Raw genomic sequence first — 57,671 nt, forward strand, 5'->3', positions numbered from 1 at the left:
GGTGCTCTCAACTATTATACACCAGAATTTCTAGTAAAACCATGTAAAAAAGGTGACTCTAAAAATGCGATCGCCTTCGTAAAATATTTACTCTCTCAGTACCCCCAGAGTCGTATTGCTTTGATTTGGGATGGAGCTAGTTACCATCGTTCATCTGAGTTTAAGGCTTATTTAGATGCTATTAATCAGGGCTTAAATGAAGATGAATGGAAAGTGACTTGTATACGAGAGCGCTCCTAATGACCCTACACAAAACCCTGTAGAAGATATTTGGTTATACGCTAAAAAGTTGGTGAGAGAGTTTTATCATTTGTGTAAATCATTTTCTCATGTCAAAAGATTATTTGAATTGGTTACTCACCATCAAATCTTTGATTTTCCAAAAATGTTTATGTATGACCCGCTTTTTTTACAACTCATTTAGGATTGCTATATGACATCTCAAGCAACTAGAACTAGTCACTTCTAGGGGACGAGCAATGTAGAAGTATTGTTCATTTCCCAAAGAACGAAAACCTGTCTCTTGTTGGAGATTTCTATTTTTGCGGAATTTTTGCACAATGGGCGCTTCAAAATTATCAGCTTTATCATGAACATTAGTGGGATTCAGCATCGCTTCTTTATACAGGAAGTTGCTGTAAGATTTGTTTTCTTTGCTTAGCTGTTCAAAGACTTTTTTGGCTGAGTAAGCAGGAATAACCTGTGGGGAAAAGTCATCAGCACCCAAGTGAGGTTCTATTTGCGGCGTGACTTCAACAGATGTGTAAGAACGAACTGAGTTGAGAGTTCTCAGGAGTAACCAAGCTTTTGAACTAATCTCATTTTGAGCTTTGTAGTGCAAAATTTTGGACAAGGCGGATGATGTTTGCCTTCATTTGTTGTACTCTATTACAATAGACAGACTTCATTCAACACACATCGTCAACAGAGGAAATTCATTTTCCAATTTTGGAAAGTTCATTTTTGTTAAGCGTGGAACTCCCGCTAGAACAGTTAAAATCAATCACAGAACGATACTTGGAAGTGAGGGAAACACCGAACAGATGCTGTAATTACAGTCATTGAAGTTTTATCGCCTAAGAATAAACGCATTGGTAAGGGACGTTCGGTTTACGAAGAAAAACGTCATGCGATTCTAGGAAGTATGTCTCATTTGGTTGAAATAGACTTGCTTCCTTGCAGATGAACCTATGGCAATGAAAGGCTACGGTCTCATAACTGATTATCGCATTGTGGTTAGTCAGTGCGATCGCCGCCCCAAAGCTGATTTATATGCCTTTACAATGCGTGAGCCAATTCCTGAATTTTTACTACCGCTTAAAGAACCGCTTGAGGTCATAACTGTAAATTTACAATCTATTGTGAGTGGTGTTTACTCGCGAGGCGGTTACGCGATCCGAATCGATTACAGACATATGTCTACCAGAAAGCAGATGTCTGTCACTGTTGAACAATGGGTACTTGACGCTATCGATCGAGTCAAGCATCATGAGCAGCCTTATGGCGCTTGGGTAAGAGAATTTTTAGAAGCTTGGGCAGAGTCTCAAGTTACCTAGCTTTACCCAACTTTGCCTAAATTTTTGCCCTACTGTCCATACCCGATCGCTGCTCACTGCTTCAACTGTTGGACTTCTGCTACAGTCAAACCCGTTTTCTGGGCAATTGTTTCTGCATCTAACAAATCTAATAGCGATCGCGCTATCTCCAGTGCTTTGCTTTTTCCTCCTTCAAGTCGCCCTTCCTCTCTTCCTTCCTCTCTTCCTTCTTGCCGTGCTTTCAAAATGGCATTGCGGTTATCATGTAAAAACATCTCACGCTTCTCCAACACTTCCAATTCTTTGCGGCTCAATTTACTTTGTTGTGCCACCAAAAACGCATGATTAATCGCCGGAATTTCTCCCATCTTCACTGGTACTGTTTCTAGTTTATTGGCGGCTTTCAAAAAATATAACCATTTGTCTACTAATGATTCTAAATCATCTAGTTCTTTGGTAAACTTGGGTAATTCCACGAACACCAATTCTATATCATCACTGTAATCTGTCAAATCGTCTTTTTCTTTTAAACGATAGCGGGAAATTACCTTGTCATTGCCTGCAAACATCTCAAAATCCGTAATTGTTAATGCAATGACTGGATTGAGTAATGTGTAGTCTTCTCCTACTCCCAGTTGAATTGAAAAGGCTTTGGCTGCATTATATAACACTCGTTTTTCAAAGCCTAAAACATTTAATACTTGCATTTCAATAATTACAGTTTTGCCATCAAGTAGGGTGGCTTTTACATCTAAATAAGAGTCTTTAATTCCCTTAATTCGAGGTGCTTGATAGGGATCGAGAATCACTAAATCTTGAATGGTATCTTGCTCGTTGTAAAGAATCGCATTCAAAAAACTCATCAAAATATCTTTGCTTTGTTTAGAACCAAAGATTTTTTTGAAAGCAAAATCTGTCTTAGGATTGATGAAAACGTTGGGCATTGATATTACACCTAATGGTGACTTATATTTCAATTTTAGTTTAGGCGATATGGAGGAGTGCTTGATAAATAAATTGAATTAGACATACATCGTCAAGCCAGGAAATTAGTTTTCCAATTTCGGAAAATCAATTGTTGAACCAGAACAGTTAGTCGTCATGGACTTTGAACCAAAAGGAGCAACAGCAGATGCATCAGAGATGAGAATCACTTCCCGATTTGGACTGTAGATCCATCTGTTAGCTTCCACCAATGGCGCAGGTGTAGGGAGTTTGTGCTTGTTGTCAGTCACAGTGTTGTCAGGAGCGATAAGCCGGGTACGGCTTGCGCTTCGCGACGCATTCTGTTGTCGTGTTGAAACACTTGCACTGCGGGCAGTGGGTAACTGATAAGTCTGATAAGATGCAACCAGGGGATCGTCTGGCATCACTGGCAAACCTCCATTTCCCGTGATGATGAATTCTCCTGATGTTTGATGATTTCGCCTCATGCAACTATTGGCAATTAGTTGTGAAGGATCGATAAGGTTTGCGGGCAAATCGGCCAAGCCCAAGCTTTGGTCAATGTCAGGAGTCTTCAGCGTCACACTGCCTTGGAATTGAAAACCTCGTTCGGAACTCGCTGTAATATCGCTGTTGAAGCTCGGTTGTTCGCGAAACTGGATGCCAAAAATACCCTTGGCATTGACTGTCACTTGACCGCCAAAGCTTTCAATTGCATTGGTACTGATATCACTGTTTTCTCTAGAGACAGCAACTAAGTTGTCAGTATCAATCAAGATGTTACCGCCTGTTGCCGAGCCGGTGGCGTTGGTACTAATGCTGCTACCTCGACGTAGTATTAAATTGCCAGACTTGAGATTAATATTGCCTTCACCACCAGAGGTATCAGATCTGAGGGTTGCTCCACGATCCAAACTCAAAGTTCCGGCTTGTACTTCCAAGTTCCCTGCACTTCCCGATCCAGTACTGCTGACAGTTATGCTACTTGCTGGATCGATATTGCTGACTTTAAGTTTGCCATAAATATCAGTTGTCGAACCGAATTGAGCGAGCCTTTGAGTGTAAGTGGGATCGCTACCAGATACGATCGCATTATCGGTGACATTGAGTGTAATATTCCCTGCATTTCCCGTACCAGTTGCGATGGCACTTAACTGCCCGCCTGATGTTACCTCAAACGTATTTGCATTTACCTTGACTGCTCCTCCCGAACCATTGAGAGTTGTCCGTGCATCTACTACAGCACCGTTAGAAACACTGAAACGGCTCGTATTTATTGTCATATTGCCACTCCCATTACCAACAGTAACGCCAGAGATTATCTCTCCGGTCAAAATGTCCTTGTCGGCACTAAGGGCGATCGCACCTCCATTTCCCGCACTCCCAGAATTAGATTCAGATGCGGCGTTCAAATTACCAGTATTTATGTTGCCATTAGCAGCACTGAGACTCATTGCGCCTCCATTCCCTGCATTTTGAGAATCTCCTCGAGACGAAGAGTTCAAATTGCCAGTGTTTATGTCCCCCTTGGCAGCATTCAGAGTAATTGCGCCCCCATTTTTGTTACCATTACTAGTATCCAAAGTTTGTCCATGAGTGGTAATTGATCCAGCACTGTTAATATTTATCGCTCCTCCATGAGTGTTAATTGAGCGGGTACTGGTATCCCCTGATGTAGCCAATAAGTTAACTATCCCCTCTGCTCCATTAAACGGTTGTAAGATAACATTTCCACCTATGGTAATTCCCCTTGGCACACTTCCACTGTCACCAGCTTTAACTGAGCCAGAATTTACACCTCCATAAGCGAGAGTACTTTGCCCCGAACGCAGAATTAATGCCGTACTTGTACTGAGAGTCGCTGTATCCGCTCCTGGTGGCAAGACTCCCGTATCGGGGGCTGTAATTTTCAGCTCGCCCTGAAAGCGAATATTACCCAAAGCTTCCACTAACAGCGATGGTCCTTCATAAGACGCGGCTATATCCACATCTCCATTTGCACTGATAATCGGGTCATATTGACTCACCCAATTTGTTCTTCCTCCCGATACACCTTGAAGCGAAAAACTCCCACCACTGCTCGCACGCGCATCTAGAGTCAAAATGCCATCGCTTTTTAAACTCATATTTCCCCCACTCACCAACGGTGTTACAGTCGGTGAAAGTGCGAGTATTTCAAGAGATTTTTCCCCCTCAATTGCCAGATGTCTCTGAGCTTGTGCTTGAAACGGTTGCGTTGCGCGATCGCTTAAAATTGCTGTATCTTTTGCTTTGAGGGTTAAATCTCTACCTGCATACAGTTGTCCTTGTAAATCGAGTTTGTCAGCAACTAACGTTAGGTCTTCCCCCGCCGCTAAATTTCCCCGACTAGTAATCGTCGCCCCTGGCGTACTCGTTCCCCACTGCATTCCTGGAGTCAGATTTATCGTTAGTAAAGGTGGTGCAGAAGGATTAATAGCACTAAACTCACTTCCATCGGCAAATTTGAGATGAGTCGCCGTACTGCCAAAAAAGGAACCGCCAATATTAACCCTTGCATTTGGTCCAAAAATTATGCCATTGGGATTGAGTAGAAACACGTTGGCTGTACCGTTTGCTCGAATCAACCCATCAATATTGGAAATCGATTGCCCTGTGACGCGAGTGAGGATATTCTGAATTTGGATGGGATTATTGAAGAAAGCCTCCCCACCTGTAGGTACGGAAAACTGGTGGAAACTGTGGAACAGATTAGCACCCCGAACAGTTCCCCCCTCTATCGTACAAACCGAGCATGAGGGCGTAACGCTGGAGTTGACTGGAAGTGAATTATCTGGAACGATTTGTGCGCTGACAGGGCTAATTGCGATAAAAGTTGCGATCGCTGTAAGGCTTGCGCTCCGCCCAATCGCCAAAGGAGCGATGGCAAAGCCAATCGCACCACAGCGCCCTGTTAAGAGTTCTGCTTTAGAAATAGATGGCAGCGACTTCCGGTTTTGATAGTACCTTGGTTCAGCTTTCACTCTTATTTCTCAACTCTTTATACCATTTATACCATAATGATTGCTTCTATTTAACCGCAACAGACGCAGAGTACGCTCCAGGTAAGAAGAGAGAGATCTATTACAGCCATTTTGAGGTAAATAGACCACATCTTGTAGGGTGGGCGTCCTCGCCCGCCCTCTTATCTACATTTCCAATTACAGACCGAGCCTGAAGGTTTAGTAGAGAAAACATCTCACTACATCCACCAATTTAATATCGATCTCATCAGTCCAGGTATTCGATCGACCTTATCTGCCCTTATTTCCTGACTTGGCGATGTATGGTTTAATCAAATCTATTTTTATTAAATTGAGTAGAAAATATGGTTTACGCATGGACATAAATTTAGGAAAAGTACTGTAGTTCTATTTTCTATCTCACTCATGCATAAGTTGATTTTGCTTGCACCTAATTAGAGAAGAAAGGGCAGCAAATAAGTCTGATTTACATAATCAGATTTTTGTCAATGCTTAAGTCCTGGAATTATCGCAAAGATTTCCTGAATCACTACATGAGGAGTTTATGATTTACAAGCCTTACAGCCGTCGCAGCTTTCTTCAAAATGCTACTCTATTCTCCACTGGTATAGTTACCTCATTAACTCATCCTCGCAAAGCTATTCCTGTCAGCCCGTCAACACCTATTGAATACATAGTAGTTGGATCGGGTGCAGGTGGTGGTCCTCTTGCCGTCAATCTTGCAAGGGCTGGGCATAAGGTGGTCTTGATTGAGGCTGGTGGTACTGATGGTGATGACCTCGCATCGGTACCGCTTTTCAATCCGCTCGTTACTGAAGACCCAAGGGTGCGATGGGACTACTTTGTCCGACACTACACTGACGATGCACGCCAACAACGCGATAGCAAGTATGTCCTTGACAAAGGTGGTATTTTGTATCCGAGAGTAGGTGCGCTTGGTGGATGCACTATACACAGTGCCATGATTATGGTCTATCCGAACAACGCTGACTGGGAGTATATTGCAGAACTCAGAGGTGATTCTAGTTGGCGTGCTGAGAATATGCGGAAGTACTTTGAGCGACTTGAGCAGTGCGGCTATGTCGAGCGACCAAAGGGTTCAAATGATAATTTGACACGTCATGGCTTTGATGGCTGGTTAACAACAGAAGTTCCTGACCCTAAGCTGTTTGCTGAGGATACCAATCTTCAACGTATTTTAGACTCAGCAGTAAGTGAGGTGGGTCCCGAAGGGGTACTCGATTCTTTTTTCCGTAAGGATCTCGATCCGAACGCATGGCCAGTCAACGTCGGGGGAATTGAGGGTCTTTACAATATCCCAACCTCTACTCGAAATGGTCGGCGACGGGGTCCGCGTGACCTCATCCGGGAAACTGTAGCTGAAATTCCTAACAATTTGATTGTTAAAACCAATACTCTAGTAACACGCATATTATTTGATGGTACAAAGGCAATCGGTGTTGAGTATCTTGAAGGCTCGCATCTCTACCGCGCCGATCCACAGGCTGTTGCCGATCGACCAGAACCCGAACCAAGAAAGAAGATGCTCGCTTCTCGTGAAGTGATTATAGCAGCAGGTGCTTTCAATAGTCCTCAGATTCTAAAGCTTTCTGGAATTGGTTCAGCAGATGAACTGCATAGTCACGGCATTACTCCAGTCGTCGATCTTCCAGGTGTTGGCAAGAATTTACAAGACCGTTATGAAATTAGTGTAGTGACGCAATTAGACTCGGATTTGACACTCCTAAAGGATTGCAAACCAGGACAGCCGTCAGATCCATGTCTAACTGAGTGGGCACAAGGACGGGGAATTTACACCAGCAACTATACAGTTATCGGTAATATGCGAAAGTCAGAAGCGGCACGTGCCAAGGAACGCCCTGAACCCGATCTTTTTATCTTTAATGTTGCAGGCTCGTTCCGAGGCTATTACCCTGGTTACTCTCAGGTCGTTAACCAACCGAACCAATTCACCTGGCTGATTCTGAAAGCGTACACGGGCAATCGTGCGGGAAGCGTAAATCTACGCTCGGCTGACCCACGAGATGTACCCGACGTTAACTTCCGTTATTTTGCTGACGGTAATGAAACCGAAGACGACGATATGGCAGCACTTGTCGAAGGTGTTGAATTTGTACGTCGGATGAACGCACACATTGAGGATATTACCCAAGACGAAGTAGTTCCAGGTCCGACAGTCAAGTCACGCAATGAGATTGCCAATTTTGCGGCAAACGAGGCGTGGGGTCACCATGCTTCGTGTAGCAATAAGATGGGTCTTCGAGAAGACGCAATGGCTGTGGTTGACAGTAACTTCCGCGTTCACGGCACTCAAAATCTGCGGGTTGTAGATGCTTCCGTTTTCCCGCGCATTCCTGGCTACTTTTTGCTCACACCTATCTATATGATTAGCGAAAAAGCAAGTGATGTCATATTAGCAGATGCTCGCAGTGAAACGGTGTGAACAATTAAACCCGTCCTCAATATAATTTGGTTACAAAAAAAGGAAAGGTACGATAAGCCGAGTACGGCTTGCGCTTCGCTATAAGCTGGGTATAGCTTGCGCCAAGGGCGATCGCACCTTTCCTTTCTTCTTTAAACTTACAAGTATCGGGATGATAAATTCATGGCTGACAGAAAATAACGACACTGTTTGATAGTTGGATAACTAATTCTACACGGGTGTAGCAATATATTCCAAAATTGGAAAGCACTTTTCCTAAAGTAACGTAGCATTCCTAGCTTCAGCAACAGTATTGTAGTTATGTCACTCAGGGCTTAATGCACACAATCAAACTTACATCCATGTATAAGCCCTACAAACTATCAAGAGGATTTTTATCATGACAGATCGAAGTACTGATATTCAAGCTTTAGCTGTAAAGGCTCTACCACAGTTACAAATACGAGACTCTGGCGATGCTGTTATTTTAGTACAAAAACTCCTGAGATAAATGAAAACTTTAGCAAGTTAAGCTGAACTTACTAAACTTATTAAAGTTTTCTTGTGTAAGTAGGGAACACTATGCAAGAATTTCACAAGTTTTGCTGGGAGCATATTGAAAGAAGACAAGAAAAAAACCATTTTATTCACGATAATTTAGGTATTATTGGTGAATCTGTAAAATTTTTAAAACTTGCAACTAAATAACCCTTATTCTCAGTAGAATCACTAGTTTTTTGTAGGAATTTTGGCGGCGCTGACTGTATTACGTCAGATGTAAGTTGTGATACAGGAGCAACAGCAGTTGGGCGATGAAAATCAACAGGCATGGTAAATCTAAAATACTGTCTCAAACAATACACAGATAATCCACCGTTTTGTTTTGTGGCAACCGGAATGCTCTCCAAGTTTAAACAGTATTTACACGGGCACATCCAACTTGTTTTATAAATATTTACGTATACTCATCGTTGTAATACCGATAACCAATAAGGCATCCTGTAAGATGATGCCAAGGAATACTTCCTGCTGAATCACCCATTTGAAATCGGGATCTCTGAGGAGATAAGAAATGCTCAACTAACCATTCTTTGCCACATACCTAATAAAGTTATTTGAACAACATGATATTTAACACTACCATCATTATTGACTTTCTCGGTCTGAACTACCCTTTCAATCAGTTAGATGTCATTACTGTTGAACGCGCCGCCGCCCTACTACAACCATAGAGATATTCCACGGGACAAGCCATCCGACTGCAAGAGACAATGCCCAATCAAATCGTTTACCTATGGATATTTATAAATTCCCACCAGATCCAAAGTCTTCATCTTTAACAACTTCGCTCCAGTCTTTTTCTAAAAATGCTTGTGTCAGCGCGGTTTTGATTGGGATGACTGTCATCTTGGGATGGATTTTTGACGTTCCAGTTCTCAAAAGTGTCTTCCCAGGACTAGTAGCTATGAAAGCTAACACAGCAATAGGTTTGATTTTAGCAGGCTCTGCTCTAAAATTGTGGCATCGGCGAGCGTCAAATCAAATAATTAGGCGTACTGCTCAAGCCTGTGCCCTCATCGTCCTTGCGATCGGTTTTTTGACTGTGATTGAGTACGGCTTTAACCAAGACTTCCATATTGACCAACTCCTGTTTAAAACCCCAATTGACCCGCTGAATGATGCCGCTCCAGGACGAATGGCAGTTCACACCGCTATGACTTTCGTCTTGCTTGGCTGTGCCTTGCTACTGCTTTTTATCCGTCATCCTAACTGGCAAGCTTCTCAAGTCTTGGCGTTAGTGGTATTTCTGATTGCTTTTCTGGGACTACTAGGATATTTTTATGGCAATGCCTACTTTTACCGATTTGGCTCGATTACATCAATGGCTTTGCACACGGCTGTTGCATTTATCCTGTTGAGCCTAAGCATTTTGTTTGCTAGTCCGAATCAAGGAATCGTTGCAGTGGTTGTCAGCCATCATGTTGGTGGAGCGATCGCTCAGCGTATACTGCCGGCGGCAATTTTGGTTCCGCCAGTAGCGTGTGGGTTAGCTTTATCAGGATACCGAGCGCAAATCTACACGGCTGAATTAGGAATTTCTCTACTGAGCATTTTAAATGTTATATTTTTCGCGGTGTTAATCTGGTGGAATGCTCATTTCCTCAACCAAGTTGACCACCAACGCCGACAAGCAGAAACTGCACTACGGCGGGCTAAGGAAGAATTAGAAAACAAAGTTGAAGAGCGCACTGTCAAGCTAAGACAAGCTCTAGAACAACTAGAGTATCAGGCATTTTATGACGCTTTGACAGGTTTACCCAACCATGTCAAATTTTTGAAAAGTTTGCGTCAATGTATTAATCGCTCGCTCGCTCGCTCTGACTATTCATTCGCCGTACTATATCTTAACTTAGACCACTACCAAATAGTCAAATACAGCCTAGGTCATTGCCAGAGCGATAAATTACTGCTTGAAGCAATTCGCCGTCTGAAAACGTGTTTAACACCTATGGATGTGTTAGCACAAGTGGGGTCAGACGAATTTGCTATCTTGCTTGCAGATCTACAAAACTTTCAGGATGCAGTATTGAGTGCAAAGCGCATCCATGAAGTGATGAAATCGCCTTTTAACCTCAATCCTCCTGTAGAGTCATCTACGACCAACATTGGTATTGTTTATAGTAGCATTGGTTACGACCAACCGGAAGACTTTGTACGGGCAGCGGACATTGCAATGCATTATGCAAAGGTGCAGGGGCGAGATGGTACAGTTGTATTTAATCAAGATATGCAGCAGCGTGCCATTGCTCGCCTACAATTAGAAAACGACCTGCAACTGGCGCTGAAATCTCAACAATTGTATTTAAATTATCAGCCGATCATATCGTTAGAAACTGGGTTGATTGTAAGTTTAGAAGCGCTTGTCAGATGGCGACATCCCACTAAAGGCATGGTTTCTCCAACTGAGTTTATTCCACTAGCAGAAGAAACGGGGATCATTGTCCCTATTGGTCAATGGATATTACAAGAAGCTTGCCAACAGTTAAGTTTATGGCAGAAGCAGTTTTCTGACTGCAAGGGACTTTCAATGAGCGTGAATTTGTCCGGTATTCAGATCACCCAACCAGATTTGATAAAGGTCATTGACGAGCTTCTTTTAGTAGTTGGATTGAGTGGAGAAAATTTCAAGATAGAGATTACAGAGAGTATGCTTGTAAACAACGCCCAAGAAGCGGCTCTTGTCCTCGAACAATTGCAAAAAAGAAAGATACAAGTGTGCATTGATGATTTTGGAACGGGATATTCCAGTTATAGTTATCTGCACAGCCTTCCTCTTAACACTTTGAAGATTGACCGTTCTTTTGTCAGTGGCATGGGGGTGAATGGGAAAAAATCAGATATAGTTCGCTCAATAGTCACCTTAGCGCACAATTTGGAATTGAATGTAATTGCAGAAGGTGTGGAGACAGTAGAACAATTGACTATACTTCGAGCCTTGGGATGCGAATACGCACAAGGGTACTTATTCTCTAAACCACTAGATGCAGAAGCCACTATCGCTTTAATTGCTGCGGGTACTTTCAAACTTTAATGTTCGTAAATCTCCAGTTCCTAAGCATCAGATGGGTACTGGCATCAACTTAAAATGAAAATATTAGAAATTACACCAGCCATGAGTCGAGAGCCAAAGCAAATTTTGCAAAAATTTTTAGTTGTGGACGACCATGAAGCAATTCTTCAAGGTACAGTTCCAGTGCTAAAAGAGAAATACCCCCAAACAGAAATTCTCACAGCCCAGGATGCTCAAACGGCGTATCAGCAAGTTGAAAGATATCACCCAGACTTGGTGATTGTTGATTTGTGTCTACCAGCAAAGCCTCACGCCCCTGCCGAAACTTCTCAATAAGTTTCAGTTATCTTCATTGTAAAATCGGCAGAATGAGGGTAAACGCTGTTTGACACGACGCTGTTGAGTCAAGGGTGAGGTCGCCACGATGCGATCTAGCAATTTCACGGGATAAACTGAGTCCCAGTCCGATGCCTTCTACCTTGCGGGTACGTGAGGGGTCGCCGCGATAGAATCGGTCAAAGATATGCGATCGCTCGCTCGATGGAATGTCAATTGAAGCATTAGCAATCGTGACGTAGAGAGTTGTTTGAGTTTGATGAGCGTGAATCTTTATCCAACCGTTAGCGAGATTATATTTGATAGCATTACTCAACAGGTTTTGCAGAACTTGAATGAGGAGATCGCGATCGCCTTTGAGGCATAATCCATCAGCGACATCAGTTTGTACGCTTAGGTGAGGAGCCAGCAGTTCCACATCTTCTACCATCTCGATAAGCAACTCAGACATATCCACTTCAACTAGATACAAGCTCATTTGTCCCGCATCTGCCAGAGACAATAGCAAGAGTTTCCGCATAATTCCACTCAGGCGGTGTACCTCATCCAACATATTGCTTAAGCGCTGTTGCACTTCCGATCCTGGGTCAACCTGTTGTAACGTTCGTTCCAGTTCACCTTGCAGAATGGTCAGTGGCGTTTTCAGTTCGTGAGCAGCGTCAGCACTGAAGCGAGAGGCTTGTGTAAAACTGCGTTCCAGACGTTCCAGCATCTGGTTAAACACCTGAATCAGTTCGATAAATTCAACATCTGTTGCACCAATAGGAATCCGCCGATCTAGACCTTTAACGGTCACTTGTTGAATAACACCTGTTAATTGATTGATAGGACGCAAGGCATGACCGGAAACCAACCATGCGCCAGAGGCAATGAGCAAGAGCGCTCCCGGAATTGAAACAAAGAAGATATTGCGAATGGTAGCCATCTCTTGATTGACGGCTTGCAAACTAACGGCAATAGCAACCCGAGTATTGGGAAATTTAGCTGCCCCAATCCGCCAGGTTTCTGTTGCCGTCTGTTGAGTGACGAATCGAGGTTGAGGCGGGCGGATCGAGGGTGGTGCAAAGGCAGATGGATTTGTACTCTCAGGTTTTGGCGGTGGTGGACGTTTAGGAAACGGTGGTAGAGGAGTCAACTCAAGATGCCTAAGCAGCAGACGCTTCACGTCGAGGTCTGCAAGTACTTCGTTGGATTGATAAAGTGTGTTACCGTTATGGTCAAGTACCAGCAGTGCGATCGGGATTTTTGTCTTTGTTCCGAAAGCGTAGGTTAATGAATCTCTGTAGAACTGCCATCGCTCTCGTTGAGGTGAACGCAGAGGAGTGCCTTGCTCTGGTTCTCCTCGTGGTGGCAACTTCGGAGTTGCTCGCATCAATTGATTAAACAGTTGTGCATCGAGACGACCGATCTGAGCATTGTAGATTTGGAACCAGGAGACTGCACCAAACCCTACTAATGCGCTTCCAGCTAAAGCCGAGGATAATAGGGCAATCCGGAGTCGAAACGAATGCAGTTTCATGATTGAGGATCTGGTTTGCGAAACCGATATCCAACCCCTCGAATGCTTTCAATCCAGCCTACTTCATCCATCGGGTCAATTTTTTTACGAATTCGCTGGATACAAACATCAACGACGTTGGTGTTGGGATTAAAGTCATAGCCCCAAACGTGTTCTAGGATTTGGGTACGGGTGAAGACCCGTCCGGGAGAACGCATGAGATATTCTAGAAGATTAAACTCGCGGCTAGTAAGTTCGATCGCCTGTCGATCGCAGGTAACTTCTCGCGTGATGCGATCGAGCTTGAGCGATCCAACCACAAGCAGATTTTGACGTTCGCCTACACTCCGGCGCACAACAGCATGAATTCGAGCTGCTAACTCTTCCACAAAAAACGGTTTGGCAATGTAGTCATCAGCTCCCAGATTCAGCCCGCACAAGCGATCGTCCAATTCGTTACGAGCCGTCAATAAAATCACGGGAGCATTCCGACCTTTGAGCCGCAGTTGTTTGAGAATTGATAGTCCATCTTTTCCCGGTACCATAATGTCAAGGATAATCGCGTCATATTCGTTGTCTAATGCCCGCAAATACCCTTCATCACCATTGTCACAGTAATCTACGACAAATCCCTGCTCCTTCAATCCAGCACGGACGAAGTTAGCAATTTTTGCTTCATCTTCGACAAACAGAACGTTCACAATTATTCATGACTTTACCTATTGCTCTATTCTACATTCATTGCCGTTTGGCTAAAATTACAAAACTGTAATTGAGTTTGCACGCCAAGTGTCATTTTAATTCGGTTTAATCAGAATATAAACACCATTACTTTTGAAGAAAGATAAGCAATATGAAAAACAACGATCGCCTATTAAGTCGGATTTTGAGTCGAAGAAAGGCACTTACTCTATTTAAGGCAGCCGGAACTGCAATACTTGTCGTTGGATGCGTACCTAAAAAGTCCAATTCCCTGGTACTATCGAGTATAGGCGTCTCGGCATCATCAACTGCTAGTCTTGCTACTTTGCCAGCGTGTGTTGTGAGTCCAGAGCAGACCGAAGGACCTTATTTTGTAGACGAGAAGCTCAACCGCTCCGACATCCGCTCCGATCCGGCGGATGGTTCTGTGAAAGACGGCGTACCACTCCAACTGACGCTACAGGTTTCTAAGATCGGTAGTACAGGCTGCACGCCTCTAGCAGGTGCGATCGTGGACATTTGGCACTGTGACGCGCAGGGTATCTATTCGGATGTGACAGACCGGAGTTTCAATACCGTTGGGAAAAAGTTCTTGCGTGGATATCAAGTGACGGATGCAAATGGAACTGTCCAGTTTACAACCATTTATCCTGGTTGGTATCAAGGTAGAGCAACCCATATCCACTTTAAAGTCCGCACAGATGCAACGTCAGGACAGAGCTCTGAATTTACGTCACAGTTATACTTTGATGACTCGATTAGCGATCGCGTGTACGCACTCTCACCCTACTCTAGCAAGGGACAGCGCACGATGAAGAATGCTGAGGACGGAATTTTTCAAAATGGTGGCGACCAAATGTTACTCAAGCTTGCTAAGAATGGACAAGGCTATGCAGCAACCTTTAATGTTGGGCTTCAGATGGCGTGATTTGAACTATGGGCTTCATCCGCGTGCATCCGCGTGAAGGGTGCGGTTCCATAACTTTTTTGTGTATTGCACCCAAGTAAGAACCGCTATAAATGACAAAACTGTAATCCAGAAGCAAGGTGAAGTGTAATTTTGGGTCGGTTGAATTAGAAATGTAAACAATATATCTTTTGGAAATTAATAATGAAAATTAATCAAAAATTGGTCGTGACAGTAATTTCTGTTCTAGCTAGCACATTGGTTTTGACTTTACTCGATAGGGCAAATGCCGAAGTTCCATTCCATCAAATTGCACAAGCAACAGATGCGCCCAACCAACCACCAAACGAACACCGACGGCGACCCCGGATTGATTTTGCCGCCGCCGCCGAGAAACTGGGAGTCACAGAAGCACAGTTAAAGGATGCGCTAGGAGTGCCTGCCAATCCGCCAAATCCATCTGAGAGAAATGGGCGTCCTCCTCGACCCGATTTTAAGGCAGCAGCGGCGAAGTTAGGTGTCACCGAACAACAGTTGATTGAGGCGCTGGGCATTCCACCGCGTCCTCCTGCAAACAGGTAGTTTGGTAATTACTCCCGAACCGCCATTCGATTGCTCCAAATAAAAAAATATCCAACTTTCGTCTTGTGGTGCGGGCTTCTAGCCCGCCACTAGCATGGGACGGGCTGTAAGCACCATCCCACATTCCAGGGTAATTTATTTCTTGGACATCCCCTAACCAACCAGTATTGATGTCCAATCTTGACACATCAGATGAGAGTAAAATTGTCAACCAATAATCCAGAATTAAACATATTATCCCCCGTATCCATAACTCCAATTCCCAAAGAGTACGTTCCGGAGATCGGTACCGTAAAGGAAAAAGTTTGAAAGCCAGTCTCTTCAACAAATGGTGTTACAGAAGTTACAAAAGATGGGAAAAACCTGTCAGCTAGTTCTGACAGCCCATTAATTGAGACAAAAGAAAAATCGTTGAAAGCGGGTGGTACCACCTCATTCGTCAGGTAGTTCCAATTGAAAGTCAAAATGTCTCCAGCTTGCGCTGTGAAGGTTTGGCGAATAGCAGAGCCAGTAATAGCATTTCCATTGCCAAGATTATCTAGACTTCCAGCTTCTAATCCTAAAAAATCTTCGATAATTGAGTCAGCAAATGTGACGCCTGCAGTTGACAGTAAAGCTTGGTAAGTTTTATCCGTTGGACTAGAACCAAACGCTGCTGTTTCAATGCTCGTTTCGCCTAGAGTCGTCCATCCCGTAAAATCTCCTGTTTCAAAGCTACCATTGATAACTGTTGCGTTAGGAGAAGTTTCGGGGAGAGTAAATGTCTTCAATGACAGTGTATAGGAACCCGATTCAAAGTGGTTACCTACAAGGTTAGTATCCCTCAAGCCAGTCACCGCGAGATTTAGATTACCGCTTTCTGGGACTATTCCGGTTAGTACAGATAAAACGCTGTTATCAGCTTGGTCATCATTTATCGCCAGAATATTACCAGAATCATCAAGCCACCCTAAAAGTGAATCCACTTTCTGTGAAGTTATTTCTACTGTAAATAAACTTCCTTTGTCAACACCTGAAAAGTTGAAAAAGTCAACATCTCCTTCTTTGTTAAGTTCTCCATATACAGCAGTACTACCAAATTCTAAAAATTGTCTGGTAGCAAAAGAGTTATTAGGTTCTCTCTCACAAGAAGAACAGTTAAAGTCGTAGTTGTCATTTCCTATTTGATTGTTATCAGAGGGATTGAATTCAGAAAATTGTGTCATGAGAAATACCTTGTCAACTCAATAAGTAAGTCGTCCCAAATGAAGCTAACTAGTGAGGCTCGTCATTAGTCATTAGTCATTTGTCATTGGTAAGGATTTCCGGCAGATTTACATTTTGTAGTTATACGTTGTACATTGCATCTGTTGGAAAGAACTACTGTATTACCTCGAAAGGCAACATCATCTCGTTGTCTTCGTGTTCCAGCATATGGCAGTGCCACACAAAGCGCCCAGTGAATGAGTTACCGAAGGGAATGTTTTCCGCAGCAGAAGCACCAAATGGAACGATGAGGCGGGTAATCTCGCCTGGGTAGACTATCACCGTATCTTTCCACCCACGCTCATTTGGTGCTGGAAATCGCTCCGGACCGACGATAAAAGGGGTGGGGTCGGGAGGTGGATAGCTAGTTGGTACGGTCGGTCCACCTAATGGTTCGTGGTGCGTGCGGACTTTGCGAGGACCAGTACTTAGATATGCCTTCATGTACTGAGCGGTATCAATTTTTTGCCGATTGAGGATTAAGAACGAGACAAGATGTAGATGCAACGGGTGAGCCACTGGCTGTAGGTTGATGATGTTCCACTGCTCCACTGTATTCACCTTTGGTTGCTCCATCAGATCTGGGTAGTTCTCGGCTTCATCCCAGTAGACGTTGTTGAGCAGCACCACAGATACTCCAGTTGGTCCCCCAATTTCCACCAATGTCAAATAGCGCTGTCGTACCACTTGAGTCTTTATTAGCTGGATGTTAACGAGTGGTTTGTTCAGTCGCAATTTCTCAGGAATCGGCTTAGGATTGGCAGCGCCCTGGTTTACCGTAAATTGCATGATTTCGGTTAAAAAAGTACTACCTGTTAAGATGTTAGCCCTACCAAAGGGAAACGGTGAAGCAGCTTCATTTTCTAAAACAATTTTGTCGCTTGGCAAATTGTTGGAGAAGTCAATGAGTACATCCGCCCGTTCGCCTGGAGCGAGCAGCAGTCTAGTTAGTTGCACTGGAGCGTTAAAAAACCCTGCATCAGTACCAATTTGAACGATCGCTTGGTTCGACGACAGTTTTAGGTTGTAGGTTCGGGCGTTTGAGGCGTTGACAATCCGAAATCGATAGACGGTGCGGTCTACATTCAAATTTGGCCACGCTTTACCGTTGACAGTAGCAACATCACCTAGAAATTCCACTTGCCATGGGGCAGGAGGGTAAAATATTGAGCCATCAGGGTTGAAAGATCGATCTTGTAGGACTAGTGGGATCTCATAAGGAGCTCCTGCAGGGAGACCAAGCGGTCCATCACCACCTATGGGATCGTCAGTGTCCCTGATTAAGTAGACCCCGGCGAGTCCGCTCATTACGTTCTGACGAGTGATACCCAAGGCGTGGTCATGATACCACAGTGTTGCGGCTTCCTGGTTGTTGACGAAGTTATAGGTGTAGGTCTGTCCTGGTGTGAATGTATCGCTTGGATAACCATCGCTTTTTTCTGCAGTGTTACTACCATGCAAATGTAGCGACACTCGTATATTGGTTTTATCAGCCTCTAACGCGCCGTGCAATCTTGTATCAATTGACCCTGCTAGTGGATGCGGTTCCAGATTGTTAACTGCTGTCATAGTCAACTGTGTACCTCTGCTGACCTCGAAAGTCGGACCAAGGTATGAAGTTCCACCATAGCCAAACGTGGATCCCTCTCCCAGACTGCTATGGAACGAGTGCGTACTTGACGCTATCGTTAAGGTGGTGAGTGGTGAACCTGCAAACGGAGTGGGCAAAGGCTCGGTAAATTTCATATCTGACAAAGCCGCCTGAGTTCTCTTCGCTTTAAGGATTGCAGGAGCAAGAATTGCTGCTCCAACCCCCGCAGTTGCCATTATCAATTGTCTTCTAGTTATCATTGCTACATTACTTAATACATTTTTTTTGATTATTTACGCAAAATTATTTCGGACAAATTGGACACATAATTTACTTTGAGGATGTGAAATTTGATTGATATACATTTATAGGTACGAGTCAATCAAATTATGCAGCGATCGATAAAAATTTTTTCTGTATATATGAGCCAATTTATGTTAAAAATTAATAATAATATCTCTGTGTTGCCTATATGGTAGTTATTGATTTATTATTATCGATTTATAGCGGTTCTCACTTAGACCCAATACACAAAAAAGTTATGGAACCGCAGATGCACGCGGACGCACGCGGATGAAGCCGTACCTCATTCGGATGAAAATTGTTAACTTTCATGCAGCAGTTCAGGTCACGATCGTTATGCATGGCGATCGCGTACTAAATCGTAGATTACCTTTTCAAAATACCAATCTGCTGTTTTGTTCGGATACTTCAACATAGCTTGGGTAAGAAGTCGATTTGCTGCTTCGCGATCGTCGTGTAATAAGAGCAGAAGTTTCTTTTGCAGCTTGCGGCTTCCTCGAGGGAGAATGAGAGAAGTATTCTTTTTGTTTCCAAACGAGGAAGCGCTTGCTGTACTTGCACTTTTATGACCCGTACCTCTTAAAGCAACACCAACAATAAGACTACCTGCTACTACAGATGCTAATATAAGCGCAGATTGGCTAGTTTGTTCTGTTGGCTCTTGTGAAGTTGTGAGACTAGAAGCTGCAAATTTTGATAGAGGTTGCGCGATTTGCTGTTCGATGTTTGATGTTAATCCAGATGCAAAAAGGCTCAGAGCAATTCCAGCCACTAAAACTTGAAAATTGGTTGTAGATTTGTTTAGAGAAAACGTGCGAAACATCTTGAACTAAATAACAACTCTACTACTATCTTGGTTAGTAAATGTGACAACACTATGTCAAGTCAAAGCAAAGTTTCCCCAATCCAAAATCTAAAATCCACTCATGGGATTACGCACTTTGTTTAACACGCTGTAACAGAACCGCAAGTGCTCGGACATACTGGGAATCTTTCATAACAGTCATGTTTGCTGGTTTCCAATTCTGACGCTCGGTTGAAGGAATTTCAACTACGTAATCTGGCTCAATCCCTTTACGATGAATCTGATATCCCTTTGGAGTCACAAGGCTGCCAATCGTTATTATCATAACAGAACCATGCGACAATTCTTCTCCTGAATGCACTTTTCCCCGACCAAAGGTAGTTGTTCCAACTAATACTGCACGGCGGTTATCTTGCAGTGCTGCTGCTAAAACTTCAGTAGCACTAGCAGTTCCATTATTGACCAAAACTACGACGGGTTTATCGGTTAACCTTGTACCACTTGCTCGAATTTGTTCTAAGATTCCTGTTCGACCTTTGAGCGTCGCAACTTGTTCTTTATGCAAGAACATACTAGCAATCTCCGTACAAGTTTTTAGCGAGCCACCAGGGTTGTTGCGTAAGTCAAGGATAAAGCCATCTACATTTTTATTTAGTAGCTCTTTGACAGCGTTGTGCATCTCCCCTGACGCATTGGGTGTAAACTGACTCAAAGCAATATAACCAATGTTTTTACCCATCTCCCGCTTCAACTCGAACCGGACTGGCTGCACTTTAATCGCTTCACGCCGTAATGGTAGGTTAAAGGTCTGACTACCATCACGACGTATAGTTAAAAGAACCTGAGTACCTGCTTTCCCCTGAAGCTTCGACATTGCTTCATCGTGGCTCAGACGGTTTGTAGCTACACTATCAATTGCTTGAACAATATCTTTTGGTCGTAGACCAGCCTTAGCAGCAGGAGTGTTCGCAATGGGAGTTACTACCCTAAGTTCTTTGGTTTTTTCATCTGTCTCCACAGAAAAATCAATCAAACCAACCCCAATTAACTCCCCATTGCTGTCCATCTCAACGCGCTGTCGCTGCTGAGAATCGAGCAAACGAGTTTCTGGATCGTGTAGTTTACTTAGCATGGTATGAATAGCTTCATACGTTGCTTGCTTGCTGGTATATCTTCTATGCAACATTTCCTGTCGGACTTGCAACCAAGCTTGAGTGTTGTAGTTTTCACCTACAAAAGAGCGCTCGATAGCTTGCCAAGCTTTATCTACGATTTGCCTATAATTATTCTCAGCTTGAGTATCTGTATCTTTTGAAGCTAATTCCTTTTGCAAAGTTGCGATTGCTTTGTTCAATTCCTCTATAAATTCTGACTCAGTTGTTTTGGCTAAAACTGCTTTGAGTGCAGCTAAATGAGCAGTCTTCAATGCTCGTTCGGCTGAAACTTTGACATCTGGTTGCACCCCTATTCCTTCCCAATTTGTCTTAGTTAGAGGATTGACTGCACGACCTGTAGGAACAAAAATGCCAAAATTGTTATTGATGATTAAAAACTGACCAGGATTTGCACCTCCTGCTGTTGTTTCACCAACGATTGTGGCTCGTTTGAGTTGTTGTAAGTTATTAGCAAACTCTTCGGCTGCTGAGAAGGTATCTTTGCTTGTCAGAACATAAACATTTTTGTTCAGATAACGTTTACCTGGAACGTAAGGAAGTGTCCAATGTTGTTCGATGCGATCGCGGTATTTTCCCGAAGTATCTTTTTCTCGCCAATATAAGTCGTTGAGATGAACGAGTCGATCGCCAAACAAGTAAGTCGAGACTAAAGCAACCATGTCTGGAGAACCACCGCTATTTTGCCGCAAATCGATAATCAGCGCACTCGTGTTGCTCAAAAAATTCATAGCCGCTATTGCAACTTCTCCTGCATCTTCTGATGGTAAGAAACCTCGGAGATCGAGATAGCCGATGTTCCCCTCTAATCGCTCAACTCTGTGAAAACCAAAATTCTCCCAACTTAGGCTTCGTCTGGCTCTTTCTCGTTCTTGAGGGTCAGTTGCTTTCAAGCGATCGTCAGTAGCAGGGAATGGTTTATGGCTGTAGAACACGTTGAGATGCTTGTCTTTCGCGATCGCTTGGATATGGGAAGTTAAAGTTCTCGCCAATTGAGTCGCGCTAGTAATGCTATCATAATCTCTACTTTGCTGCCGCTTTCGGATATTTGCTTGAATTTGCTTCCCAACTTCTGGAGAAACATAGCCATCCAGATTCTTGATAACCGCATCAATGACTTTTGAGCGAGTCTCTGCATTAATAGTCAGGTCGGGTTGTGTTGAGTCAGAGGATAATTGAGACAGAGAACGTGTTGAATGACTGAGCATCAAGATGATGGAAATCAGAACGATTGCGCCTCTAAAAAAGGTAACTAGAAGCTTTGAGCGGCGGTTTGAGTATTGAAGCATAAGCTAATGAACGCGAAAGAAACTCGGTCGCCTCAAACAGCACAGATTTCTACACTGTCAGAAATAGGTGTTTAATAATCCATGATGTTGTAGCAATCTTACACTAGAAAATAGGTTTACACAACAAACCAGCACCTATCGATCGCTTATATCCGATCTCTTCATCGCTTTTATATACTAGCAGCTATAGCAGTTTTCACTTGAATGAAATACAGATTTATCTGCTACGGGCTGCTACAGGCTGCGGTTCCATAACTTTTTTATGTACTGCACCCAATTGAAAACCGCTATATATCGCTACTGATAAGTGTATGTCTGTTTTTTACTAAACTCGATATCCTGTTAGGATTTATACTTTACAACAGTCTAATAGGGATAGCTGAATTAACTTCAGGGGGTATTGCTCTTTATGGAATCTCATATTCAGTCATATTTACGTGTTGCAGCCAGCCATCAACGCGATACAGAGCAAATTGGTCCATTTCTTGCCACTTTCTCGCGTTCCAACAATAATCCTTTCCTCAACTATGCCATTCCTGATGAAAACGCCACACCATCACCTGTAGATGTGACTGCTCTCATTGTTGCCTATGAAAAAAGATTGCGGAGACCGCGTTTAGAATACATCACACAGTTAGCACCTGCTGTTGAAGAGGTGTTAATTAATGCGGGCTTTTGCGTTGAGGGGCATCTGCCGCTCATGACTTACGCTCCTGGCTCGGAGCAAAGTCTTCCGATTCCTCCAGGGATCGAGTTGATTTTGCCAGTTTCTGATGACGATTTATTTGCCACAATCTCGGTTCAGAACGAAGCTTACGGCGCTCCTCCACCAGATGTCGGCGCGATCGCGGCTTTGAAAAGTAGCCTTAAAGCAGGTGGAATCGCTGTTTTAGCCCGAATTATAGCAACAGGTGAGCCTGTAGGCGCTGGGGTGTGTACCGTACCTAGTAACCAAACAACTGAAATTGCAGGTATCGGTGTACGTCCTGCCTTTCGCCGTCGGGGTGTGGCTGGAGCACTCACCACTCGATTGGTACAAGAAGCTTTTGCTTCGGGTGTCTCTGTTCCTTTTTTGATGGCGGCACACGAAGCAGAAAAACGGATTTATGCTCGTGCGGGTTTTTCTATAGTCGGTAAGATCCTACATATCTCGTACTCAAAACCATGATTGAGAATAAGGGCTTGCGCCCCTACAAGTTTGAAAGTTGAGAGAAGAGGAAAATAGAAGAATCCTGCTGAAATTATAGCAGTGTAAGACTTTGCGTATCAGTACAAATTAATACGTTCAGTTTTTTTGGTCAATCTTGATTTATTAAATATACTTTAGAACTTATATCTAAAGCAAACTGTAGTGGGATTGGTGAACCAACTTCCTGGTTACTGCGATTAATTTGAAAAGAAAGCGATCGCACTTGAGACAGATGCAACTCAAAATTATTAGCAAGTTTCCCCCGAATCTTGGGTTGAAAGTGACTCACAGGAAGTTTCACCCTTGTCCATTCTGTCCCAACAACAAACTCTTGCTCAAATGTGAGAATACCAGCACTTTGCTCTTCTTGGTCATCTTTTATTTTTAGTGTATAGACGACTTTAGGATCTTGAGACTTAGCGTAAAACTCAATGTACTTATATGCTGTTAAGTCTAAAAAAACTGGTGTTTCTATAAATGCAAACCCTACAAGTCCTTCATTCCCGGAAATAGCAGCAAGTTCGCCCTGAAATTGCAATTCATTATCTACTTTAAGCAATGTCGCCGCACTACTACCAACTGATGGTCTTTCTGTTTTATCGGTCTTGACGACCCAAGGAGCCTCAATAGTTACTAGGGCTTGTTTGGGGTCTTCAAAATTGCTGACTTCTGCGCTTGCTCTATTAGTAAAGTTTATCAAAGTCAAAAAAATTCCTGCAACAACTAACTTTTTTATCATGTTAGGATTTTTTGGCGATGAGAGGAATAAAATTGCGATAAGCCGGGTACGGCTTGCGCTTCGCGATCGCATATTTTCACCACTTCTGCCACTTTTGCTACCATTTTCAGAAAGACGGTATCTAGAGGATACCATTTTTCTCGATCTTATAATCCCATCGCTTCCCGATAAAGTGCTTCAATTTGGTAAAGTCTACTGTTGTATCAAGATCCCCCCAACCCCCCTTAGAAAGGCTACGGTGTACACACAAGTTTCCTGAAGTGCCTTCTTGCAGTTTCGATCCCCCCTAGCCCCCTTCAAAAGCTACGGTGTACACATAAGTCGAAACTACCCCCCTTAGTCCCCCCTTGGAAAGGGGGGAAACTAGATTTTCAGTCCCCTCCCCTTTACAAGAGGAGGGTTAGGGTGGGGTAAAACGAAGACTAAAACCTCTGTCTACTAGCTATTTCAGACTTGTGTGTACACCGTAGCCTTCAAAAGGGGGGGAAAAATCCTTAAAGTCCCCCTTTTTAGGGGGGATTTAGGGGGATCTCTAAAGATGTGTGTACACCGCAGCCTTAGAAAGGGGGAAAAGACTCTCACTCTTTCCCCTTAGAAAGGGAGATTTAGGAGGATCTAAAGCGATCGTTACCACGCCACTCCTAGCAGTCGCGGGGAAACCTGCGTTTTTCGGGTGGCTCCCCTACTTATATTTTAAACATCTGATAGGATTGCTATAGCAGTGTAAGTGTTTTGTAAATTAGTCTACTGTTTATATTTTAACCGCAAATCCACTTAATTACACATAAAGATTTTTTAATCTCCGTGCGTAGGTTGGGTGTATCCACGGATGCGATCCTCTCCATGCATTCTTCATAATTGATCCCTAAACTAAACAACAAAGTTCTAATTAACAGATTTATGTTGGCTAGAACAGGTACAGCATCTACCTAAAAATACCTTTGATACTCTCTAGTCATTAAAGAAAAAGTATGACTAATTTAAAACAATTTACTATTTTACTGGTAGAAAACAATTTACCTGAACTACGGCTGATTCAGCGTATTTTAGCCAAATCCCGCTTACCTATTTCGTTACAATATGTAGAAGATGGATTTAGCGCTTTAACTTACTTATCAGAAATAGGGTTATATAGTCATCGAGATTGTTTTCCCGTACCAGAACTCATAGTGTTGGCTGACCTAATTCTACCAGATATCAATGGGATTGAATTGATAACTTGGATGGAGCAGCAATCTCATCTCAAAAACATACCAGTCATCGCCACGATTAGTTCTGCTAGTCAGGGTGAAATTGCTGAGTTAGATAGGATGGAGATTCAGCACTTTGCCAAACCTACATCGGTCAATGATTGGCAAAAACTTATCAAGAGGATAATGTCTTTAGTCTCTACTACTAGGGTAGAGACAAGAGTCGCCTAGAGATTGAGATTTACCTGAAGGGTTGAGTTAAATTTTCTAAACCTCCAGTGCTTGTAAAATTCAATTGTACGACCATATCGTTATAGTCGCGATCGCCTCCGTTATGGATATCCTCGAAACCGAATTTATTATCCCCAAGCAGGCGAATATGGTCTACCTTATCGGTGTTGACTTCTGTAAAGGCAAAGTATACAACTGAACCAGTACCTAATACGTTATTTGGATTTTGAGCGCGAAGTTGCTCGATAGTACCATTGGCGATAATGTACGGTGCAATGAGTGTATCGCCATTGAACTGTCCCGTGACATTTGTTGTATCCCCATTCAAGTTAATAATGGTACGTTGGAATGCGGCTTCCACATAACCTGAATCTCCTGGTTTGAGATTTCCAAGCCGTCCTGTTTCGTCGTCAATAGTATAAAAGCCAACAGAATTCTTGTAAGCGGCTTCACTGTTGATTGTAAACTGAGTTGCGATAAGCCGGGTACGGCTTGCGCCAAGGGCGATCGCTCCTTTTATCCCCCGTAAGTCAATAAGTTCGCGTTCTGCTTGTAATTTAGTCCCAATCGTCAGAGGACTATTGCTAGTTTTAACATTTAAAACTAAGTCATCAAAATCCTGGTCGCCTCCACCAATTTGGTCTTCCCACTTAACAGACAATACCCCATCATTCAGACTATTTATTTGCAAGTGGTCGAAGTTGTCAATATTTGCCAAATTCGAGGAGAAAAATACATTAGGAGTCGGTTGAGAAGCCGCTAAATTCGCTTTAACGTCATCAGTACTAGCATTTTGGACTAAATAAAAGCTGAGGTAAGAACCAGATTTAAAATTCAGCTTGCGAATTCCTTGTAAATCGGGAGCGGGATGATTTGCAAGCGCAGAGAGAAGGACTTGAGAACGTGTCATTGCTGCTTGCAAATAACCAGGTTGACCGGGTGCAATACCGTTAATTTCACCTTTATCATTATCAACGACAAACACACCCACTTCATTAACAAATTTACCGTTATTTTTCTCAAGGGCAAATTCTAATTCAACTTGCGAACCACTTCCCGATACAAACAACAAATCATTTGCAGTAGCAGTGACACTCGATTGACCACCTGATATCCCACCTCCATTAGTTGGATCGTTAACTTGTATGTTGAGGGTCGGAATGACAACACCATTGTAATTGGGGTCAGCACTGCTAGCAGTGAATTTTATTGTCTCCGTTTGCGTACCTTCTTGAATACCATCATCCGGTGTCGAAATTGTTATCGTGTGGGGAATGTAAGCATCGGTGGGAGTAAAGGTAATTGTTATGGGTTTACCCAGTCCATTACCCAAATCGACTTGAGAACCGGGTTCAATAGTAATCGTCACAGGCTGACTGGGGATAGTATCCAGAACGATATTGATACTACCCGTCTCGCCACCTTCGGTAATTATAACCGTATCTTTGCCGTCTTCTGGCTTGATACTGACTCCCGGTTTGCTTCCGTCAAGGGGTTTAGGTGCAGTAATTCCGAAAGTTCCACCTTTGAGAAAAACAGCAGAATCTAATAAACCATCCCGGTTATCTTTAACATTAATGGCTAATTTGTTACGGGAGTTTGGTTCAACAACTCCAACAAACGTCAAAGGTTTGGTGTAGCCATCTAATTTCGTTTGACTGCTAGCAGGACCAGTACCAACTGGATTGTAGATTAAGTCAGGATGATATGAGGAGGGATAGGGATTTTTAGCTAAATTATTAATGGTGACAGTATCTCCATCACTCAACCGCGCCATATTAAAGCCATTGAGTTCTAAACTAAAGGCGTCGTTAAACTTACCTGCATATTCAGCCAACTCTTCCGAACCAAACGCAAATTGGAAGAATACATATTGCGTATTAGCATCAGCATCAAATTCTATTTCCATCGAAATAGCATCATCTGCTACACCTGGTAAACCAAAATCTTGGCTGAGGTCGTTTAAGCTGTTAACTTCGCGATTGGAAACAGTAATATTACCGCCTGCAACTTCACCATTATCACCAACTTCACCTATGTAAAGATAAAGCGGTTGTCCTGAAGCTAACGACTGTCTTAAGTTAAAGCCAGCTTTCCCTAAATTCCCTAAACTAACAAAACCATTGGCGCTACTATCAGTAGTCGCTACTGCATCAAAACTTCCTAGATTTGCAATACCATTATTAACCGTACCATTGATAGTACCAAACAAATCTGGATTTTCAGAATCGCTGGGTGGGCGTTGATTTCCTGGTGTAAAGATGGTTCCTATGGGACTAAAATCAAAGACATTCAGGCTGGGTAAACTTTGAATGTCAGCAGCGTTGGTAATTTTGGTATTGCTGATTTTAATCCCATCTAAATCGAATCCAGTAAATCGACCGTTGCTACCACCAATGACACCACCATCACCAATTGTTAAAGATTTGAGGTCAAATCCCAAATTAGTTAAATCCGCCCGGTAGACAGCAGTTACGGCGTTAGTGGGACCTCCTGTGAGACCGTCAAGTTTATCAAACTTTAATGAGACATTAGTACCGGGCGAAAGACCACCATCAGCCGTATTTTTACCCGGTAGATCGACAACTTTACCAGTACTGAGTACTATTCCTTCACCCAAACCAAAGGGATCGTTTTGGAAAGTCCCAAATGCTCGGCTATCGCCTTTAAGTTTTACCTTAAAGTTACTCAGTCCGTTGGTATTTCCCAGTAACTTACTGAGTAATCCATCGCCATCTCCATCTTGAGTAATGACAAAGTTTGCTGTTGCGTCTGAAGCCGATAATGGTTGAACATCTGCTTTGAGGCTTTGTATGGGGAGACTACCTAATGGAGGTACTCCAGACGATAAAGGTTGTATCTGGTTAGTGATGTTCGCTTGAGATGCTAGATTTGTATTTTGAGGAAAGTTAAATTTTTGTAAAAGGCTCAGTGTGTTTGCTGGCTGGGTGTTATTGACATAGCGTACATAACTAGCACTCAAATCAAAATTAGTGACGCCTTGGAGAATTCCAATCAAGTCTCTAGATGGGGCTGTTTGAGCATCTTTTCGATAAATTTCGATGGAATTATTAGCAATTTGAGTGAAGTAATCTTCTTTCACCCCTTGTAATTGGAGAATATCTCCCTCTGAAGAATTAAAATCGGTAATTAAAGCATAAGTATTTGCTCCTACAGTAGAACGGTTGTTATCGTCATAATAGACGAATGTCTCCTCACCCAACCAAAATTCATCTGCACCGCTACCACCACTTAAAGTATCAATTTCCGAATTAAGTCCTGGGTAAACTTCTACACCAAAATTAATTCCTATTAAGATATCATTGCCACTGTCCCCTTTGATATTATCGTTACCTTCACCACCAACTAAGAGGTCGTTATCGTTTCCGCCACTGAGTTGGTCGTCTCCAGTACCACCATTGATAGCATCATTACCAGTACCACCATCAAAGGTATCATTACCACCGTCAGCGATAAGCCGGGTACGGCTTGCGCCAAGGGCGATCGCAATCCCTGGAATCGCAACAGCACTATTGACTTGAGATGTATTGAATGTCCATCCATCAACTATAATATCATCGCCATCATCACCAGTAGCGATATCATCACCACTACCAGCGACAACAAAATCTTTTCCTTCTCCCGCTTGGATTTGGTCTTTACCACCATTACCGACAACTAAGTCATCGCCAGCATTACCAACCAGAAAATCATTTAAATCCGCACCAAAAATTTGGTCATTTTTACTAGTTCCAGTAATGTTGAAGCGTTCAAAGTTAGTAAACTTAGTTTCATCTAGAATACTAACACTATTACTGGTATTCCGGTAGTAACGTCCACTATTTTTAGCATTGAAATTGGGAATTTCTGCCAGCATTCCCGTCCCAATATCTTCAATTGAGTAGTTTATAACTAACAAGTCATCTTCAATTTGATTGACAACTTCTTGAGGAACGACTACCGAGTTATTCCCTTCACTATTCGTATTTCCGACTTGTTGCAGAACATTAACTGATAAGTCTTCGTTTATTGATGGTACTGACGCAATAACAACAGGTTCTGGGTCTTGACCGCCATCGACAACATCTATTCCCAAACCCGCATTGACGAGATCGTTTCCTTGGGCGGTACTAAAATTATTATTAACTCTTCCCAATTGGATGAGCGTATCATTTCCACCAGCCGTTTTGATATCTTTGAAAATTTCAAAGTTACGAATTGCAGTTCCATCACTGAGAATCAGTGCTTGTGTGGGATTTTCAACTAAGGGATTGGTTCCAATTAGGGAGATATTGTATTGCAGTGTGGTGTTGCTCGTCTTCACAACCTTACCCGAAAGGTCGATGGATAGAGTATCAATTCCACGTCCGCCATCAATAAAAATGCCAAATGTGTTATTGGGAATACTCTTAAATTCCAGATTGACATCGTTTTGGTCAAAAACAACATCATTCCCATCACCAGCAAGAATCAAGTTACCACCACGACCGCCATAGATAGTGTCATTACCATCTCCGGAAATTAAAATATCATTGCCAGAACCACCGATAATTGAGTCATCTTTCATGGTTCCTTTGACAACTAAACGTTCGATGTTAGTGAAATTAACAGCATCTAAAACCGAACCACCAGAATTGCGTTGTCGCAAGAAACCTCCAGATATTGCAGAACCAACGGTATAACCGCCCGTCATTCCCGTACCAATATCTCGGATGGAATAATCAACAATGAGGGTATCTGCTAATCCACCACCATCAACGTTATCTGTACCGCCGCTACTTAAACCAGAATCAATGACGTTAACTCCATTATCTGCAATGAGGGTGTCGCCAAAATCTGACCCGCGTAAATTCTCAACAGTGGAAGTCCCTAAGAAGTTAACAAAAGTATCCCCTTGAGCATGGCTACCAGAACCAACGCCTTGAAGATAGACATTCACTCCACCAGGAGATTCGCTGTAATCAGCCCAATCAATACCCAAACCGCCATCAAAACTATCTGCACCCGCGCCGCCAATGAGAGTATCGTTACCGTTTTCGCCTTTGAGGGTATCGTCACCTGCTAACCCTTCAAGTTTGTTGTCGCCGATATCGCCTTCAAGAGTGTCGTTATAGTTAGAACCGATGAGATTTTCAATGGAGTTATATTCTGTTTCTACAGGTTTTTTATCTTTGTCCAGAATCTTGGCTTTGACTAATTTATCGCCTTCAGCATCTCCTCCCGAACCTTTACCATTTTTGAGACTGACGTTCACAGCACTATTAGAATTGCGGTAGATAGCCGTGTCATTACCGCCACCACCATCTAATAAATCTTCCCCTCCACCACCTTCTAACTTGTCATCGCCCTCGTAGCCACCTAAAGCATTATCAGAATTATTGCCAATGAGGACATCATCAAGAACGGTAGCGTGGACGTTTTCAACTGAAGTTAACTTATCGCCTTCCGCTTCGCCACCAAAAGCTTTACCCGTGCGGAGGTTAACAAAAACTGCACCTGGAGAAGTTAAATATGTTGTTGTATCAACTCCCGTACCGCCATCGAGAATATCTCGTCCCGCACCACCAAGGAGAACGTCATCGCCGTCACCCGCAAAGATGTCGTCGTTACCCTCATTTGCGTCAATGAAATTTTTCTCGGAACTGCCTGTGATAATATCTCTAAATTGCGACCCTTCAACATTTTGAATATTTTGCAGTAAGTCAACCGTACCGTAACCATCTTTTATGGCTATGTTTGCAGCTAAGTTCACTATGACTCCCTTAGGAGCATCTGTATAGCTGGTGGTGTTATTTCCTTCTTTACCGTCAAGGCGATCGCTACCTGCGCCCCCAGTTAAGAAATCACTACCTTCTCCACCAATAACAATATCGTTCCCCTCTCCACCATCAAGTTGAGCCGACACATCCACGCCATCAGTCAGGGTAATAGTGTCATCTCCAGAACGCCCATCAATAGCGATCGCCTTGAGAAAGTCGTATTGTTTTCCAGGAGGCTTTCCTTGTGGAAAATCGAGTCCTAGCAGAAGTACAGATTCATTTCCATCCTTTTTATTACCAGAAAGATATTGAACCGTAATGGTCTCACCATTATTCGTACCCTTTCGGTCAATCACTCCTTGTGCTTTCAAAAACTCTTCAGTTTCCGGGTCAGGTTCTGGGTCTTCAACATTAAAGTGCTTATCGTTTGGATCGCAACCCGTGCTAAAATCGATAAGGTTGATATTGGCTAAGTCCAAACGTTTTGTAAAGCTAAAAAAGCCTAAGTCGAGAGTCACAGACCCAAAGATAATTAAAGCTAAATTGCCACTAGGTGCTAATAAACACAGAGGGTCTTCATAGAGTTCGCTTCCCCGGACTTTAGAAGGAGAATTTTTCCCTAATTCAACAGTAGCTCTAAGTCCTCCGCCTACTTCAAGTTCAGCAACAGCAAGATTAACTGCTGCAGCCGCACCAATTTCCCCAAATATAGTAAAATAACCTTTGTTGTCTGGTTTACTTAGGAAAAATCCGTTAGTTAAGTCAACAGGATTTTGAAAGTTATTTTTGGTAAAATCAATCAATCCTTGTGCATCATAACCAAATCCAAATTGAGCACTTGCGCCAGCTTTTGCATAAATCTGGATGACAACTGGTCCAAAAACAGGAATCGGAGGAATAATCCCCGAACCTAATGTACCCGTTTCAAACTTTAATCCAGGTGGGTTGTACTCAAAAAGAGTCACATTTTGACCCAATAGCAAATTAAACGCTTTGGTTGGATCGCTCAAAAGCGGAAATTTAATCCCATCTTCTTCTTCGAGCTTTTTGAGGGAATCAACATAGCTGTTGGATGGTTCTTCCCCAAGCGGTAAGATGGACTTTGCTCCGACTTTTTGTACTACGTCCGGAGATGGGTTTGGGTTATTTGGATTAGTGTTGAAATCACCAAGATAAATTTTAATCCCGTTTGTAGCATCACTTGCAAGACTGTTGAATTGCTTGAGAGTCTTAGTAATTTGTCTGATAAACTCTTCAGTACCGGGTTGTATCAAACTTGGTGCAAATTGTTGAGCAATACCAAGTAAGGAATAGTCAATAACAGGTAATGGTTCAACAAGAGGACTGAGGATTGAGTCAATAGGACGTGTAATTCTTTGGATATCTTTGAGAGTTGGTCCCACAAACTTATTGGCAAAAGAACCTAAGTCTAGAGCCACATTTTTAAATTCAACATTGGGAATAGCTGCACCTAAACTCCAGTTGTTGACATTAAAGTCAGCGCTAATTGATGGTAAATTACCATTTTTATCCAAGCCAGTATCAAGCTGTAACTTTAGGTTAGCATTTGCAGTAAAGTTGGGAGAACCAAGACTGATATTGTTTAGATTGGACAATTTAACACGCTGACTTGTGGTATTTGTCAAGTCAACAGCAAATTTACTATTGAGGTTACTACCGTTGTCAGTAGCGCTAATTTGTAGAAAGCCCAGCGAACCAGCTAACTTTAAAGGTTGAGCAGTTTTATCTTTGAGATTTGCGTTAAGTTCGACTTGGAATTCCTCTGGGGTAGCTGTGTCAAAGAAAAAAGCATCAGCACCAGTGGTATTATCAACTCCAAAGCCGACATTTAAACCAAATGCTAAACTAGGAGTTATCCCTCCTGTTAAGTTAACGCCTAAATTAGGCAAACCTAAACTTTTTGATAAGGAAATATCGGGAGCAAAGCTTTTCCCAATTTTGAATTGAAACCCAATACTGGTAGCATCAGTAGGAGTTTTAATATCATTGAGATCGATTAAATTATTATTATCTAAGTCTAACAGCAAGCCCAAGCCACCTTGACTTTCAGGCTTTAACGCATCAAATAAAGCTTGCTGTACAGAAGCTGTAGTTTTGTTAGTAATTTTATCGAGTTCATCTAATATTCTTTTTTCAACTGTATCTGTAATGAATTCGTTAACGTAATTACCGAGGGGAACATCACCTAAAATTGGCAGATTGTTTAAAGTTTGTCCTGCAACTGCCTGTTTAAGGTTATCAAATAAAGGTTTTATAGACTGACTTAAAAAGGATAAGTTACTTTCTGGACTAGTCTCCGCTTCTGCTGCTATAACTTGCCCATTTACGTGAAGGAAAATGCGATCGTCTTCTGTTCGTAATTGTTGCAGTAGATAGTCATCTAAAACTTTGCCTTGAATTAAGGCTGAGAAAATTGCTCCTTCATCTCCCGCACTATCTAGATTAAAATTTAGATGATTGTCCAGAGAATGACCAATTTCTTCTAATAAAACAGATACAATATCTTCTGGCTGGTTTCTATACTTTTCAAGATAATCTTGTGAAATATAAATTGTATTTAAACTAGCTGCATATGCTGCATTTGCGTTTCCCAGAATATCTGAACTGACAATTTCAATGTGAGGAAGATTGCTAAAATCTCCCAAACTCCACGCTTGAGTTAAACTTTCAACTTGAGACCATGAAGTTAAATTATCAAATGCTCTTGTCAGTAAGTCTCTCCACCCAGGTTCTTGCGCTTTTTCTTGCAGTTTAGTTTTAGCTAATGCGATCCCTTTATTTAAAACTTGTACAGAACTCATAATTTTTTCTTTAAATTAAGATAATTAATAACTCTGGCGTACACACAAGGTTGAAATAACTGACGAATTTAGGTTCGATATGAGGTTTTACCCCACCCTAACCCTCCCCGATGGATTGGGGAGGGAACCGGAAATCTAGTTTCCCTCAATCGCATTAGCAACAGGTATAAAACCATGATTTGGCTTGAAAAGGAGAGGGAACCGAACGTTCAATTTCCCCCCTTTCTAAGGGAACATTCAATTTCCCCCCTTTCCAAGGGGGGATTAAGGGGGGTAATTTCGACTTGTGTGTACATAGAGATCCCTAAGATGTCAATCAGTTTTAACTCTAAAACTGATTGCATCTATCTACTGGAGCGAGAAGAATACAAAGTTTAAAAACTTGTAAGACTTTTAACCTCTGAATATGTAGAATCTACGTAACTGAGTACTGGAGGCGGAGCCTCTCGGAAGGCATTCCCAGGCTGTAGCCCAGGAACGAGGTCAACGAGGTCAGGTCTGCTCTACCATTCGCCAACAGTATCCTTATAAAACGCTGAGGAGTTTGCAGATCGTCTTAATTTCTGCTTTACGTAGATACGAGTTACTTTTACTACCTTTTTTACCTCACTTTTGAATGTACTAGTTATTTATCCTGGTACAGTTTGGATATAAAGATACCAAAACCTATTCCATTATGCTTTGGGGAAATGTGATGGTCAATACTAGAATGTTAAACTAAGCTTTAAATACCCTAAAAATTAACGATTGTTTACAACTCTGTTCCTGGAGAAAATACTGAGTTTCAGAAACCCAGTATCTTTACAGGTCGGTCATTCATGGGAAAATCCCACAACCAAGCATGAAGATGTCTCTTTCCTAGTTCCCAATCACCAATCGCCAGTCGCCATCTTATAACCCCATCACTGCCCGATAATGTGCTTCAATTTGGGCTACGGTTTGAGATTTGCGATTTGCATGCCATTGACTGTGGTTAAACAACTGCTGTCGTAACTCATCGACATCAATATTGTTTACTTTTCCATCAGCAACAATCTGCTTGCCATTTACCCATACGCTATTTACAACATTGGTAGGGCGACCGAGAATTAATAAACCAATGGGATCTGTACGTGGTAACAGGGATAAGCTAGTGAGATCGTACAACACCAAATCAGCTTTCTTACCTACAGTGACTGAACCCAGTGTCTCTGCTACATTCAATCCTTTTGCACCACCTAATGATGCCATTTCTACTGACTGACGGGGTGTAATCCAATGCTGGTAATCTAAATCTGTAACGTTGTGTAATATGGAACCGATCTTGATTGCTTCTAGTAAATCTTGGGAGTCGTTGCTAGACGCTCCATCGCAACCAAAAGATACGTTTACTCCTGCTTGACGGTATTTTAAAATGGGGGCGATGCCACTGCCCAAACGCAAGTTACTTAAAGGATTGTGTACAACTGTGGATTTTGTTTCGGCAAGAATGGCAATGTCGTTGTCTGTGAGGTGAACGCAATGGGCTAATGTGGTACGATGGTCTAGGTAACCAATGCGCTTTAAATGTTCGACAGCAGTACAACCGTATTTTTCTCGAGCTAGTTTTTCTTGTGCTTTGGTTTCCAGTAAGTGGGAGTGACGGCAAAGATTGTAGCGATCGCTTAACTCACTACACCCCTCAAACAAAGCATCGGAACACAATTGTATCCCTGTGGGAGCAACGAGAATATTTATCCCTTCATCTGGACGGTGAAACTGTCTGACAGCTTCTTCTATAAGTTCTAATGTTGCTGTGGTTGAGCGAAAGTAGGGATCGTGTGTTTGCTCGATTTCCCCGGATGGTATACCAGCTGTCAGGGATTCATCTTGAATGAGGGGTGCAACAAAGGCGCGGATGCCAATTTCTCGATAAGCGCGAACAGCCGTTGCAATTGTTTCTAACTCTTGCCCTGGAATAAGTATGAGATGATCCACTACACTTGTGCCACCCGATAGTAGAGTTTCTACCGCCGTACTTAGAGCAGTTAAGTAAACTTTTTCTGTATCGAGAGGTGCAAAATCATAAAGTTCTGCCAGCCATAATTCCAATGGAAAAGGTGGAATAGCTCCTCGTTGCCACATTTCTGAGGAGTGAGTGTGGGCATTGACAAATCCCGGTAGTAGTAATTTATTCTCACCGTTAACTACAGTACCAACAACTTCTAAATGAGGTGCTACCTTAGCTATAGTTCCGTCTATAACTTGCACGTCTACGGTGACATAATCATCGTCAGTGGCGATCGAGACATTTTGGATAGTGAACACCATATTTAACCTTAATTAAGTAATCGAACGTTTAGAGGATTTTCACGTTACAAAATAAGCAATGGTTTCGGGTATTGCAATGTGATGAATGTACCTCTTCGGAATTTAGGAATTGCACCAAACGCATGGGCTGTCAGCCAGACGTTTGCAGATATTACTCGTCCTCCCCAACCCCCACAACCCGTTATCTTAACAACAGAAACTAAAACTCTGCGCCTTGACTTGGCAAAAACTGCCATTCTCGTCGTTGATATGCAAAACGATTTTTGTCACCCTGATGGTTGGTTGGCGCATATCGGTGTCGATATTACTCCAGCACGTAAACCCATTGAACCGTTGCAAGCTTTATTGCCTGCACTTCGGGAAAAAGGCGTTCCAGTTATCTGGTTGAATTGGGGTAATCGTCCCGATTTACTTAATATTAGTGCCAATGTCCTTCACGTCTACAATCCGACAGGGGAAGGGGTCGGATTGGGCGCTCCCTTACCTAGTAATGGTGCGCGGGTTCTAATGGCTGGTAGTTGGGCGGCGGCGGTAGTGGATGAATTGGAACATTTACCCCAAGATATTCGAGTCGATAAATACCGTATGAGTGGTTTTTGGGATACGCCCTTAGACAGTATCTTAAAGAACTTAGGTAGAAATACTCTATTATTTACGGGTGTTAATGCCGATCAGTGTGTCATGGTTACCCTATGTGATGCGAATTTCTTGGGTTATGACTGCCTATTAATCAAAGACTGTACCGCCACAACTTCTCCCGATTACTGTTGGCTGGCGACACTTTACAACGTCAACCAGTGCTTTGGCTTTGTGACTAATTCCCAATCTGTTTTAACAGCACTAAATAACCTCAATAACCAAGGAGGATAAATCAATGCGTGCGACTCGTTGTGTCATTCCTGTCGTTAAGTCTCCAAAAGATTACCAAGCTTATCGGATTAGCCCTAGCGACTCAAATCGGTTAGCGATCGTCTTCGATCCAGCTAGCGCCAATACTTCTTTAACGTGTTGTGTAGAAATTTTTGATGTTGGCGGCAAAACACCCCCCAACCGCCATCAAATGGCAGTAGAAATGTTTTTTGTTTTGAAAGGGGAAGGAGTCGCTATGTGTGATGGTAAAACTGTTCCCATTAAAGCAGGAGATAGTTTATTAGTTCCGCCTACAGGGACTCATTTGATTAAAAATACAGGTTCCAGTCGATTGTATACGTTGACTATTATGGTTCCTAATGAGGATTTTGCCGAACTGATTCGCAGTGGTACACCAGTGGCATTAGATGAGGAAGATATGTCAGTACTTGGTAGAGTGGATACTTTAGCACCGATACATTAATCCCACGCCATCTGGGTTTCCAAACACAAAATTCCCAAAATTTCCCAAATTTCTTGTGGTGCGGGCATCCTGCCCGCTATTGACAATAACTGACGAGGACTCCCATCCCACCAAGTTTTTCAGGCTTGCTATAGTTTGAAGTAATAGGCATAATCGATATAGATATGTATTAAGAACTCAATGGCTAAAGATGTTTTTCATGATGCAGTTAGGAAAGGTTTAGAAAAGGAGGGTTGGCTGGTTACAGATGACCCACTGAGAATTCAGGTAGGTGGGGTGAATATGGAAATTGACTTAGGAGCAGAAAAAATTATTGCTGCAGAACGTGGAGAGGAAAAAATAGCTGTTGAAATTAAAAGTTTTATCGGCACATCAAATATTTCTGAATTTCATACTGCCATAGGGCAATTTATTAACTATCGAGTCGCTTTGGAAGAACAGCAACCCGAACGAATTTTATATTTGGCTGTTCCAGTCGGTGTGTATCGTAAGTTTTTTATTCTTCCATTTGTACAAACTATAATTCAACGTTTTCTAATTACTTTAATAATTTACGATCCAGTGAGTGAGGTAATTTTAGAATGGAAAAACTAGAACGCTATCGCACATATATCAAACAATTATTAAGCGATTATGCCAGTCTTAGTCCATCAGATGGAGAAGCGGAAACTGAACTGATTTTCGATACCGAGCGCGATCGCTATCAAGTTGTTCATACAGGATGGAAGAATCGAAAGCCAATGTACGGTTGTATTTTGCATCTAGACATTAAAGGTGAGAAAATTTGGATACACCATGATGGTACAGAAATTGGTATTGCCGATGAGTTAGTAAAGTTGGGAGTCCCAAAATCAGATATTGTTTTAGCATTTCATGAACCTTTAGTTAGGCAGTATACCGGATTTGCAGTGGGTTAATGATAAATTTTGACGGAGGGTAAAATTAAGAAGGCTATGACAACATCAACATCTCGTTGTAGTACTAAACGAAGGTGTTAATATTTAAGACTTTTTACTTTAAAAAATTTTGTTTTCCCACCAGTCCTCACTAACTTCAATTGGCTCGCCACTGTCTAAACCTTCCAGTAAAAGACTTTCTAAACGTTTGCGTTCAACATTTTCTTGTTCTTGGCGAATCAAATGGTGAATATACTCAGTCGCTGTACCATAACCTTTTTGTTTGACTTGTTCTTCGATAAATGCCCGCATTGAATCAGGTAGGGAGATGTTCAGGGTAGTCATATCATAGGAAGGGATACTAATGGTCATATTATTTTGACATTTTTTGCCAATCTTCTGCCGCTCGATGGAACGTGTTACAAACCTTTTAAGGAGGCAATTTTGCCTGGGGAAAGAGGACTTGCAGCTTTTGGGTAAAAGATTGTAGCAGGCAGTGCTTACTAAAGATAGCATAATAGCATACTGGCGATTTCTCTAACCAAGGCTATGACAACAGCAACATCTTTGACTCTCGAAGAATTCCTCAAACTGTCAGAAACTAAGCCAGCCAGTGAATTTATCAATGGTTGGATTTACCAAAAGCCTATGCCTCAAGGTAAACATTCGCGTCTACAACTGAAGTTTTGTGATGCAGTCAATCAGGTTGCAGAAACCGCAAAAATTGCCCTAGCCTTCCCAGAATTGCGCTGCACTTTTGGCGGGCGTTCGATTGTGCCAGATGCTACTGTATTTATTTGGCAGCGAATTCCCTTTGATGCGGATGGTGAAGTACCTAATGCTTTTGAAATTCATCCTAATTGGATGGTAGAAATTCTCTCACCTGACCAGAAAGCTACTAAAGTTATTAGCAATATTTTGCACTGTCTCAAACACGGTACTGAGTTAGGATGGTTAATTGACCCTGAAGATAGGATAATTTTGGTGTTTATCCCCGGACAAGAACCTGTAGAGTTGACTGGTAACGATACTCTTCCTATTCCGCAATTTTTAACGCTGGATTTGACAGTCGAGCAGGTTTTTGGATGGCTGAAAGTCGGTTAATGGTAATCTGAAGAAGCACACCTACAAAGATACAATTAAAATTTAAATATTTATGTTTGTAGGAGTCACTCCTATGGTCTTGCAAGAGCTGAAAGAGCAAGCTCGTAAACTGTCTGTGAGCGATCGCCTTGAGCTTATCCGTGCGCTCGTTGAATCTTTACAAGATAACTCTCAAGGCAACAACCCGAACGGACGCGCATCATCAAGCAGATGAAAGGTTTATTGAAAACCGACCAGCCAGCACCAACTGATGAACAGGTGGAAGCAATGCTAGAAGAACGTCGGGTGGAGAAGTATATTTAGTGAGAGTCTTGATTGACACCAACATTCTTTTAGATTACTTGCTAAACCGAGAGCCATTTCTGCAAGATGCGGAAGCTTTGTTTAAGACAATTGATTCTGGTCAAGTGGTAGGATATGTAACAGCAACAACACTCACTGACATATTCTACATTGGCAGACAAACCCAAAGTATTGACCTTGCAAGAGACGCTAAAGTTTTTCATGCATGATTTAGGATTCCTATACTCAGGTAAATTATTTTTTTTGATAAACCACAGAGGACGCAGAGGAAAGAGAGAGTAGAGAATTATCATCTTTCCTTAATTCAACTAACTGACGTGTTTCGGGATGTAATGAGACTGTAAGTGGTGACAAGCGAGAGTCGTCCTCGCGGGATGTAAAAGGAATGTACAGCGTAGCCATCTCTCTATTGTCCTGTGTATCCTTACCTCCACCTTGGCTTAAGACCATTGCGGCTAAAACTAGAGTTGCTCCTACTAGACCGCGAACTCCAAGTGTCTCACCCAGTAGTAAAAACGAGATAACTGCTGAGAACACTGGATCGAGTGTGTAAAATAGCGCTGCTTCTTGAGCCGAAACCCAGCGCTGGCTCATTGTCTCTATCAAAACGGTAGCAGCAGTAGCAATCAAACCGAGGTAAAGAACTGCACTTAAGTTTGTACCAATTGCGTGGATTTGTCCAACCAGTTCCGGAGCTGCCCAAAGCATACCAAGCAGCGCTATAACTAAGACCTGAACGGCGGTAAGTGAAAGGGTTGGGTGGCGTTGTGTAGTTTTCTCAAGAATCAAGATATAGATGGCATAGATGAAAGCATTACCGAACAACAATAAATCGCCAACGCTTAGCTGTCCGCTTTCCCATGACATAACTCCAATGCCAGTTATGGCAACGACTGCTGCTAACAGAGTTTTCAGCAGTACGCGCTGACCGATCGCCAGACCTAAAAGTGGTACTATCACAACAGTTAAGCTACTAATAAATGCTGCCCTATTTGCGTGTATTGTTTCAAGCGCCAATGTTTGGGTAGCAAAGGAGGCAAAGAGCACTAGTCCTAATAGAAATCCATCGCGGATTAATTTAGCATTCAGGTCGCGCAAGTACGGAGCTAATACCACTGCAGCTACAACAAAGCGGCTTGCGAGTATTGCAGACGGTGAAAGGCTAGCGATGGCATTTTTAATCAGTGGAAATGTTGTACCCCAGATTAAGGATGCAGCGACTAGCAGGATTACACCAAGAGTGTGCAAGCCTTTTTGTGTGGGTCGATCGCAGTTATCTAATACAGTCATGTTAAAGTTATAAACTCGTCAAAATTTTCTTGCTCGCTTGATGAACTTTGATGGACATCATTTCCCAGTGATGTGTCAGATGAATGGAGCTAAGGACGATATGGCAATCATTACACTCTCACCAGTTCGACCTCTTTTATGACCAATTGCTTTGGTAAAAGAGAAGAAAACACATAAGATTTGCTTGAAAACTGTATATTTCATTGCTATTGTATAATAAATTTTGTATCATTTACTACGCAATTTTATCTATTAAGAAGCAGAGGTTGTGGCGAGTATTAATATCCCTCTGGTAGAGAATTTTTGGTAAAAGCGATCGATGATTTGGTAGAGGTGCTAAGTAACGTAAAATGATAAGAACAAAAAACTCAGTAACTTTTGCAAAACTAAGTCTCTCAGTATTGAACTTATTTCGGTTGACCTACTTCCCTATTCAAAATGTTTAAAGTCTTTCCTAAACAAACTTCATCGGTGTTGATGCGCGATGGCATACGCCTTGATGCAGACGTATACCGTCCCGATGCAGAAGGAGAATTTCCCGTACTGTTGATGCGACAACCTTATGGAAGAGCGATCGCATCCACGGTTGTTTATGCCCATCCCACTTGGTATGCGCACAAATTGGTATCACTGAGGCGAAGGATGAGTTACGCAACCGCCGCGATACTATCTTTGCTGATAAATTCTTTAAGCTTGTGGCTGCGCCAGAGTCACCTACAGATGTGGATGATGTTGCAGATCCGATCGCTTTATGTTTAATTGATTTCCAAGAAGCAACAATTTCCACGACAACCGAAAGTCCTCCACCTATAGTTGAGCGAATTTTTAACAACACAGGTGAAGCAGGAAAGTTTCGGATTTTTAGAAATCGCTTGTTATTCCTAGTTGCTAATAAGCAAGAATTAGACAGAGCGATCGATAATGTGAGGGAATATCGGGCAATACTAAATATCCTCAATTCTCCCAACCGCTTGCAAGATTTATCAGAAAGTCAGCAGCAACAACTCAAACAAAGAAAAGGAGACTTTGATTTAAAAGTACGAATATCTTTAACGAATACCTACCGTCACTTATTCTACCCAGCTAATGATCCAGTCAAAGCGCCTAAAGAGTTGATGCACTACACACTTCCAGCACAAGATTCCAGTGAAGTGAAGGGCAAGAATAACCAGCAAGATGTCATTTTAAAAGCGCTAAGAGATTGTCAAAAAATTCGTGCCGAAGATGCACCAGTATACGCACCTGCTTACATTTTGCAGAAAGTGTGGTTACCTGGTTTAGACCATTGGACAACAAAAGCCCTGCGAGAAGCTTTTGCTAAAGATCGAGGTTTAAATATACTCCTAGATGCTGAAGTGTCAAAGTTGCGAGATACTATCCGTCAAGGTTTGCTCTTGGGAAGCTGGGATATGAAGATAGGAGAACGGGTTTATATTAAAACTGATGATGGCAAGTTTACCCTACCTGACACCATAGAATTTTCTGACAGGATGGTGCTTTATCGCCGGGGCATTTTGGAACTACCAAAACCACGAGAAATTGAACTCAATGCGCAAATTATGCCCAGTACTGATTCTTCTAAACCAGTGCGGGTTAGGTGGAAAGCATCGGGGGCGTTGGCAATTCAGCTTTATCAAGATGGAAATTCTATAGCAGGAGAATTTCGTCCGAGTGACGAGTATGAGACTACCATCACCAAAACCACAACTTTTAAAATCTTAGTTGATTACGGTAATGGTGATAGAGCGAATTGCTAATATTACTAAGGGAATTACTGCCATGAGTAATGAAGAATCGCACTACTGGTTTGCCAAAATTAGTAATGGGAAAAGAAGTGTAGCCTTGAAGGCGATGCGTATACTGTTAGGAGATAGCTAACTCTGAAAAACCATTCTTTTTTACTGCTATCAACTAAGGGTGTACTCCTTCCAAGGTACGCATTGAATTGGAATGTTTGCCATAAATTGATAGATGTCTCTGCGACCGTAGTAAGTGGGGACTCCTCTAAAATCTTGTGCCATCAGCACAATAGGTATTCCTGGGAAGATAGGTTGAAACATCCGTAAAGTTTTGTCAGCTTCAGTATTGCGATCTAGAATATGCTTCTTGACAATAACCACTACGAAAGTGACTCTCTGTTCCTTAATGACTGCTCCTTGAAATTTCATGGTTAACTCCTAGAAAATGGAATTCGACAAGGCAACCGATAGCGATCGCCCCTAGCGCGACGACTGCGATCGCTATTGCTACAGTCCAAGCAATCATCATTTGCACGAGGAGCAACATAGGTGATACTGCGTTCTCGCGCAAACCTTAATTGATCGAGATTGGGGAGAGGGATAAAGCTTACGGATATGCGAACCAATAATAGTCATATGACTAAGAGGGAATCGACCAGAACGAGTCCAAATATCTCCAGCCACTGCATTTTTGGCAAAAACTAACGCACCAACTGGACTGTCACGCTCTTTTAACAAGATAAAGTGGCAGCAACTGGAGGAGCAAATTTATGGTGTACCTGTTTATAAACAGATGAAACGTCAGCACAAGCAGGCGAAGGAGCTAACCTGGTAACAATGAAAACTGTAATGGAATATCCACTGAAATTTGGTTCCAATTTGCACTACCGATATTGATAAATGACTAAAGTGGATAGAAGATGAGGCTAAAACACACCAATTGCTGCCTGAATTGCCCGTTGAATTCGAGCTAGAGATTCAGAGCTAATTTGACCATAAGGACCTCTTTCTAAATAGCGTTTTTCAACATTGGTAATCACCTCACACATCACAACAGAAGTTAGTTCTAATCCACCCTCACCAGCCTGAATCAAAACACGACTGAGATTGTCAACGGCGCTTTGGGTATCGGAGGAAAATGGAATCACTAAAACGGTTGAACTATATTCGTTACGAATATCCAAGGAAACAATGACAACAGGACGTTTTTTAGTGTCGCCCGATTGCCGTAAAGCTCTACATAGATAAATCTCGCGCTGACGTGGGAAGTTACCTGTATTGTTCATTCCTATTCATCCCAATTTGCGATCGCTGCATCTTGGGTGTCAGTTGTCCATTCTTGCTCAAATTCAATATCAGCTTGAGTGCGAGATTGGTAAAATCTTCGCAATTGGTCTTCAATTTGTTTAGCATACCAAAGACGCAGTGCTTCTTCAAAAGCAGCAGAGCGGTTGTCTGTCAGTTTGTCAATTTCATCTAGTAAATGCGAGTCAACGGTAATCGAAACTCGCCGCTTTTGCACTGAGTTGGACATGACTAATTTTAGTTTTAGCTACAAGGATTTTAAAAGGTGGAAATCATATGTAGTTAGAATAACATTATTAGTATTATTTCTTATCATACCATAAATGCCCAACCTAACCCCTAAAAGTCCCCCTGTCTTCATCGAGAAAATGATGCCCGTACAAATATTAAACGAGCAGGTATACTACGAACATGGGGGAAATCCATTTAAAGGATTGCATCGCTGGTACTCGCGCAAGCCGTTGTCATTTAGTCGTGCTAGTGTTTTGGCTTCGTTGTTACCAGCAGATGTGACGATGGAAGAGTTTGAATATTTGTTGGGCTTGGAACCGGGGAAGGAGATAAAACTTTACAAAACACCGCCGAGTTCGACAAGAATTAAGAAGGTGCAGGATTATTGCGAAAAGGTTTGGGGAACTCGCACACCTACTGTGTTAGATGCATTTGCAGGTGGTGGAAGTATACTTTATTAAAGATTTTGAAAATATACCTAATTTACGATTTCTCTACCTTTATAATACCTAATGCACTCGGATAGCCGTGCGGTTTTAATTGCGATCGCTTTCTTTAAAAATGGTACTTACTTACAAGAAGACTTACAAGCCGTTCAAAAGCAAAAACAAAAGTTGCTGCAAACACTTAGTCTTCTTGAAGAAATTGAAAACACGCTGCAATCAGAAATAGCTCTGTCAAAACAATCTCATTGAAAAAAATCTTGTTCGCTTAAGTTTGAGTGTAGTATGTTTCTCTGCATACACTATAAATATCACTGATGTATTCATCCCCAGTTGCGATCGCTGAATCTTGGGTGTCAGTTGTCCATTCTTAAGGTAGACTTGATGAATAATAAATATCCATTACAGAAGGAGCTTAATCAATGAAAGTTAAAGGAATCAAACGCGGTCAAATCATTAAACTCTTAGAACCAGTTGAGAATATTCCCGCCTTACACACAAAGGCGTTCATTGCCGTCTGATTACTTTGGTCAATTCTTGCTAAATTTTCGATAGCTCTTCTCAAGATATTTATATTAGTAGTAGTATCTATAATTTCCAATAAAGCATTAAGTGAAGTTGCATTACCTGGATAAATTGTTGCCAAAGTTTCAGATGCTTGCTTTTGTTGGATCTGGCAGTTCTCCCTGTTTATCTAGATAGAAGATCTGACATAATAGCGCTAACCTTAAAGGATGGCATATTAATTTTGATGGTTTAAGTTGGTCAGATCCCCGACTTCTCAAAGGATGCTGTTGATGAGCGGGGGGCGTCGCTCCTCAGTTGATACTTTTTTGTCCTCTCGTTCCCAACCAGAGGCTGAGAATGCATACTGGTGCGCTGTTGCTTCGCGAGGCTGAATCGAGACGGGAGGCTCCGCCTCCCCTGGAAGGCATTCCCAGACGGAGCCTGGGAACGAGTGAGGGATCTGCCCCCCGATTGACCAGTTGTATCCTCAAAGAAGTCGGGGATCTGGGGCTTCGTTTATATAACCCTGGGCTTTTAGCTTGGGGGCTTTTCCAACAGGATGTGCTTGTTGAAAAATTCAAGTTCATTTCAGGGATATTACTATTCTCTTTTTATCTTTTTGCAGAGGAACTTGGAAAAGGTGTTTTACTCACAAGTTCCATGCAAACTGCATCGCATTTACCAGAACTACTGCACATCCAAACAAATACTGTTTTTTCACTCCCGCCAAATCTTTCTGTGATTCACATCGGTAAGCCTGGTGGTCAAACTGTACCGGATATTGATGTTTCGGGTTTACCAGATAGTGACGTTGTATCGAGAGTCCACGCTCAAATTTGGGTACAAGGTAGCGATCGCCAAATAGTTGATATGGGGAGTGCGAATGGCACGTATATCAACAATGTCAGGCTACAGCCAAGGAACTTCTACCCTCTCAACTTGGGAGCTCGGATTGGTTTGGGACAAGGAAATAAAGTCACGTTTCTATTCCAGAACAAGCAAACGACTGTTCCTAATCCTAACAACCCAGTAGGAAATTCCAGTAACGCGGGGGTTCCTTCCAATAATCCACCAGCTAGTGTTATTAATACAAATAAAGAAGCAGAAATTCAAGTAACTATTATCACTCAGCTTATAGGTTTTGTTCTCATGCTGGCGGGACTTGGGTTTTTAAGTTCGAGTCTTGTTGTTGGTTCTGTTGGTTTTATCTACAATATTCCACTGATTGGACTCAGTGTTATTGGAGTATTAACCTTAACTTACGGAGGTTCAAACCGGAGGTTGGGATGGGTATTTATCGCAATAGGAGTCGCGATCGCGATCGGCAGTGGAGGTATCCTTATTGTACCGATGACTCTTTTTTCCTTCCTGTTGGCTACGGGTTCCTTTTCGGTTGGATATCAATTATTTACAAGTGGCAAGGTTTTTAATCTTAATCCACTTGCGATTAAAGAAGTGTTTGGGAAACGCTCTTGACATTTCCGAGAAAAATTTTATCTCTGTAGGGGCGCAAGGTCGCCGCGCCCCTACGATAGGTTATGATTCCCCGATATTACCAAAAATCTAGCCGTCAGAAAAAGTCAGTTTCCGTCAGTATCTGTAATAAATAGTATTTAATTTATACAAGCTACTCAAGGGATTAAGAAACAAAAGCTTCCCAAGTTTTAGCTCCCACGATCCCATCAACTTTTAAACTTGAGCTTTGTTGGAACTGGCGAACAACAGAATCTGTTAGCTCACCAAAAATTCCATCGACACGAAGCTGAAGATTGGGATTTGTACTTGTTCCAAAGCCTTTAATCCGTAGAAAGGTTTGTAAAAGAGCAACGGTAGAACCACTGTCTCCTTTTCGCAGAATAGGTAAACTAGAATCAGCCATAATCAATTAATCCTCAATCATCTCGTTGAGAGTTATTATTTCATTTTTAAGAACCAGTATCGTTAAAGTCATAATTCGTAAACTAGTTGGAACAGAACCACTGTGCAAGTTGCACAGACAATAGTGAAGTTTGGTAACTACTCCCTTTCCGGTCTAAGATTACCTATCTGTTTCCCCCCTTACCAAGGGGGGATTAAGGGGGGTAAGTTCGACTTGTGTGTACACCGCAGCTTAAAAAGGGGGGCTTTGCGTAAGTCCTGATTTTTTGGCAATATGAAAGGCGGAAATATATGAAAGCTGAAGATTGCCTCCAAAATCATGCTCTATCCGATGTCTTAATCCCGTAAATAAAGCATCTTTACTCTGTGAATCTAACTTTAGATAAGGTGAGTAAGTGTTCAAAAGCATTAAATACTCATCAACATTATAGGTGACTTCAGATATGACTTGTCCAGATATTAAATCTTTGAATTGCCCGGAATCAATGGCTATTTTTCCTAATCCGCTCAATATCTGTTCTTGAGTTTCTCTGTCTTCATATCGGTTCAGGGATGGAGCATATATTTGATAGACTTCAGATAAACTTTGGTAGACTTCATAAGATGGTTGAAGTTCTTTATTCCACAATAAAATCAGGTAACCACTCTCTTGTAGAGCCTTAGCTGCTTTCGGGTATCCTACTTCCGGTGATATCCAATGGAAAGAACTTGCTGCTAACACGACATCAAATTCATGCTCCACGAGCGCCCACTCTTCAAAAGACGTATTCTGAATTTCTACATTAGGATAGGATTGACAATTTTGTTGAGCTAACCGAAAAAAATCTGGGTTTGGTTCTATGCAAGTCATTGAGTAACCCAAATGAGCAAACCCTACTGTTGCTGTTGCAGGACCGCATCCCACTTCCAGAATTTTTGAGTTTGCGCTCAGTTGAGCAACTTCTACAACTTGGTGAATCAATTCCTTGGGGTAGCGGGGTCTAACTTTGTTATAAGCCTCTGCTGCAGGAGAATACCAGTTTTTACGCTGTTCTAAGTCTGTGCTGGAGTAGCTGATTAATGTTTGCTTTAAGTCTTCCATAAACTTCATTTATAAAATAGATCTTAAATTACTTTGTTATGCCCAATCTACAAAATATGAAAATCTTACTGATGGCAGTTGACAAATAAAAAATGATAATCCCAAAGAGTGAGATGTCATGATTCTAACTTAACTTATGCTTCAAATAATCCGGTTTATAGAGGTAAAACCCCTGAATTAGTTAAATATTATTCACGAGGTATAACTATGCAGGTAGCGACACCAGCAATCGACCCTATACTAAGACTTGGAGCTAACAGCCCAAAAGTGAAACAATTGCAAGAACTGCTGAATGGCAGATTTCCTAGTGGCGATCGCCTGACAGTTGACAGTTTTTTTGGCATCAAAACTCAGGGGGCTGTCAAAATTGTCCAATACCAATTCCTTCTCAAACAAGACGGTATTGCAGGTCCTTTGACTTGGCAATCTTTGCGAGCTAACGCTCCAGTTAATAAACCAATCTTACACCGTAGCAGTCACGGTCAACAGGTTGCAATTGTTCAAGAAGTTCTTTTTAGAGGCGGATTTTATCAAGATGGTGTAATTGACGGTATGTTTGGAGAAAAAACAGAAGCAGCCGTACAGGCGTTTCAGGAAAGTCAACAACTTATTCCCAACGGTATGATTGGAGATAAAACTTGGAAAGCACTTAGCATTTTAGCTACTTTTCTCACAAATAACTAACATTTTTTGAAAAAACTCGCGCAAAGACTACTCTGAAAAACCCCTTAATTGCAAGTGCGTCTTTGCGCGAACTTAAAAACTTGAAAAACTTCCGACCACTTCCTCAATGAACCATTCACAATCCCAACTTCTAGGAAGTTGAGATAAACCTAGACGAACAACAACCAATTTGCAAGATTGTGTTGTTGATAGAATTGCTCTTGAGAGCGATCGCTCAATAAAGTACAACCGAGCTGAGAACGAAAAATTGCCTTGCGTTTGATAAACCCCAAGAATGAAGCTGTTACAGATTGCTCTTGATAGTCAATTTTGCTACTGATATATTTCAGAAGTGACAAATTGTCAACCAATAAATCTTCGTTTTTAACCGGTGTTGAATCTCGCTTGGAAACAAAGACACCCGAACAAAGTATTTTAGCTTTGTAACCTATTGCTACAAGGGCAATTTGCCATAGTAGATAGAAACCGACTCCTATCAAAATAATAATTGCAACACCTAGTCCCCATAGCACGGTTTCAATTAATGGAGACATTGATAACATATCATTTGCCTTTCTTTGTTGTTGACCTTTGACGTTTGGGTTTTGCTGTGGAATAACTTACAGAAGTCTTTTCTTGTGATATTATACCTAAATGCTTTAAGTCAAATTGTTGTTGAGCTTCTAGTTCTGTTAGCAAATTTGATGCTTTTTCCAAGATTTGCTTATCTCGCCTAACCTGAATAATATATTTCTTTTCTATAACATCAAGTAAAACAAAGAGAGAGATAGTTCTCCAACATATCTGAGGCTTACCAATCATCTGAAAATTAGTTACAACTTTTCCTTCTTCTGGTACGTGAAGCCCTAAACCTGCAGCCTGAACCAGTTGTTGAATATCGGTCATTGCCAAACTCTTAAGAGGGGGAAGATGATTTTCAATAGAGACTAACTCTCCTAAATCGGGTAAATCGACTAATCCCAATGGTAAAGCTTCAAACTGAAAAGTCAGGTTTTCTACAAAAGGATCGGCGATCGCATAAATCTGTTTTACTTGAGGTGGTAGAGAGACATTTCCCTGTTTGTAAAATTCCTGCCCTTGTGGTGTAATCTTAATCTCACCTGTTTGTGAAAATTTTAAACTCTTAAATCTTACTAAATTTTCAGCAGTATTTTGCACGAATATGATATCTAAGCCCAAGACACTTGCCAATTCTTGTGATGTAGGCGGAGGTGTAAACTCAATACTTGCGCGGAGAATAAATTCCTCCAAAACATTAAATTTACGAGGTTCGCTAATCATCACCTCCACCAGCGTTTGTGCTAATTTGTAGCAAAACTGACGTGCTACTATAACCGATAAATTAGAGTTTTGTTTTTCAATTTGCTGTACTAATGAATTTAGAGATGGATCGATTGATTTAAAATTTTCTACCCCATCCTGCACCAAATCGGTGCTACTAGTATCCATCTGAGTGGATTCGATTTCGTCAGTAGTGACCATGGAAGCATCAACTTTAGCTTCTTCAGGGATAGACTCGCGAAGAGCGGGATTAGTATTTTCAGATTTGTTTCGTTTGCGAGGGGGCATATAAGACCAACTTTAATTGGAAGTGCAGATGTAGACAACATAAAAACACTTATAGCGTTTCTTAGTCTACTGAGGTACAAATTTATCTGCGTCCATCAGCGTCCATCTGCGGTTAATTCTTTCTTAGCTGACATCTTGTACCTTCTTTGTGGGAGGTCTGGTAAGCAACCCACCCTACCAAATAATAAGCTTTTTGAGCTTTGATTTTTGCTTGGGATGCGATAGTGCAAGATATGTGAATTGCTACATACCTGAGTACAGTAGATAAGTAAGGTGGGCAATGCCCACCAAAAGACTTGGTAATAGGCATTGTCCACCCACTGGGGAAATTTTTACAAATGATTTAGGACTGCTATATGTGGTTTATTAATCAGAAAATTACTGTGTATTGCCCTGTACTTCCGCCTTCTTACTATCCCGACGACTTAGCAGAACACGAGTAGCTGCAAGTACCTCTGGTGCTGCAAGTACCAAGGAAGCGATCGAACAAACAGTTGCAACTTGACAATACTCACAAAATGCTTTGTTTTCTGCCCACTCTTCTCGCGCTAACTCAGCAGAAACAACGGTATCTAAAAGGATCTTAACGCCCATAGCAATTGGTAACAGTGGATTTTTGCGTGCGCGATCTAGACCTCCTGCTGCAGCTAACCATCCTGTAATGGCGTAATTCAGCACCATAATTGGACCGTCAGGTGAATTGAATCGGCTATAGGCGTAGTTAGATGCGTCTACTTTGTCTGCATTAAATACTGGTATTGGCGGATCGGGTAAATGTTTGACTATACCTGTTTGGTAAAGTGAAACAATTTGCCCCATCGAACCCCCAATTGTAGATAAACCAATAATCCATCTGCGGCGGGTCATATAGGGATTATTCCCTTCACGTAGTTCTTGACTCAGCTGTTTTGGTTCCATGAAGCCTCTTTCTTGATAAGTTATAAGCGATCGCGGTACATGACTTCGATACAGACCGTGTGCCTCTATCTTCAAGATTGGGTTTCATCCATACCACTAACATTAGACGTATTTTATAAGAGTAAATTTACGACAAATGAAGAATTGTCATAAAATCAATTTTGGATTAGTGACTATAATTCCTTTACAATTGAAAATTAAAAATTTTTAAGGTTAGACATTGCTATTACAGATTTTTACAAACTTAATATAGCAATTCTATTTAATTTGTGAAATATACGTAGGGTGGGCATTGCCCACCACTAAGTCTTTTAGTGGACAATGCTACATGACTTAAAATTGTTTATAGCAATTTCCACTTTCGCGAGGTATGGAATATTGAATTAACCGCAGCCTGTAGCAGATACACGCTGATATGTTTGTACTTCAGTAGACTAGGAACTGCTATATCAATGATTTAGGATTACTGTATTTTGTACGAATAAGTAAAAAAAATCAATTTTCTTCTACCAAAAGTTAGAAATTGTATAAGTAATGAGCTTTACCTCCAACTGAATTTTGCATAATTACTTCTTCAAAAGAAATGTCAAATAATCAAAAATATTTTGGTAGATGAAAGTTAAATATCAAAGTTACCTTCAATGTATGGTAACTAGTTCATAGCATAAAGAAGGATAAACAACATGGATGAAGTTAATCTTGGTCCCTTCAATACCTTGCTTGATATAGAAGGCGTAAATGGACCAGAGGATATTTTTGGCAATGTTAATGGTTCTTTTGATGGTGACAATCCCTTTACAATGGGCAGTTCTTCTAACATCCAAGACCTACCTTACAATGGGAATCCCTTTGCCGGAGGTGCGTAAATTTTTCCACACATCGCCTCGACTATCTACCCACCAACCACCAATGTAAACATCGTCTTTACTAGTATCGTATTCACCTGGGTCGAAGGCTCCATTACCGTTCGCATCGCGCCAAATCCACTCACCAGATTTAGGTTGGTTTGGAGGCCAATTCCCTTGAGTGAAAAAAGGCTTGTTAGGATCTGCTGGAGTGCCTACAAACATCCCACTTGGGATCGCCGTCCAACCTTCAGAGTTTTGTGCAAAACGATATATTTGCATCCAACTGTTGTACATACCTGTTAAGTACATCAAGGGTCTGCCTTGAACTCTTCGGAAGAAAACTGCAGTTGCTGTGGTGTTGAGTCTGGGATCTTGCGGGTATTTAATAGCGTTAACCGTGTAGTCAGCATAAGTCCACTGCTGACCGTTAGGTTTGTCATAGTCCATCACATAATGTTCTTCTTTTGTGAACACGTCGCGACCATCAGAAGCGGGATCGGTATCTGCAGTATCCAGAAAGCACAACCCTAACAATCTCCATTGCAAAGTACCATTAGGAGAAAATTTTCTTAGGTCAGCACCAGCGTTGTTGAAACCATCGTTGGCAACATAAATGTTACCTTGTGCATCAGTGCCTACTCCAGTAATACCGTAAAGTTTTAAATCTCCGATCTGACCGGGAGTTCCTGCATACACGCCTCGTTCGATGCCAAATGTTCCAACTTGAGAGGGAGAACCCGTAATGTTGTAAATCAGTATTTGTTGGCGCGGTCCGTTGTCTGCAACTAATAATCTACCTTGGTTGTCGAGTGCGATCGCACTTGGTTCCACAACATTAGTAATTTTTTCCGATAACTGCTGTCCTTGGGGAGAATACCGCAAAATCGCAGCAGAGGAAGAATTCTCTTTTTGTTGGACAATCCAAAGATTCTTCTGTCGGTCTATAGCTATGTGTCCGGGGCGCGAAAAAGAGAAACTCCGGAGTTGGTTCATGGAGTTAGCATCATAGACAATAATTCTATTACTAGCCTTGTCGCTAACATACACCTCATTATCAGTCGCAGCTAATCCAGTCACCGGACTACTCGTATTCACGATCGCCATACTCTTATCCCAACCACGCCCACCAGAAAAAGGTGCTTGCTGACCTGATAAGTTATAACGTCGGATACAGTACCAAATCGTTCCTTTTGGTGGATAATCCTCACCCGGTTTGCCCGAACCCGCACCTTGTGACATTCCCACGTACAAGTAGCGCGAATTAGCTGTTACCGCTTTGCCACCCAAACGCTCCCAACCATGTAAATCGGCAGCAAAACCAGCAACATCTCCATTTTTATATAGAACCCATTTGACATCTAAGAAGAGGCTGCAAGCCTCTTAATCATTAGCCTGATGAAGCAGAGGTTGAGTTTGGCCGTAGCACCAGCCAGGGTTCGTTCAAAGTTCTTAACCAGAATTTTACAACGCTCCATCCAAGCATTTGACCGCTCAATCACCCACCTCGCGGCAACCGGAATAAATCCAGACTTCCCTTGCGCTTGCTTTTCTTGTTTCGATGGTTTTGCTGAGAGTTCAAACTTGATTTTCGTCATGATCTGTGGATAAATTTTCTCTAAGGCCTGTGTCAGGTGTTCCGGGTGATAACCGTGGTCAAGGAGGATTGTAATCTTGGGAATATCAATGGGTTTAGACTGGAAATAATCAATGTTTTGCGTCAACATCTCAAGCAAACCTGCATCATCAGATATGTTTGCTTTAGTGCAGTGCGTAAAGAAGGGAAACCCCAGGATATCAACAGCTAGATGCCTCTTAATCCCATTTGTCGATTTGTAGAAACAATAACCTTTTGATTCAACATTCGCATTACAGGTATTTTTTACCGCTTGCGAGTCGATAATCATCAACGTCGTCCATTTTGCTTTTTTTTTACTTGCTCACGCACTTGAGAATGTAACAGAATCATCAGTCTGTCGATTGCTCCTTCAGTCCGCCACTGTTTGTAATACCAATAGACGGTGGAATAAGGGGGGAGGTCTTTGGGTAAGTCTTGCCAATTGCACCCATTTTTCAGTTGATAGAAGATGCCATCCAATATCTCTCTTTTTGTCCAGTTGGGCGGTCTGGTCTGTTTCTTAGTCGGCAATATCTCAGGCAGTAGAGGTTCAAGAATTTCCCACTCTTCATCTGTTAGGCTGCTGGAGTATGGCATGGTTGCTGGATAAGACTTTTGCCGTAACTTTACTTCAACACTGTAAAAGATGTCAAATGGGTTCTATAGCTAATCCGATTAGAATAAGATTTTTTGATGAAGGCGTAGAAGATGGCGATTTGATTAAGGTTGAATTGAACGGAAAAGTTATACAAGCAGCTTTATTACTTAGTAACGAGGGTACAGACGTGAATGTAACTCTTGAACCAGGTTTTAATCTCCTCAAGATAACTGCATTAAATGAAGGTTCGATACAGCCTAACACAGCAGCATTATCTATTGACCCCAGTCAAATACTTACAGGAGGTAATGTTTTTCAAGGTTCTTCTAGTGCAGGTGGCAGTACATTTTTTTCTTTAGGTTTCCCTCAGATAACTATTTCTTCAAGCCAGTATCCTGAATCGGCTGCACATGCGTTAGATGCACAAGCAAAGGGGTTTCCAAGAATTGTGACAATTGATAGACCCAATAATGAGAAGCGTCGTAGAGCATCTCTCCGTAGATATAGGCAATCAGGAGGTACACCAGCTAGACCTGGTCAAGACCTAGATGAGTACCCACCAGCAGTTTTCCTTGAAAATGGAGGAGCGGCAAGTGTAAGACCAGTTACGCTTGGTGATAATAGAGGAACAGGAACTAGAATTGGTAACCAAATTAATAATTATGGTTCCACAAATATTAAGCTGAATGATGGATATAAAGTAGAGCTAGTAGTTATTCCATAATCTATGATGATTGTCTCTTTTGAGTTGGGGGTTGCGTTCTGTCAAATTGTAGTTTACGATCCAGGGAGTGATGGAATAATTCATGATTGGACCGAGCAACAAGGTAGACAGGGCTTTTCATGGCGTCCTAGTAGTGTAGCCTTCGGTATGATTGGGCAGGCTCCTGAACTATCAACAGAAGTATGGCTAGCTAATGAAATAAACCTTAGAGCAGATACTGTTCGTGCTATTCTAGTTCCGTTTGATGTAGGAAAATCAGGGACAGTTAGGGTTTCAGACGTTGCAGACTTGGGTAAAGAAGTTACAATGGTTCAAGGAAAGTACGCACTTGTCTTTGAAACAGGATTTATAAATGAAGAAGAATACAAAAACTATCCTGACTATGACGAACAAGATGCTCAATGGGGACTATTGCCCATGTGGTGTCGTTTAACCTTTATTCCATCTGAATCAGTGCAGCCAGAAATCTTGCGTCAGGATGCGGAACTATCATCCTCGTATCCTCTTTTAATGGAAGCAGAACCTGCTCATAGTCCTTAATTGTTAAATTTGAATTTCTCTCGTAAGTAGCGATCTCTCATCACTATAGCCAGAGAATAATTGACCGCAGGAAAAAGTTCTCAGGTAGAGTAAAATTGGGAACTGTAACAGGCGATAGGTCAGCCGTCGCTACGCCAAAGTTAACTCAAAGACAGGTGAGTAAGTCGGCTTAAGAATAAGTAAAACTTTTGAAGAAGGCAGAGGGTAGAAGGCACAATTGGATGGGGATTCAAACCGAATAGCACTAAGAAAACCCTAAAACCGTGCGACATGGAGACTTTGAGACGCGGTGACGCGGAGAGTTGTTATGAATTCTCCGTGTCCCTGTGTCAGAGCGTATTTTGCGTCCTCTTGTTTCTCAGCATCTAGTTTATATCCACTTGTCTGTGGAGGAAAAATAATGTTTATTTGTTAGCAGGAGATGAAGTTATTGTGACAAAAGCTGGTCAAAAAACATATGGGTTAGATAATTTTTTTTCCATTTTAGTAAATCAACCGAGAGCGGGGCTATCTTTCTTTACATTGTCATTGGTAAGTGTCAACGAAAGACATTCATTCCCGATTCAGGTAGAACAAGTGATAAAGAGTAATGTAGATAACAAAGCTCCCGCGTCAAACCCAGAAGTAAAACTTCAAGAAATAACCTTTCATTGTTTATGGTTAACTTAACAAGATTGTCTGCTAGCTCAATTTCGCTCCTGTAATCCCGGCTCTGGAATTGTTGACCTCAAGGCTTTCTACCGTGGTTTTCAATATGTCCGGGAAATGTTAAAAATGCTGCCTGTAAAACCAGAGCCTATAATATTCGCCCAGATTTCTGCCAAGCTTACCTCCCTAGGTCGTATTCATCCGCTTTCTACAGAAATCAAACCCTCCTAAATTGGCAAAGGTATTGTAATTTATAATGAAAAACCTAGCATAGCGTGTTATTAGTTACAATGAGCTTGCAAGCACATTTAAGCACTAGAGCCTTGTAAGTTTTCTTACAATAGCCCTTCACTTTGAAAATATTCTCTAATTGGGATACATTGCACAAGAAGTTGCCGTACTATTTATAAACACTTCCATCAGGCATAATAGCCCCCTTGAGATTGGCTCCATTTAGCTTGGTCTTTTTCAAATCAGCACCACGCAAGTTTGCTCCTCTCAAGTCAGCCCCCATTAGGTTAGCTTCACTAAGATCGGCATCAACTAGTTTAGTACCACGTAAGTTTGCATTACTCAAGTTTGCTTTACTCAAATCCCCATAAGTGAGGTCTGCATAAGCTAAGTTTGCTCCTCTTAGATTACAGCCAGGACATTCATAAGTTGCTATAACTTGTTTAATATGCGTAGGGTTAGCTGGATTATCACAAAGTTTACTTAGATTTATAATTGTACCATTTTGCATTTGCATATAACAAATTGGTACAGCAAAATCTATGTTTTTTTCATTGAAACTTGGTTTGGCAAACACAGGTTTATTGAAAGATAACATTAAATATAGTAAAAAAAATATAATAACGAGCGAGCGCATACGTTTTTTTAGTATAAATTCAGAGCATTTACTAACTATAGCTTAAGTAAAGAATGATTGCTATTAGATTTACAATAACTTTAAATAAAAATAACTCACGAAACATACTTTCTTGATAAGTTATGGGTTACCAATCTTATTAGCTATGTTTTACATATGACAGTTTAAACAAATAATGTAGCAATCATTTTGGCTATGGGGCATAGCACCTGCATAGCGATCGCAGTACATTACTTTGATACAGAGCGCTTGCCTTTAGTGGTGGTTTCTAAATGACTTGTAAAAAGCTTGGGCTAAAGCCCAAGCTTTTCAACTGCTATGGTCTCCAACGGAAAAATAAAACCTTACCGTGGTGGTCTTCTTCAAGAAAAACGATATATTCTCCATTAGAACGACGATAAGCT

The 57,671-nt window shown here is 41.9% G+C and carries 55 protein-coding genes and 2 pseudogenes (1 of these 57 running past the window's edge); 29 read left to right on the forward strand and 28 right to left on the reverse strand.

Annotated elements, in window-relative coordinates; genetic code table 11:
- Positions 1-240, forward strand: a 240-nt coding sequence (locus tag ACKTT2_RS45290) for a transposase domain-containing protein (protein ID WP_500691430.1), incomplete at its 5' end; no start/stop codon positions are given.
- A gap of 169 nt (positions 241-409) precedes the next feature.
- Here ACKTT2_RS45290 and ACKTT2_RS45295 read toward each other — a convergent pair.
- Positions 410-853 carry a Tll0287-like domain-containing protein gene (locus tag ACKTT2_RS45295; protein WP_407899069.1) on the reverse strand — a complete coding sequence of 148 codons (444 nt, stop codon included), beginning with the start codon at positions 851-853 and terminating at the stop codon, positions 410-412.
- 237 nt (positions 854-1,090) lie between these two features.
- Here ACKTT2_RS45295 and ACKTT2_RS45300 point away from each other — a divergent pair, with 237 nt between their 5' ends.
- Both ACKTT2_RS45300 and ACKTT2_RS45305 read left to right on the forward strand, forming a co-directional pair.
- Positions 1,091-1,186 carry a DUF4058 family protein gene (locus tag ACKTT2_RS45300; RefSeq protein ID WP_407899339.1) on the forward strand — a complete coding sequence of 32 codons (96 nt, stop codon included), beginning with the start codon at positions 1,091-1,093 and terminating at the stop codon, positions 1,184-1,186.
- 4 nt (positions 1,187-1,190) lie between these two features.
- Complete coding sequence (locus ACKTT2_RS45305; protein ID WP_407899071.1) at positions 1,191-1,556, forward strand: DUF4058 family protein; 366 nt, start codon at positions 1,191-1,193, stop codon at positions 1,554-1,556.
- Positions 1,557-1,609: 53 nt separating this feature from the next.
- Here the strand turns inward: ACKTT2_RS45305 and ACKTT2_RS45310 are convergent, their stop codons facing one another.
- Both ACKTT2_RS45310 and ACKTT2_RS45315 read right to left on the reverse strand, forming a co-directional pair.
- Positions 1,610-2,479, reverse strand: a complete 870-nt coding sequence (locus tag ACKTT2_RS45310) for an Rpn family recombination-promoting nuclease/putative transposase (protein WP_407899073.1) — start codon at positions 2,477-2,479, stop codon at positions 1,610-1,612.
- A gap of 105 nt (positions 2,480-2,584) precedes the next feature.
- On the reverse strand, positions 2,585-5,482 hold the full coding sequence (locus ACKTT2_RS45315; RefSeq protein WP_407899075.1) for a two-partner secretion domain-containing protein: 2,898 nt from the start codon (positions 5,480-5,482) through the stop codon (positions 2,585-2,587).
- A gap of 544 nt (positions 5,483-6,026) precedes the next feature.
- Here ACKTT2_RS45315 and ACKTT2_RS45320 point away from each other — a divergent pair.
- The 3 genes from ACKTT2_RS45320 (at position 6,027) to ACKTT2_RS45330 (ending at position 11,832) form a co-directional block, all read left to right on the forward strand.
- Positions 6,027-7,946, forward strand: a complete 1,920-nt coding sequence (locus tag ACKTT2_RS45320) for a GMC family oxidoreductase (protein ID WP_407899077.1) — start codon at positions 6,027-6,029, stop codon at positions 7,944-7,946.
- A gap of 1,273 nt (positions 7,947-9,219) precedes the next feature.
- The gene (locus ACKTT2_RS45325; RefSeq protein WP_407899080.1) at positions 9,220-11,517 is read left to right on the forward strand and encodes a putative bifunctional diguanylate cyclase/phosphodiesterase; all 2,298 of its coding nucleotides are present in this window, start codon (positions 9,220-9,222) and stop codon (positions 11,515-11,517) included.
- 54 nt (positions 11,518-11,571) lie between these two features.
- Entirely contained in the window at positions 11,572-11,832 is a 261-nt protein-coding gene (locus tag ACKTT2_RS45330; RefSeq protein WP_407899082.1) for a response regulator, read from the forward strand.
- A gap of 13 nt (positions 11,833-11,845) precedes the next feature.
- On the opposite strand, the gene ACKTT2_RS45335 is transcribed toward ACKTT2_RS45330, so the two are convergent.
- Positions 11,846-13,351 carry a sensor histidine kinase gene (locus ACKTT2_RS45335; protein ID WP_407899084.1) on the reverse strand — a complete coding sequence of 502 codons (1,506 nt, stop codon included), beginning with the start codon at positions 13,349-13,351 and terminating at the stop codon, positions 11,846-11,848.
- Positions 13,348-14,031, reverse strand: coding sequence for a response regulator transcription factor (locus tag ACKTT2_RS45340; RefSeq protein WP_407899086.1), 684 nt, complete (start codon positions 14,029-14,031; stop codon positions 13,348-13,350). Before ACKTT2_RS45340 ends, ACKTT2_RS45335 begins: the two co-directional genes overlap by 4 nt.
- 152 nt (positions 14,032-14,183) lie before the next feature.
- Between ACKTT2_RS45340 and ACKTT2_RS45345 the strand changes: the two genes are divergently transcribed.
- Entirely contained in the window at positions 14,184-14,960 is a 777-nt protein-coding gene (locus ACKTT2_RS45345) for an intradiol ring-cleavage dioxygenase (RefSeq protein ID WP_407899088.1), read from the forward strand.
- Positions 14,961-15,143: 183 nt separating this feature from the next.
- Positions 15,144-15,521, forward strand: a complete 378-nt coding sequence (locus ACKTT2_RS45350) for a hypothetical protein (RefSeq protein WP_407899090.1) — start codon at positions 15,144-15,146, stop codon at positions 15,519-15,521.
- Between the two features lie 188 nt (positions 15,522-15,709).
- Here ACKTT2_RS45350 and ACKTT2_RS45355 read toward each other — a convergent pair whose 3' ends face one another.
- From ACKTT2_RS45355 to ACKTT2_RS45370, 4 genes are all read right to left on the reverse strand, one after another.
- Positions 15,710-16,726: a hypothetical protein gene (locus ACKTT2_RS45355; protein WP_407899092.1), complete on the reverse strand. Its 1,017-nt coding sequence runs from the start codon at positions 16,724-16,726 to the stop codon at positions 15,710-15,712.
- 154 nt (positions 16,727-16,880) lie between these two features.
- Positions 16,881-18,617: a multicopper oxidase family protein gene (locus tag ACKTT2_RS45360; protein WP_407899094.1), complete on the reverse strand. Its 1,737-nt coding sequence runs from the start codon at positions 18,615-18,617 to the stop codon at positions 16,881-16,883.
- Between the two features lie 377 nt (positions 18,618-18,994).
- Positions 18,995-19,483 (reverse strand): hypothetical protein, encoded by a 489-nt coding sequence (locus ACKTT2_RS45365; RefSeq protein WP_407899096.1) that lies wholly within the window; start codon positions 19,481-19,483, stop codon positions 18,995-18,997.
- 109 nt (positions 19,484-19,592) lie between these two features.
- A complete protein-coding gene (locus ACKTT2_RS45370) occupies positions 19,593-21,926 on the reverse strand; it encodes a S41 family peptidase (protein WP_407899098.1) in 2,334 nt (777 codons plus the stop codon).
- Positions 21,927-22,335: 409 nt separating this feature from the next.
- Here ACKTT2_RS45370 and ACKTT2_RS45375 point away from each other — a divergent pair, with 409 nt between their 5' ends.
- Positions 22,336-23,094 (forward strand): GNAT family N-acetyltransferase, encoded by a 759-nt coding sequence (locus ACKTT2_RS45375; protein WP_407899100.1) that lies wholly within the window; start codon positions 22,336-22,338, stop codon positions 23,092-23,094.
- A 130-nt stretch (positions 23,095-23,224) separates the two neighbouring features.
- On the opposite strand, the gene ACKTT2_RS45380 is transcribed toward ACKTT2_RS45375, so the two are convergent.
- A complete protein-coding gene (locus ACKTT2_RS45380; RefSeq protein WP_407899102.1) occupies positions 23,225-23,989 on the reverse strand; it encodes a CIA30 family protein in 765 nt (254 codons plus the stop codon).
- 836 nt (positions 23,990-24,825) lie between these two features.
- Between ACKTT2_RS45380 and ACKTT2_RS45385 the strand changes: the two genes are divergently transcribed.
- Complete coding sequence (locus tag ACKTT2_RS45385) at positions 24,826-25,275, forward strand: response regulator (protein WP_407899104.1); 450 nt, start codon at positions 24,826-24,828, stop codon at positions 25,273-25,275.
- A 10-nt stretch (positions 25,276-25,285) separates the two neighbouring features.
- Here the strand turns inward: ACKTT2_RS45385 and ACKTT2_RS45390 are convergent, their stop codons facing one another.
- Together ACKTT2_RS45390 and ACKTT2_RS45395 are read right to left on the reverse strand one after the other, a co-directional pair.
- Positions 25,286-33,856, reverse strand: a complete 8,571-nt coding sequence (locus ACKTT2_RS45390) for a choice-of-anchor L domain-containing protein (protein ID WP_407899107.1) — start codon at positions 33,854-33,856, stop codon at positions 25,286-25,288.
- Between the two features lie 891 nt (positions 33,857-34,747).
- Positions 34,748-36,145: an amidohydrolase gene (locus ACKTT2_RS45395; RefSeq protein WP_407899109.1), complete on the reverse strand. Its 1,398-nt coding sequence runs from the start codon at positions 36,143-36,145 to the stop codon at positions 34,748-34,750.
- A gap of 81 nt (positions 36,146-36,226) precedes the next feature.
- On the opposite strand from ACKTT2_RS45395, the gene ACKTT2_RS45400 reads away from it, so the two are divergent.
- The 4 genes from ACKTT2_RS45400 (at position 36,227) to ACKTT2_RS45415 (ending at position 38,395) form a co-directional block, all read left to right on the forward strand.
- Positions 36,227-37,015, forward strand: a complete 789-nt coding sequence (locus ACKTT2_RS45400; protein WP_407899111.1) for a cysteine hydrolase family protein — start codon at positions 36,227-36,229, stop codon at positions 37,013-37,015.
- A gap of 4 nt (positions 37,016-37,019) precedes the next feature.
- Positions 37,020-37,478: a cupin domain-containing protein gene (locus ACKTT2_RS45405; protein ID WP_407899113.1), complete on the forward strand. Its 459-nt coding sequence runs from the start codon at positions 37,020-37,022 to the stop codon at positions 37,476-37,478.
- Between the two features lie 180 nt (positions 37,479-37,658).
- Complete coding sequence (locus ACKTT2_RS45410) at positions 37,659-38,072, forward strand: XisH family protein (protein WP_407899115.1); 414 nt, start codon at positions 37,659-37,661, stop codon at positions 38,070-38,072.
- The gene (locus tag ACKTT2_RS45415) at positions 38,060-38,395 is read left to right on the forward strand and encodes a XisI protein (protein WP_407899117.1); all 336 of its coding nucleotides are present in this window, start codon (positions 38,060-38,062) and stop codon (positions 38,393-38,395) included. The genes ACKTT2_RS45410 and ACKTT2_RS45415 overlap by 13 nt, the downstream gene beginning before the upstream one ends.
- Positions 38,396-38,494: 99 nt before the next feature.
- On the opposite strand, the gene ACKTT2_RS45420 is transcribed toward ACKTT2_RS45415, so the two are convergent.
- Positions 38,495-38,746, reverse strand: coding sequence for a type II toxin-antitoxin system ParD family antitoxin (locus ACKTT2_RS45420; protein ID WP_407899119.1), 252 nt, complete (start codon positions 38,744-38,746; stop codon positions 38,495-38,497).
- Positions 38,747-38,923: 177 nt separating this feature from the next.
- Between ACKTT2_RS45420 and ACKTT2_RS45425 the strand changes: the two genes are divergently transcribed.
- The 3 genes from ACKTT2_RS45425 (at position 38,924) to ACKTT2_RS45435 (ending at position 39,990) form a co-directional block, all read left to right on the forward strand.
- Complete coding sequence (locus ACKTT2_RS45425) at positions 38,924-39,478, forward strand: Uma2 family endonuclease (RefSeq protein WP_407899121.1); 555 nt, start codon at positions 38,924-38,926, stop codon at positions 39,476-39,478.
- Between the two features lie 73 nt (positions 39,479-39,551).
- Positions 39,552-39,692, forward strand: a complete 141-nt coding sequence (locus ACKTT2_RS45430; protein WP_407899123.1) for a hypothetical protein — start codon at positions 39,552-39,554, stop codon at positions 39,690-39,692.
- 88 nt (positions 39,693-39,780) lie between these two features.
- Positions 39,781-39,990: a type II toxin-antitoxin system VapC family toxin gene (locus tag ACKTT2_RS45435; RefSeq protein ID WP_407899125.1), complete on the forward strand. Its 210-nt coding sequence runs from the start codon at positions 39,781-39,783 to the stop codon at positions 39,988-39,990.
- A 25-nt stretch (positions 39,991-40,015) separates the two neighbouring features.
- Here the strand turns inward: ACKTT2_RS45435 and ACKTT2_RS45440 are convergent, their stop codons facing one another.
- Positions 40,016-41,071: a DMT family transporter gene (locus tag ACKTT2_RS45440; protein WP_407899127.1), complete on the reverse strand. Its 1,056-nt coding sequence runs from the start codon at positions 41,069-41,071 to the stop codon at positions 40,016-40,018.
- A 438-nt stretch (positions 41,072-41,509) separates the two neighbouring features.
- On the opposite strand from ACKTT2_RS45440, the pseudogene ACKTT2_RS45445 reads away from it, so the two are divergent.
- The 3 genes and pseudogenes from ACKTT2_RS45445 to ACKTT2_RS52445 form a co-directional block, all read left to right on the forward strand.
- A pseudogene (locus tag ACKTT2_RS45445) lies at positions 41,510-41,686 on the forward strand (CocE/NonD family hydrolase); the annotation flags it as partial.
- Between the two features lie 80 nt (positions 41,687-41,766).
- Complete coding sequence (locus ACKTT2_RS45450) at positions 41,767-42,828, forward strand: hypothetical protein (RefSeq protein WP_407899129.1); 1,062 nt, start codon at positions 41,767-41,769, stop codon at positions 42,826-42,828.
- Between the two features lie 22 nt (positions 42,829-42,850).
- Positions 42,851-42,949, forward strand: a complete 99-nt coding sequence (locus ACKTT2_RS52445) for a DUF7680 family protein (RefSeq protein WP_500691431.1) — start codon at positions 42,851-42,853, stop codon at positions 42,947-42,949.
- A 29-nt stretch (positions 42,950-42,978) separates the two neighbouring features.
- Here ACKTT2_RS52445 and ACKTT2_RS45455 read toward each other — a convergent pair whose 3' ends face one another.
- Positions 42,979-43,239 (reverse strand): hypothetical protein, encoded by a 261-nt coding sequence (locus ACKTT2_RS45455; protein ID WP_407899131.1) that lies wholly within the window; start codon positions 43,237-43,239, stop codon positions 42,979-42,981.
- Complete coding sequence (locus ACKTT2_RS45460; protein WP_407899133.1) at positions 43,214-43,357, reverse strand: hypothetical protein; 144 nt, start codon at positions 43,355-43,357, stop codon at positions 43,214-43,216. Before ACKTT2_RS45460 ends, ACKTT2_RS45455 begins: the two co-directional genes overlap by 26 nt.
- A gap of 144 nt (positions 43,358-43,501) precedes the next feature.
- Between ACKTT2_RS45460 and ACKTT2_RS45465 the strand changes: the two genes are divergently transcribed.
- Positions 43,502-43,645, forward strand: a complete 144-nt coding sequence (locus tag ACKTT2_RS45465) for a hypothetical protein (protein WP_407899135.1) — start codon at positions 43,502-43,504, stop codon at positions 43,643-43,645.
- Between the two features lie 91 nt (positions 43,646-43,736).
- Here ACKTT2_RS45465 and ACKTT2_RS45470 read toward each other — a convergent pair whose 3' ends face one another.
- Together ACKTT2_RS45470 and ACKTT2_RS45475 are read right to left on the reverse strand one after the other, a co-directional pair.
- Entirely contained in the window at positions 43,737-44,096 is a 360-nt protein-coding gene (locus ACKTT2_RS45470) for a type II toxin-antitoxin system PemK/MazF family toxin (protein ID WP_407899137.1), read from the reverse strand.
- Positions 44,097-44,098: 2 nt separating this feature from the next.
- Positions 44,099-44,344: a ribbon-helix-helix domain-containing protein gene (locus tag ACKTT2_RS45475; protein WP_407899139.1), complete on the reverse strand. Its 246-nt coding sequence runs from the start codon at positions 44,342-44,344 to the stop codon at positions 44,099-44,101.
- A 94-nt stretch (positions 44,345-44,438) separates the two neighbouring features.
- On the opposite strand from ACKTT2_RS45475, the gene ACKTT2_RS45480 reads away from it, so the two are divergent.
- The 3 genes from ACKTT2_RS45480 to ACKTT2_RS45490 all read left to right on the forward strand — a co-directional run bounded on the left by ACKTT2_RS45480 (position 44,439) and on the right by ACKTT2_RS45490 (position 46,772).
- A complete protein-coding gene (locus tag ACKTT2_RS45480) occupies positions 44,439-44,807 on the forward strand; it encodes a DUF1156 domain-containing protein (protein WP_407899141.1) in 369 nt (122 codons plus the stop codon).
- Between the two features lie 51 nt (positions 44,808-44,858).
- Positions 44,859-45,041 carry a hypothetical protein gene (locus tag ACKTT2_RS45485; protein ID WP_407899143.1) on the forward strand — a complete coding sequence of 61 codons (183 nt, stop codon included), beginning with the start codon at positions 44,859-44,861 and terminating at the stop codon, positions 45,039-45,041.
- Between the two features lie 612 nt (positions 45,042-45,653).
- Positions 45,654-46,772, forward strand: coding sequence for an FHA domain-containing protein (locus ACKTT2_RS45490; protein WP_407899145.1), 1,119 nt, complete (start codon positions 45,654-45,656; stop codon positions 46,770-46,772).
- 163 nt (positions 46,773-46,935) lie between these two features.
- Here the strand turns inward: ACKTT2_RS45490 and ACKTT2_RS45495 are convergent, their stop codons facing one another.
- Positions 46,936-47,175: a peptidoglycan-binding domain-containing protein gene (locus ACKTT2_RS45495; protein WP_407899148.1), complete on the reverse strand. Its 240-nt coding sequence runs from the start codon at positions 47,173-47,175 to the stop codon at positions 46,936-46,938.
- Between the two features lie 231 nt (positions 47,176-47,406).
- The gene (locus tag ACKTT2_RS45500; protein ID WP_407899150.1) at positions 47,407-48,255 is read right to left on the reverse strand and encodes a class I SAM-dependent methyltransferase; all 849 of its coding nucleotides are present in this window, start codon (positions 48,253-48,255) and stop codon (positions 47,407-47,409) included.
- Positions 48,256-48,462: 207 nt separating this feature from the next.
- Here ACKTT2_RS45500 and ACKTT2_RS45505 point away from each other — a divergent pair, with 207 nt between their 5' ends.
- Positions 48,463-48,939: a peptidoglycan-binding domain-containing protein gene (locus ACKTT2_RS45505; RefSeq protein ID WP_407899152.1), complete on the forward strand. Its 477-nt coding sequence runs from the start codon at positions 48,463-48,465 to the stop codon at positions 48,937-48,939.
- A gap of 149 nt (positions 48,940-49,088) precedes the next feature.
- On the opposite strand, the gene ACKTT2_RS45510 is transcribed toward ACKTT2_RS45505, so the two are convergent.
- From ACKTT2_RS45510 to ACKTT2_RS45520, 3 genes are all read right to left on the reverse strand, one after another.
- The gene (locus ACKTT2_RS45510) at positions 49,089-49,481 is read right to left on the reverse strand and encodes a hypothetical protein (protein ID WP_407899154.1); all 393 of its coding nucleotides are present in this window, start codon (positions 49,479-49,481) and stop codon (positions 49,089-49,091) included.
- 1 nt (position 49,482) lies between these two features.
- The gene (locus ACKTT2_RS45515; protein ID WP_407899156.1) at positions 49,483-50,508 is read right to left on the reverse strand and encodes a hypothetical protein; all 1,026 of its coding nucleotides are present in this window, start codon (positions 50,506-50,508) and stop codon (positions 49,483-49,485) included.
- 378 nt (positions 50,509-50,886) lie between these two features.
- Positions 50,887-51,501: a vitamin K epoxide reductase family protein gene (locus tag ACKTT2_RS45520; protein ID WP_407899159.1), complete on the reverse strand. Its 615-nt coding sequence runs from the start codon at positions 51,499-51,501 to the stop codon at positions 50,887-50,889.
- 608 nt (positions 51,502-52,109) lie between these two features.
- Here ACKTT2_RS45520 and ACKTT2_RS45525 point away from each other — a divergent pair.
- Positions 52,110-52,292: a hypothetical protein gene (locus tag ACKTT2_RS45525; RefSeq protein ID WP_407899161.1), complete on the forward strand. Its 183-nt coding sequence runs from the start codon at positions 52,110-52,112 to the stop codon at positions 52,290-52,292.
- On the opposite strand, the gene ACKTT2_RS45530 is transcribed toward ACKTT2_RS45525, so the two are convergent.
- The 3 genes from ACKTT2_RS45530 to ACKTT2_RS45540 all read right to left on the reverse strand — a co-directional run bounded on the left by ACKTT2_RS45530 (position 52,254) and on the right by ACKTT2_RS45540 (position 54,486).
- Positions 52,254-53,561 carry an NHL repeat-containing protein gene (locus ACKTT2_RS45530; RefSeq protein WP_407899163.1) on the reverse strand — a complete coding sequence of 436 codons (1,308 nt, stop codon included), beginning with the start codon at positions 53,559-53,561 and terminating at the stop codon, positions 52,254-52,256. The genes ACKTT2_RS45525 and ACKTT2_RS45530 overlap by 39 nt on opposite strands.
- 71 nt (positions 53,562-53,632) lie before the next feature.
- The gene (locus ACKTT2_RS45535; protein ID WP_407899165.1) at positions 53,633-54,178 is read right to left on the reverse strand and encodes a transposase; all 546 of its coding nucleotides are present in this window, start codon (positions 54,176-54,178) and stop codon (positions 53,633-53,635) included.
- Positions 54,178-54,486 (reverse strand): transposase, encoded by a 309-nt coding sequence (locus ACKTT2_RS45540; RefSeq protein ID WP_407899168.1) that lies wholly within the window; start codon positions 54,484-54,486, stop codon positions 54,178-54,180. Before ACKTT2_RS45540 ends, ACKTT2_RS45535 begins: the two co-directional genes overlap by 1 nt.
- 56 nt (positions 54,487-54,542) lie before the next feature.
- On the opposite strand from ACKTT2_RS45540, the gene ACKTT2_RS45545 reads away from it, so the two are divergent.
- The 3 genes and pseudogenes from ACKTT2_RS45545 to ACKTT2_RS52450 form a co-directional block, all read left to right on the forward strand.
- Positions 54,543-55,211, forward strand: coding sequence for a hypothetical protein (locus tag ACKTT2_RS45545; protein WP_407899170.1), 669 nt, complete (start codon positions 54,543-54,545; stop codon positions 55,209-55,211).
- A 3-nt stretch (positions 55,212-55,214) separates the two neighbouring features.
- Positions 55,215-55,751, forward strand: a complete 537-nt coding sequence (gene comJ / locus ACKTT2_RS45550) for a competence protein ComJ (protein WP_407899172.1) — start codon at positions 55,215-55,217, stop codon at positions 55,749-55,751.
- Positions 55,752-56,120: 369 nt separating this feature from the next.
- Positions 56,121-56,390 (forward strand): annotated as a pseudogene (locus tag ACKTT2_RS52450) (transposase); the annotation flags it as partial.
- Between the two features lie 409 nt (positions 56,391-56,799).
- On the opposite strand, the gene ACKTT2_RS45560 reads toward ACKTT2_RS52450, so the two are convergent.
- On the reverse strand, positions 56,800-57,228 hold the full coding sequence (locus tag ACKTT2_RS45560) for a pentapeptide repeat-containing protein (RefSeq protein WP_407899174.1): 429 nt from the start codon (positions 57,226-57,228) through the stop codon (positions 56,800-56,802).
- Between the two features lie 355 nt (positions 57,229-57,583).
- Positions 57,584-57,671: the final stretch of an NHL repeat-containing protein gene (locus tag ACKTT2_RS45565; protein WP_407899176.1), read on the reverse strand. Its footprint extends 1,976 nt past the window's final position; only the last 88 of its 2,064 coding nucleotides appear in the window; its start codon lies beyond the right edge, outside the window; the stop codon is at positions 57,584-57,586.

Source organism: Scytonema hankhaensis NUACC26 (genome assembly GCF_045865695.1).
In the GTDB taxonomy this organism is placed as follows: Bacteria; Cyanobacteriota; Cyanobacteriia; order Cyanobacteriales; family Nostocaceae; genus Scytonema.

Excerpts from the sequence above, each read along its gene's own strand:
- ACKTT2_RS45375 (WP_407899100.1), top strand. The coding sequence starts at position 22,336 with ATGGAATCTCATATTCAGTCATATTTACGTGTTGCAGCCAGCCATCAA.
- ACKTT2_RS45480 (WP_407899141.1), top strand. The coding sequence starts at position 44,439 with ATGCCCAACCTAACCCCTAAAAGTCCCCCTGTCTTCATCGAGAAAATG.
- ACKTT2_RS45350 (WP_407899090.1), top strand. The coding sequence starts at position 15,144 with ATGAAAATTAATCAAAAATTGGTCGTGACAGTAATTTCTGTTCTAGCT.
- ACKTT2_RS52445 (WP_500691431.1), top strand. The coding sequence starts at position 42,851 with ATGAGTAATGAAGAATCGCACTACTGGTTTGCCAAAATTAGTAATGGG.
- ACKTT2_RS45330 (WP_407899082.1), top strand. The coding sequence starts at position 11,572 with ATGAAAATATTAGAAATTACACCAGCCATGAGTCGAGAGCCAAAGCAA.
- ACKTT2_RS45425 (WP_407899121.1), top strand. The coding sequence starts at position 38,924 with ATGACAACAGCAACATCTTTGACTCTCGAAGAATTCCTCAAACTGTCA.
- comJ (WP_407899172.1), top strand. The coding sequence starts at position 55,215 with ATGATGATTGTCTCTTTTGAGTTGGGGGTTGCGTTCTGTCAAATTGTA.
- ACKTT2_RS45380 (WP_407899102.1), bottom strand. The coding sequence starts at position 23,989 with ATGGTATCCTCTAGATACCGTCTTTCTGAAAATGGTAGCAAAAGTGGC.
- ACKTT2_RS45410 (WP_407899115.1), top strand. The coding sequence starts at position 37,659 with ATGGCTAAAGATGTTTTTCATGATGCAGTTAGGAAAGGTTTAGAAAAG.
- ACKTT2_RS45370 (WP_407899098.1), bottom strand. The coding sequence starts at position 21,926 with ATGCTTCAATACTCAAACCGCCGCTCAAAGCTTCTAGTTACCTTTTTT.
- ACKTT2_RS45535 (WP_407899165.1), bottom strand. The coding sequence starts at position 54,178 with ATGATTATCGACTCGCAAGCGGTAAAAAATACCTGTAATGCGAATGTT.
- ACKTT2_RS45405 (WP_407899113.1), top strand. The coding sequence starts at position 37,020 with ATGCGTGCGACTCGTTGTGTCATTCCTGTCGTTAAGTCTCCAAAAGAT.
- ACKTT2_RS45525 (WP_407899161.1), top strand. The coding sequence starts at position 52,110 with ATGGATGAAGTTAATCTTGGTCCCTTCAATACCTTGCTTGATATAGAA.
- ACKTT2_RS45310 (WP_407899073.1), bottom strand. The coding sequence starts at position 2,479 with ATGCCCAACGTTTTCATCAATCCTAAGACAGATTTTGCTTTCAAAAAA.
- ACKTT2_RS45390 (WP_407899107.1), bottom strand. The coding sequence starts at position 33,856 with ATGAGTTCTGTACAAGTTTTAAATAAAGGGATCGCATTAGCTAAAACT.
- ACKTT2_RS45495 (WP_407899148.1), bottom strand. The coding sequence starts at position 47,175 with ATGGCTGATTCTAGTTTACCTATTCTGCGAAAAGGAGACAGTGGTTCT.
- ACKTT2_RS45485 (WP_407899143.1), top strand. The coding sequence starts at position 44,859 with ATGCACTCGGATAGCCGTGCGGTTTTAATTGCGATCGCTTTCTTTAAA.
- ACKTT2_RS45345 (WP_407899088.1), top strand. The coding sequence starts at position 14,184 with ATGAAAAACAACGATCGCCTATTAAGTCGGATTTTGAGTCGAAGAAAG.
- ACKTT2_RS45510 (WP_407899154.1), bottom strand. The coding sequence starts at position 49,481 with ATGTTATCAATGTCTCCATTAATTGAAACCGTGCTATGGGGACTAGGT.
- ACKTT2_RS45560 (WP_407899174.1), bottom strand. The coding sequence starts at position 57,228 with ATGTTATCTTTCAATAAACCTGTGTTTGCCAAACCAAGTTTCAATGAA.
- ACKTT2_RS45385 (WP_407899104.1), top strand. The coding sequence starts at position 24,826 with ATGACTAATTTAAAACAATTTACTATTTTACTGGTAGAAAACAATTTA.
- ACKTT2_RS45360 (WP_407899094.1), bottom strand. The coding sequence starts at position 18,617 with ATGATAACTAGAAGACAATTGATAATGGCAACTGCGGGGGTTGGAGCA.
- ACKTT2_RS45430 (WP_407899123.1), top strand. The coding sequence starts at position 39,552 with ATGGTCTTGCAAGAGCTGAAAGAGCAAGCTCGTAAACTGTCTGTGAGC.
- ACKTT2_RS45500 (WP_407899150.1), bottom strand. The coding sequence starts at position 48,255 with ATGGAAGACTTAAAGCAAACATTAATCAGCTACTCCAGCACAGACTTA.
- ACKTT2_RS45540 (WP_407899168.1), bottom strand. The coding sequence starts at position 54,486 with ATGCCATACTCCAGCAGCCTAACAGATGAAGAGTGGGAAATTCTTGAA.
- ACKTT2_RS45455 (WP_407899131.1), bottom strand. The coding sequence starts at position 43,239 with ATGAAATTTCAAGGAGCAGTCATTAAGGAACAGAGAGTCACTTTCGTA.
- ACKTT2_RS45325 (WP_407899080.1), top strand. The coding sequence starts at position 9,220 with ATGGATATTTATAAATTCCCACCAGATCCAAAGTCTTCATCTTTAACA.
- ACKTT2_RS45400 (WP_407899111.1), top strand. The coding sequence starts at position 36,227 with ATGAATGTACCTCTTCGGAATTTAGGAATTGCACCAAACGCATGGGCT.
- ACKTT2_RS45475 (WP_407899139.1), bottom strand. The coding sequence starts at position 44,344 with ATGTCCAACTCAGTGCAAAAGCGGCGAGTTTCGATTACCGTTGACTCG.
- ACKTT2_RS45470 (WP_407899137.1), bottom strand. The coding sequence starts at position 44,096 with ATGAACAATACAGGTAACTTCCCACGTCAGCGCGAGATTTATCTATGT.
- ACKTT2_RS45365 (WP_407899096.1), bottom strand. The coding sequence starts at position 19,483 with ATGTTTCGCACGTTTTCTCTAAACAAATCTACAACCAATTTTCAAGTT.
- ACKTT2_RS45545 (WP_407899170.1), top strand. The coding sequence starts at position 54,543 with ATGGGTTCTATAGCTAATCCGATTAGAATAAGATTTTTTGATGAAGGC.
- ACKTT2_RS45395 (WP_407899109.1), bottom strand. The coding sequence starts at position 36,145 with ATGGTGTTCACTATCCAAAATGTCTCGATCGCCACTGACGATGATTAT.
- ACKTT2_RS45515 (WP_407899156.1), bottom strand. The coding sequence starts at position 50,508 with ATGCCCCCTCGCAAACGAAACAAATCTGAAAATACTAATCCCGCTCTT.
- ACKTT2_RS45355 (WP_407899092.1), bottom strand. The coding sequence starts at position 16,726 with ATGACACAATTTTCTGAATTCAATCCCTCTGATAACAATCAAATAGGA.
- ACKTT2_RS45415 (WP_407899117.1), top strand. The coding sequence starts at position 38,060 with ATGGAAAAACTAGAACGCTATCGCACATATATCAAACAATTATTAAGC.
- ACKTT2_RS45420 (WP_407899119.1), bottom strand. The coding sequence starts at position 38,746 with ATGACCATTAGTATCCCTTCCTATGATATGACTACCCTGAACATCTCC.
- ACKTT2_RS45505 (WP_407899152.1), top strand. The coding sequence starts at position 48,463 with ATGCAGGTAGCGACACCAGCAATCGACCCTATACTAAGACTTGGAGCT.
- ACKTT2_RS45320 (WP_407899077.1), top strand. The coding sequence starts at position 6,027 with ATGATTTACAAGCCTTACAGCCGTCGCAGCTTTCTTCAAAATGCTACT.
- ACKTT2_RS45335 (WP_407899084.1), bottom strand. The coding sequence starts at position 13,351 with ATGAAACTGCATTCGTTTCGACTCCGGATTGCCCTATTATCCTCGGCT.
- ACKTT2_RS45490 (WP_407899145.1), top strand. The coding sequence starts at position 45,654 with ATGCATACTGGTGCGCTGTTGCTTCGCGAGGCTGAATCGAGACGGGAG.
- ACKTT2_RS45460 (WP_407899133.1), bottom strand. The coding sequence starts at position 43,357 with ATGTTGCTCCTCGTGCAAATGATGATTGCTTGGACTGTAGCAATAGCG.
- ACKTT2_RS45305 (WP_407899071.1), top strand. The coding sequence starts at position 1,191 with ATGGCAATGAAAGGCTACGGTCTCATAACTGATTATCGCATTGTGGTT.
- ACKTT2_RS45440 (WP_407899127.1), bottom strand. The coding sequence starts at position 41,071 with ATGACTGTATTAGATAACTGCGATCGACCCACACAAAAAGGCTTGCAC.